This window comes from Kribbella sp. NPDC048928, assembly GCF_043197975.1.
GTDB lineage: Bacteria > Actinomycetota > Actinomycetes > Propionibacteriales > Kribbellaceae > Kribbella.
Genome location: NZ_JBICUC010000001.1, coordinates 428,517 through 486,187 on the forward strand (window position 1 = coordinate 428,517; position 57,671 = coordinate 486,187).

General features: G+C 68.5%; 50 protein-coding genes and 2 tRNA genes (2 of these 52 cut by a window edge). 23 read left to right on the forward strand and 29 right to left on the reverse strand.

Annotated features, from left to right (window positions below; genetic code table 11):
- On the reverse strand, positions 1-117 hold the 5' portion of the coding sequence (locus ACGFI6_RS01980; RefSeq protein ID WP_393114551.1) for a bifunctional folylpolyglutamate synthase/dihydrofolate synthase. Its footprint begins 1,242 nt before the window's first position; only the first 117 of its 1,359 coding nucleotides appear in the window; the start codon lies at positions 115-117; its stop codon lies beyond the left edge, outside the window.
- Positions 118-191: 74 nt separating this feature from the next.
- On the opposite strand from ACGFI6_RS01980, the gene valS reads away from it, so the two are divergent.
- The 3 genes from valS to ACGFI6_RS01995 all read left to right on the forward strand — a co-directional run bounded on the left by valS (position 192) and on the right by ACGFI6_RS01995 (position 5,141).
- Complete coding sequence (gene valS / locus ACGFI6_RS01985) at positions 192-2,735, forward strand: valine--tRNA ligase (RefSeq protein WP_393114553.1); 2,544 nt, start codon at positions 192-194, stop codon at positions 2,733-2,735.
- Between the two features lie 150 nt (positions 2,736-2,885).
- Positions 2,886-3,629, forward strand: coding sequence for a hypothetical protein (locus ACGFI6_RS01990; protein WP_393114554.1), 744 nt, complete (start codon positions 2,886-2,888; stop codon positions 3,627-3,629).
- Positions 3,630-3,719: 90 nt separating this feature from the next.
- On the forward strand, positions 3,720-5,141 hold the full coding sequence (locus ACGFI6_RS01995; protein ID WP_393114556.1) for an ATP-binding protein: 1,422 nt from the start codon (positions 3,720-3,722) through the stop codon (positions 5,139-5,141).
- Positions 5,142-5,156: 15 nt separating this feature from the next.
- Here ACGFI6_RS01995 and ACGFI6_RS02000 read toward each other — a convergent pair whose 3' ends face one another.
- Positions 5,157-6,083, reverse strand: coding sequence for an AEC family transporter (locus ACGFI6_RS02000; protein WP_393114558.1), 927 nt, complete (start codon positions 6,081-6,083; stop codon positions 5,157-5,159).
- A 68-nt stretch (positions 6,084-6,151) separates the two neighbouring features.
- A complete protein-coding gene (locus ACGFI6_RS02005) occupies positions 6,152-6,598 on the reverse strand; it encodes a MarR family winged helix-turn-helix transcriptional regulator (protein WP_393114560.1) in 447 nt (148 codons plus the stop codon).
- Between the two features lie 71 nt (positions 6,599-6,669).
- On the opposite strand from ACGFI6_RS02005, the gene ACGFI6_RS02010 reads away from it, so the two are divergent.
- Positions 6,670-7,080, forward strand: coding sequence for a PPOX class F420-dependent oxidoreductase (locus ACGFI6_RS02010; RefSeq protein WP_393114561.1), 411 nt, complete (start codon positions 6,670-6,672; stop codon positions 7,078-7,080).
- A gap of 35 nt (positions 7,081-7,115) precedes the next feature.
- On the opposite strand, the gene ACGFI6_RS02015 is transcribed toward ACGFI6_RS02010, so the two are convergent.
- Positions 7,116-11,177, reverse strand: a complete 4,062-nt coding sequence (locus ACGFI6_RS02015) for a S8 family serine peptidase (protein ID WP_393114563.1) — start codon at positions 11,175-11,177, stop codon at positions 7,116-7,118.
- A 136-nt stretch (positions 11,178-11,313) separates the two neighbouring features.
- Here ACGFI6_RS02015 and ACGFI6_RS02020 point away from each other — a divergent pair, with 136 nt between their 5' ends.
- A complete protein-coding gene (locus ACGFI6_RS02020; RefSeq protein ID WP_393114565.1) occupies positions 11,314-12,096 on the forward strand; it encodes a TrmB family transcriptional regulator in 783 nt (260 codons plus the stop codon).
- Positions 12,097-12,627: a winged helix-turn-helix domain-containing protein gene (locus ACGFI6_RS02025; protein ID WP_393114567.1), complete on the forward strand. Its 531-nt coding sequence runs from the start codon at positions 12,097-12,099 to the stop codon at positions 12,625-12,627. It begins immediately after the preceding gene.
- Here the strand turns inward: ACGFI6_RS02025 and ACGFI6_RS02030 are convergent.
- Both ACGFI6_RS02030 and ACGFI6_RS02035 read right to left on the reverse strand, forming a co-directional pair.
- Positions 12,621-13,145: a hypothetical protein gene (locus ACGFI6_RS02030; protein ID WP_393114569.1), complete on the reverse strand. Its 525-nt coding sequence runs from the start codon at positions 13,143-13,145 to the stop codon at positions 12,621-12,623. The two genes, ACGFI6_RS02025 and ACGFI6_RS02030, sit on opposite strands and share 7 nt — an antisense overlap.
- 150 nt (positions 13,146-13,295) lie before the next feature.
- Positions 13,296-13,823, reverse strand: a complete 528-nt coding sequence (locus tag ACGFI6_RS02035) for a TetR/AcrR family transcriptional regulator (RefSeq protein WP_393114570.1) — start codon at positions 13,821-13,823, stop codon at positions 13,296-13,298.
- Positions 13,824-13,901: 78 nt separating this feature from the next.
- On the opposite strand from ACGFI6_RS02035, the gene ACGFI6_RS02040 reads away from it, so the two are divergent.
- Positions 13,902-14,957, forward strand: a complete 1,056-nt coding sequence (locus ACGFI6_RS02040) for an SDR family oxidoreductase (protein WP_393114572.1) — start codon at positions 13,902-13,904, stop codon at positions 14,955-14,957.
- A gap of 7 nt (positions 14,958-14,964) precedes the next feature.
- Here ACGFI6_RS02040 and ACGFI6_RS02045 read toward each other — a convergent pair whose 3' ends face one another.
- The 4 genes from ACGFI6_RS02045 to ACGFI6_RS02060 all read right to left on the reverse strand — a co-directional run bounded on the left by ACGFI6_RS02045 (position 14,965) and on the right by ACGFI6_RS02060 (position 18,618).
- Positions 14,965-16,206, reverse strand: a complete 1,242-nt coding sequence (locus ACGFI6_RS02045; RefSeq protein WP_393114575.1) for a hypothetical protein — start codon at positions 16,204-16,206, stop codon at positions 14,965-14,967.
- Between the two features lies 1 nt (position 16,207).
- Positions 16,208-17,761, reverse strand: a complete 1,554-nt coding sequence (locus ACGFI6_RS02050; protein ID WP_393114577.1) for an alkaline phosphatase D family protein — start codon at positions 17,759-17,761, stop codon at positions 16,208-16,210.
- A 126-nt stretch (positions 17,762-17,887) separates the two neighbouring features.
- Entirely contained in the window at positions 17,888-18,259 is a 372-nt protein-coding gene (locus ACGFI6_RS02055; RefSeq protein ID WP_393114578.1) for a DUF1304 family protein, read from the reverse strand.
- Complete coding sequence (locus ACGFI6_RS02060) at positions 18,256-18,618, reverse strand: cupin domain-containing protein (RefSeq protein WP_393114580.1); 363 nt, start codon at positions 18,616-18,618, stop codon at positions 18,256-18,258. The genes ACGFI6_RS02055 and ACGFI6_RS02060 overlap by 4 nt, the downstream gene beginning before the upstream one ends.
- A gap of 121 nt (positions 18,619-18,739) precedes the next feature.
- Here ACGFI6_RS02060 and ACGFI6_RS02065 point away from each other — a divergent pair, with 121 nt between their 5' ends.
- Positions 18,740-19,756, forward strand: a complete 1,017-nt coding sequence (locus ACGFI6_RS02065; RefSeq protein ID WP_393114582.1) for a helix-turn-helix transcriptional regulator — start codon at positions 18,740-18,742, stop codon at positions 19,754-19,756.
- Here ACGFI6_RS02065 and ACGFI6_RS02070 read toward each other — a convergent pair.
- Positions 19,743-20,642, reverse strand: a complete 900-nt coding sequence (locus ACGFI6_RS02070) for an AraC family transcriptional regulator (protein ID WP_393114583.1) — start codon at positions 20,640-20,642, stop codon at positions 19,743-19,745. The two genes, ACGFI6_RS02065 and ACGFI6_RS02070, sit on opposite strands and share 14 nt — an antisense overlap.
- Positions 20,643-20,762: 120 nt before the next feature.
- Between ACGFI6_RS02070 and ACGFI6_RS02075 the strand changes: the two genes are divergently transcribed.
- Complete coding sequence (locus ACGFI6_RS02075) at positions 20,763-21,614, forward strand: SDR family oxidoreductase (RefSeq protein ID WP_393114585.1); 852 nt, start codon at positions 20,763-20,765, stop codon at positions 21,612-21,614.
- A gap of 82 nt (positions 21,615-21,696) precedes the next feature.
- Here ACGFI6_RS02075 and ACGFI6_RS02080 read toward each other — a convergent pair whose 3' ends face one another.
- From ACGFI6_RS02080 to ACGFI6_RS02095, 4 genes are read right to left on the reverse strand one after another with little or no spacing between them, the layout of a single operon-like run.
- Positions 21,697-22,512: a fumarylacetoacetate hydrolase family protein gene (locus ACGFI6_RS02080; RefSeq protein WP_393114587.1), complete on the reverse strand. Its 816-nt coding sequence runs from the start codon at positions 22,510-22,512 to the stop codon at positions 21,697-21,699.
- Positions 22,509-24,026 (reverse strand): hypothetical protein, encoded by a 1,518-nt coding sequence (locus ACGFI6_RS02085; protein ID WP_393114589.1) that lies wholly within the window; start codon positions 24,024-24,026, stop codon positions 22,509-22,511. Before ACGFI6_RS02085 ends, ACGFI6_RS02080 begins: the two co-directional genes overlap by 4 nt.
- Before the next feature lie 34 nt (positions 24,027-24,060).
- Complete coding sequence (locus ACGFI6_RS02090; RefSeq protein ID WP_393114592.1) at positions 24,061-24,873, reverse strand: carbohydrate ABC transporter permease; 813 nt, start codon at positions 24,871-24,873, stop codon at positions 24,061-24,063.
- A complete protein-coding gene (locus ACGFI6_RS02095) occupies positions 24,873-25,754 on the reverse strand; it encodes a carbohydrate ABC transporter permease (protein ID WP_393114594.1) in 882 nt (293 codons plus the stop codon). The genes ACGFI6_RS02090 and ACGFI6_RS02095 overlap by 1 nt, the downstream gene beginning before the upstream one ends.
- 180 nt (positions 25,755-25,934) lie before the next feature.
- On the opposite strand from ACGFI6_RS02095, the gene ACGFI6_RS02100 reads away from it, so the two are divergent.
- From ACGFI6_RS02100 to ACGFI6_RS02130, 7 genes are all read left to right on the forward strand, one after another.
- Positions 25,935-27,233 (forward strand): ABC transporter substrate-binding protein, encoded by a 1,299-nt coding sequence (locus tag ACGFI6_RS02100; RefSeq protein WP_393114596.1) that lies wholly within the window; start codon positions 25,935-25,937, stop codon positions 27,231-27,233.
- A 1-nt stretch (position 27,234) separates the two neighbouring features.
- Positions 27,235-28,278: a Gfo/Idh/MocA family protein gene (locus ACGFI6_RS02105; RefSeq protein WP_393114598.1), complete on the forward strand. Its 1,044-nt coding sequence runs from the start codon at positions 27,235-27,237 to the stop codon at positions 28,276-28,278.
- A 200-nt stretch (positions 28,279-28,478) separates the two neighbouring features.
- The gene (locus ACGFI6_RS02110) at positions 28,479-30,260 is read left to right on the forward strand and encodes a heparinase II/III family protein (RefSeq protein WP_393114600.1); all 1,782 of its coding nucleotides are present in this window, start codon (positions 28,479-28,481) and stop codon (positions 30,258-30,260) included.
- Positions 30,253-31,014 carry an amidohydrolase family protein gene (locus ACGFI6_RS02115; RefSeq protein WP_393114602.1) on the forward strand — a complete coding sequence of 254 codons (762 nt, stop codon included), beginning with the start codon at positions 30,253-30,255 and terminating at the stop codon, positions 31,012-31,014. The genes ACGFI6_RS02110 and ACGFI6_RS02115 overlap by 8 nt, the downstream gene beginning before the upstream one ends.
- Positions 31,011-31,817 carry an amidohydrolase family protein gene (locus ACGFI6_RS02120; protein ID WP_393114603.1) on the forward strand — a complete coding sequence of 269 codons (807 nt, stop codon included), beginning with the start codon at positions 31,011-31,013 and terminating at the stop codon, positions 31,815-31,817. Before ACGFI6_RS02115 ends, ACGFI6_RS02120 begins: the two co-directional genes overlap by 4 nt.
- On the forward strand, positions 31,810-33,165 hold the full coding sequence (locus ACGFI6_RS02125; RefSeq protein ID WP_393114605.1) for a hypothetical protein: 1,356 nt from the start codon (positions 31,810-31,812) through the stop codon (positions 33,163-33,165). Before ACGFI6_RS02120 ends, ACGFI6_RS02125 begins: the two co-directional genes overlap by 8 nt.
- A 17-nt stretch (positions 33,166-33,182) precedes the next feature.
- Entirely contained in the window at positions 33,183-34,466 is a 1,284-nt protein-coding gene (locus ACGFI6_RS02130) for an aspartate aminotransferase family protein (protein ID WP_393114607.1), read from the forward strand.
- On the opposite strand, the gene ACGFI6_RS02135 is transcribed toward ACGFI6_RS02130, so the two are convergent.
- The 6 genes from ACGFI6_RS02135 to ACGFI6_RS02160 all read right to left on the reverse strand — a co-directional run bounded on the left by ACGFI6_RS02135 (position 34,429) and on the right by ACGFI6_RS02160 (position 40,807).
- Entirely contained in the window at positions 34,429-36,036 is a 1,608-nt protein-coding gene (locus tag ACGFI6_RS02135) for an alpha/beta hydrolase (protein WP_393114608.1), read from the reverse strand. The two genes, ACGFI6_RS02130 and ACGFI6_RS02135, sit on opposite strands and share 38 nt — an antisense overlap.
- Positions 36,037-36,146: 110 nt before the next feature.
- On the reverse strand, positions 36,147-37,445 hold the full coding sequence (gene clpX / locus ACGFI6_RS02140) for an ATP-dependent Clp protease ATP-binding subunit ClpX (RefSeq protein ID WP_393114610.1): 1,299 nt from the start codon (positions 37,443-37,445) through the stop codon (positions 36,147-36,149).
- 157 nt (positions 37,446-37,602) lie between these two features.
- On the reverse strand, positions 37,603-38,214 hold the full coding sequence (locus ACGFI6_RS02145; protein WP_393114613.1) for an ATP-dependent Clp protease proteolytic subunit: 612 nt from the start codon (positions 38,212-38,214) through the stop codon (positions 37,603-37,605).
- A gap of 31 nt (positions 38,215-38,245) precedes the next feature.
- Positions 38,246-38,869, reverse strand: a complete 624-nt coding sequence (locus tag ACGFI6_RS02150) for a ClpP family protease (RefSeq protein WP_393114615.1) — start codon at positions 38,867-38,869, stop codon at positions 38,246-38,248.
- Positions 38,870-39,237: 368 nt separating this feature from the next.
- Complete coding sequence (gene tig, locus ACGFI6_RS02155; protein ID WP_393114617.1) at positions 39,238-40,656, reverse strand: trigger factor; 1,419 nt, start codon at positions 40,654-40,656, stop codon at positions 39,238-39,240.
- Positions 40,657-40,734: 78 nt separating this feature from the next.
- A tRNA-Pro gene (locus tag ACGFI6_RS02160) sits at positions 40,735-40,807 on the reverse strand.
- A 107-nt stretch (positions 40,808-40,914) separates the two neighbouring features.
- Between ACGFI6_RS02160 and ACGFI6_RS02165 the strand changes: the two genes are divergently transcribed.
- A tRNA-Gly gene (locus ACGFI6_RS02165) sits at positions 40,915-40,985 on the forward strand.
- Between the two features lie 644 nt (positions 40,986-41,629).
- On the opposite strand, the gene ACGFI6_RS02170 is transcribed toward ACGFI6_RS02165, so the two are convergent.
- The gene (locus tag ACGFI6_RS02170) at positions 41,630-43,507 is read right to left on the reverse strand and encodes a hypothetical protein (RefSeq protein WP_393114619.1); all 1,878 of its coding nucleotides are present in this window, start codon (positions 43,505-43,507) and stop codon (positions 41,630-41,632) included.
- A 145-nt stretch (positions 43,508-43,652) separates the two neighbouring features.
- Between ACGFI6_RS02170 and ACGFI6_RS02175 the strand changes: the two genes are divergently transcribed.
- The 5 genes from ACGFI6_RS02175 to ACGFI6_RS02195 all read left to right on the forward strand — a co-directional run bounded on the left by ACGFI6_RS02175 (position 43,653) and on the right by ACGFI6_RS02195 (position 51,630).
- Positions 43,653-44,714 carry an ATP-binding protein gene (locus tag ACGFI6_RS02175; RefSeq protein ID WP_393114621.1) on the forward strand — a complete coding sequence of 354 codons (1,062 nt, stop codon included), beginning with the start codon at positions 43,653-43,655 and terminating at the stop codon, positions 44,712-44,714.
- The gene (locus ACGFI6_RS02180; protein ID WP_393114623.1) at positions 44,707-46,485 is read left to right on the forward strand and encodes a hypothetical protein; all 1,779 of its coding nucleotides are present in this window, start codon (positions 44,707-44,709) and stop codon (positions 46,483-46,485) included. Before ACGFI6_RS02175 ends, ACGFI6_RS02180 begins: the two co-directional genes overlap by 8 nt.
- A 64-nt stretch (positions 46,486-46,549) precedes the next feature.
- On the forward strand, positions 46,550-47,770 hold the full coding sequence (locus tag ACGFI6_RS02185; RefSeq protein ID WP_393114624.1) for an MFS transporter: 1,221 nt from the start codon (positions 46,550-46,552) through the stop codon (positions 47,768-47,770).
- Between the two features lie 282 nt (positions 47,771-48,052).
- The gene (locus tag ACGFI6_RS02190) at positions 48,053-49,747 is read left to right on the forward strand and encodes an ABC transporter ATP-binding protein (protein WP_393114626.1); all 1,695 of its coding nucleotides are present in this window, start codon (positions 48,053-48,055) and stop codon (positions 49,745-49,747) included.
- Entirely contained in the window at positions 49,744-51,630 is a 1,887-nt protein-coding gene (locus ACGFI6_RS02195) for an ABC transporter ATP-binding protein (protein ID WP_393114628.1), read from the forward strand. The genes ACGFI6_RS02190 and ACGFI6_RS02195 overlap by 4 nt, the downstream gene beginning before the upstream one ends.
- Positions 51,631-51,663: 33 nt before the next feature.
- Here ACGFI6_RS02195 and ACGFI6_RS02200 read toward each other — a convergent pair whose 3' ends face one another.
- Entirely contained in the window at positions 51,664-52,590 is a 927-nt protein-coding gene (locus ACGFI6_RS02200; protein ID WP_393114630.1) for an RNA polymerase sigma-70 factor, read from the reverse strand.
- Positions 52,591-52,651: 61 nt separating this feature from the next.
- Positions 52,652-53,374 (reverse strand): hypothetical protein, encoded by a 723-nt coding sequence (locus ACGFI6_RS02205; RefSeq protein ID WP_393114632.1) that lies wholly within the window; start codon positions 53,372-53,374, stop codon positions 52,652-52,654.
- Between the two features lie 87 nt (positions 53,375-53,461).
- Between ACGFI6_RS02205 and ACGFI6_RS02210 the strand changes: the two genes are divergently transcribed.
- Positions 53,462-54,613, forward strand: a complete 1,152-nt coding sequence (locus ACGFI6_RS02210; protein ID WP_393114634.1) for an AAA family ATPase — start codon at positions 53,462-53,464, stop codon at positions 54,611-54,613.
- Between the two features lie 12 nt (positions 54,614-54,625).
- Here ACGFI6_RS02210 and ACGFI6_RS02215 read toward each other — a convergent pair whose 3' ends face one another.
- From ACGFI6_RS02215 to ACGFI6_RS02235, 5 genes are all read right to left on the reverse strand, one after another.
- Positions 54,626-55,462, reverse strand: a complete 837-nt coding sequence (locus tag ACGFI6_RS02215; RefSeq protein ID WP_393114637.1) for a hypothetical protein — start codon at positions 55,460-55,462, stop codon at positions 54,626-54,628.
- Positions 55,462-56,184, reverse strand: a complete 723-nt coding sequence (locus tag ACGFI6_RS02220; protein ID WP_393114640.1) for a CDP-alcohol phosphatidyltransferase family protein — start codon at positions 56,182-56,184, stop codon at positions 55,462-55,464. Before ACGFI6_RS02220 ends, ACGFI6_RS02215 begins: the two co-directional genes overlap by 1 nt.
- Positions 56,185-56,330: 146 nt before the next feature.
- Complete coding sequence (locus tag ACGFI6_RS02225; protein WP_393114642.1) at positions 56,331-56,774, reverse strand: nitroreductase family deazaflavin-dependent oxidoreductase; 444 nt, start codon at positions 56,772-56,774, stop codon at positions 56,331-56,333.
- 28 nt (positions 56,775-56,802) lie between these two features.
- Positions 56,803-57,264, reverse strand: a complete 462-nt coding sequence (locus ACGFI6_RS02230) for a hypothetical protein (protein WP_393114644.1) — start codon at positions 57,262-57,264, stop codon at positions 56,803-56,805.
- A gap of 11 nt (positions 57,265-57,275) precedes the next feature.
- Positions 57,276-57,671, reverse strand: partial view of a class F sortase gene (locus tag ACGFI6_RS02235; protein ID WP_393114646.1) — the 3' portion only. The gene runs 243 nt beyond the window's last position; the window shows 396 of its 639 coding nt (coding positions 244-639); the start codon falls outside the window, past its right edge — the gene reads right to left on this strand; the stop codon is at positions 57,276-57,278.

Consider the following 57,671-nt stretch of genomic DNA (forward strand, 5'->3'; position numbering starts at 1 on the left):
GGGGTCGCCGAGCAGCTCGACGAGCCGCCGGACGCGCTCCAGGGTGGGCTCGATCTTGTGCTCCGGCCAGCGCTGCTGGAGCCGTGCCGATACCTCGGCGAAAGAGAGGTCACTCATCAGAACGCCAAGTCTAGGCGGGAGCTGTGGATAAGCGTTCGGAGCACCCCTTGACAACCACTAACATTGTGCGCATGAGCCAGACGTCCCGCGTTCCAGACAAGCCCACCCTCGACGGACTCGAGGAGAAGTGGGCTGCTGTATGGAAGGAACAGCAGACCTACGCGTTCGACCGCACCGCCGAGCGTGCCGATGTGTTCTCCATCGACACGCCGCCGCCGACGGTCTCCGGGTCGCTGCACGTCGGGCACATCTTCAGCTACACCCACACCGACCTGGTCGCCCGCTTCCAGCGGATGCGCGGCAAGGAGGTGTTCTACCCGATCGGGTGGGACGACAACGGCCTGCCGACCGAGCGCCGCGTCCAGAACTACTACGGCGTCAAGTGCGACCCCTCGCTGCCGTTCGACCCGGACTTCACGCCGCCGGCCAAGCCGGACCCGAAGAAGCAGCTCCCGATCGGCCGGCAGAACTTCGTCGACCTGTGCGGTGCGCTCACCCATGTCGACGAGCAGGCGTTCGAGTCGATGTGGCGCCAGGTCGGCCTGAGCGTCGACTGGTCGTACCTCTACACCACGATCTCCGAGGACTCCCGGCGGACGTCGCAGCGCGCCTTCCTGCGCAACTTCGCCCGCGGCGAGGCGTACCTGGCCGAGGCGCCGACGGTCTGGGACGTCACGTTCCAGACCGCTGTCGCGCAGGCCGAGATGGAGGCGCGGCCGTACCCGGGCGCCTACCACCGGATCTCCTTCCACGGCGCCGACGGGCCGATCTACATCGAGACCACGCGTCCGGAGCTGATCCCGGCCTGTGTCGCGCTGATCGCGCACCCGGACGACGACCGTTACAAGCACCTGTTCGGTACGACGGTGAAGTCGCCGCTGTTCGGCGTCGAGGTCCCGGTCCTCGCGCACCCGGCCGCCGAGATGGACAAAGGCGCCGGCATCGCGATGTGCTGCACGTTCGGCGACCAGACCGACATCCAGTGGTGGCGCGAGCTGCAGCTCCCGGTCCGTACGGTGATCGGCCGCGACGGCCGGCTGCTCCGCGACACCCCGGCGTGGCTGGCAGGGTCCGAGGAGCTGTACGGCGAGCTGGCCGGCAAGACGGTCTTCAGCGCCCGCGAGCTGACCGTCCAGAAGCTCCGTGAGAGCGGCGACCTGGACGGCGAGCCGAAGAAGACCGAGCGGATGGCGAACTTCTACGAGAACGGCGACAAGCCGCTCGAGATCGTCTCCACCCGGCAGTGGTACATCACCAACGGCGGCCGCGACGCAGGGCTGAAGCAGGAGTTCATCGAGCGCGGCAACGAGCTCGCCTGGGTCCCCGACCACATGCGGCACCGCTACCTGAACTGGGTCGAGGGCCTGAACGGCGACTGGCTGATCTCCCGCCAGCGGTACTTCGGCGTCCCGTTCCCGGTCTGGTATCCGCTGGACGCCGACGGCGAGCCGGACTACGCGCACCCGCTGATGCCGGAGGAGGCCGAGCTGCCGATCGACCCGACCTCGCGGGCTCCGCGCGGGTACGACGAGTCCCAGCGCGGCAAGCCGGGCGGGTTCGAGGCCGACCCGGACGTGATGGACACCTGGGCGACGTCCTCGCTGTCGCCGCAGATCGTCTGCGGCTGGGAGCGCGACGAGGACCTGTTCCGGCGGACGTTCCCGATGGACCTGAACACACACGCGCACGAGATCATCCGCACCTGGCTGTTCTCCCGCGTCGTCCGGGCGCACTTCGAGAACGGCACGCTCCCGTGGGCGCGGTCGATGATCTCCGGGTTCGTCGTCGACCCGGACCGCAAGAAGATGTCGAAGTCAAAGGGCAACGCGGTCGTGCCGACCGAGATCCTGGACAAGTTCGGCGCCGACGCGGTCCGCTGGCGCGCGGCGATGGCGCGGCCCGGGATGGACTCGCCGTTCGACGAGTCGCAGATGAAGGTCGGCCGCCGGCTCGCGATCAAGGTCCTGAACGCGTCGAAGTTCGTCCTCGGGTTCGGAGCGACGACGGTCGACACGTCCGCGGTCACCGAGCCGGTCGACCTGGCGATGCTGCAGCGGCTGCGGTCGGTCGTCGCGGACGCCACCGCGGCGTTCGAGCGGTTCGACTACACCGGTGCGCTGGAGGTCAGCGAGCGGTTCTTCTGGACGTTCTGCGACGACTACGTCGAGCTGGTCAAGGAGCGGGCGTACGGCGGTCAGGGCGACGCGCCCGCCGCCTCCGCGAAGGCCGCGCTGGCGGTGGCGTTGTCGGTCCAGCTGCGGCTGCTGGCGCCGTACCTGCCGTTCGCGACCGAGGAGGTCTGGTCGTGGTGGCAGGAGGGGTCGATCCACCGGTCCTCGTGGCCGACACCGGCGGCTGACCTCACGGTGGCCGAGCAGGCGCCGGAGGTTCTGGACGCGGTGTCCGAGGTGCTCGCGGGGATCCGCGGCGCGAAGTCCGAGGCGCAGGTGTCGATGAAGACCGAGGTCTCGAAGGTCGAGGTCAGCGGCCCGGCCGCGCGGCTGACGCTCGCCGAGCGGGCCGAGCCGGACCTGCGCGCGGCCGGCCGGATCACCGGCGAGATCGTCTGGAACGCGGACGACTCCGACGCGGTGAAGGTCGTCGCGACCCTCTGAGCAGCGGTCGCAGGTGCCCGTCTCCCGGTTCGGGAGGCGGGCATCTTCTACGTTCGACTACCCTGCGAGGTCGGTTTGTCCCGATGTGGAACGATCAAGGCGAGCCGACAAGCTGCACCCCGTGACCCGAATGTCCGAGGAGCCACCCCCATGAGCGACCCCACCGACCCGGCGGATCCCAAGGACCCGGCGGTCAGTACGGCCGACGCCACCGCCGACACCGGCGAGCTCGCCCCCGTCCCGGCCACCGAACCCAAGGCTGGTGAGCGCGCGGCGGGCGGCGTGGCGACGGCTTCGGCGGGGGTCGCCAAGGAGGGAGTCGTCACGGAGGGCGTCGTCAAGGAGGGCGTCGTCGAGGAGGGGAAGAAGCGGCGGCGACTGCCGACGCAGGTGGTCATGCTCCTCGGACTGGTGCTGGTGCTGCTGGTGCTGGCCGTCCTCGGGTACGTCTGGGGTCTCGGACCGCTGAACCGGTTGAACTCCGAGCGCGGCATCACCCCGCCCGCGAAGCTGGGCGGCCTGGAGCGCGTCACCGACCCGGAGATCCGCAGCCGCGCGCAGCTCGACCAGACCCGGGACGCGCTGAGCCGGATCAACAACGGCAAGAAGGTGATGGTCGAGGCGTACGGCAGCATCGACGGCGGCAGCTTCTACGTCCTGATCGCGCTCCGCGGCCGCGTCGACATCGACAAGGTCATCGCGGACTCCGGCGCTTCCCCCGACAAGGTCAAGAAGGTCGGCCGTAGCACCTGCATCGAAACCGCCGGCAACCTGCCCACCCAGTGCTACCGCGGCTCGACCACCCTCACCGTCATCGCCCAATCCGCCAACGAGGGCGTCGGCGTCGACCAAGTAGCCCCCGTAGCCGAAGAAGCCTTCAAAGCCATGAAGTAGACCTATGGTCAGGTTAAGAGGCCGGAGACAACCAAATTTGGTACGCTCAAATTTGGTTATCTCCTAGTTAGGTCTCTCAGGGAGGTGTGTATGGACCACTTCTACGGCCGAACCGGCGAACTGGACACACTCGATCGACTTCTGCAGCGGGTCGACGGGCGCGGCCGAACGGGCCGCCCCGGCAGGGCGGTGTTGATTAGCGGTCGTCGCCGGGTCGGCAAATCGCGACTGGTCGAGGAGTTCATCGAACGGTCCGGTCTGCCCAGCCTCTTTTACACGGCGTCGGCACAGTCGAACACCGCTTCCGACCTACGACTCTTCGTCGAAGCGGGAGCCAGTTCGACGCTACCGCAGGCGAAACTCTTCGCGGGACAGACACCGGTGGACTGGGATGCCGCCCTGCACCTTCTGGCCGCTGCGCTACCGGCCGATCGGCCGAGCATCGTCGTACTCGACGAAATGCCGTATCTGATCTCGAACGATCCGGGCTTCGAGGGAACGTTGCAGAAGCTGTACGACCGCGAGTTCTCGCGGAAGCCGGTCCTGCTGCTGTGCGTAGGGTCCGACCTCGCGATGATGGAACGCCTGAATCAGTACGACCGGCCGTTCCACCAGCGCGGAACCGAACTGGTGATCCCGCCGCTGAGCCCGGCGGACGTCGCCGACATGCTCGGAATCGGGCCCGCCGAGGCCTTCGACGCCTTCCTCGTCACCGGTGGACTGCCGCTGGTACTGGAGGACTGGCCGACCGGCGCCGGCATCTTCGACTACCTGGAGTCGGCGCTGACTGATCCGACCAGCGCCCTGATCGTCAGCGGCGAACGCTCGCTCGCCGCGGAGTTTCCGGCCGACGCACAGGCCCGACTGGTTCTCTCCGCGATCGGGTCGGGTGAGCGCACGCACACCCTCATCGGCCGGGCTGCCGGAGGCCTTCCGGCGACCAGTCTCAACCGGGCACTCAAGTTGTTGACTGCCAAGCGGGTCGTCCGGGCGATGACGCCGTTGTCCACCCGACCGTCGAAGGAGACGCGGTACTACGTCGCGGACTCACATCTGCGCTTCTGGCTGGCCTTCCTCGGACCGTACCTCGCCGAGGTCGAGCGTGGGCGCGGAGACCTGACGCTGGCTCGCATTCGGACGTCGTGGTCGACCTGGCGGGGTCGAGCGGTCGAACCTGTCGTGCGGGATTCGCTGTTTCGCCTGCGTGACGGTGGGTTGCCGGACGACACCGGCGCGATCGGCGGCTACTGGACCAGAACGAACGATCCCGAGATCGATCTGGTCGCGGCAGATCGCGGCCCGGTCGCGAAACACATCACCGCCATCGGATCGGTGAAGTGGCTCGAGCGCAAGTCGTTCGACCGCCATGATCTGGGACGTTTACACCTCCACCGTTCGCAACTGCCTGGGGCGACCGACTCGACTCCGCTGATCGCAGTGTCCCGTGCGGGCGTCGCGGTCGAAGGCGTCCAGTCGGTGGGACCGGAGCGACTGCTCTCGGCGTGGCGGTGAGTCAGGCCGATGGGGTCAGGCCAGGAGGCCGGCTATCAGGATCATGGTGGGGATGGAGAGGAGGGTGCTGAGCAGGACGGCGCTGCGGGCGAGGGTTCGGCTGGCTCGGTATTGGACGGCGTAGACGTAGACGTTCTGGGCGGTGGGGAGGGCGGCGAGCAGGGTGGGGGCCAGGAGGGCCGTGCCGTGCAGGTCGAGGACCCAGCGCGCGACGACGTACGCGGTCAGCGGCTGGGCGAACGTCTTGAGTGCGACCGCGAGGACGACGTCGCGCCGGAGCGTGATCGAGTCCTTCGTACCGGCGCTGAGGCTCAGTCCGTACGCGATCAGGGCGACCGGCACCGCGGCGGCCGCGACCAGGTCGATCGGGCGCATCAGCAGGTCCGGGAGCCGTACGCCGAGCACCGAGACGAGCAGACCGAGCAGCGACGCGACCGTCAGCGGGTTGCGCAGCGGACGCGTCAGTACGGTACGCAGCGGCACGCGCCGGCCGCTCCCCCGGCGGTCACTGTCCAGGACGGCGAACGCGATCGGCGCCATCACCACCACCTGGAGCAGCACGATCGGCGCCACCAGTGCGCCGTTGCCGAGCACATAGGCAGCCACCGGTACGCCGAGGTTGCCGGCGTTCACGTACGACGAGGCGAGCACCCCGATCGTCGCCTGGGATCGAGTTCGCCGCCAGATCACCACCGCGACGAGCAGGAACAGCACCTGCACCACGAACAGACCGGCCAGGTTGGTGACCAGCACCACCGAGAAGATCGAGTGCAGGTCGGCCCGCGCGACGGTCGTGAACATCAGCGCCGGCGTCGCGACGAAGAACGCCAGGCGGGACAGCACCAGTTCGTCCTGCGAGCGCAGTACGCCGGCGAGCCCGACGACGTACCCGAGCACGGCCACGGCGACCAGTGCCGCGAAGGCACCGATGACGGCCGACATCTCAGCAGCTCAAGCGGGTGGACACGCCCACGATCGTAGGGGAAACGCTGTCCGCGCGGTGCCGCTGATCATTCGCTGGACGGTGACGTGCGGCACCTCATGATGATGCCCTGAACCGTTGACCGGAACTGCTCGCGATCGCCGGACGGAATCGGGTCCGTCAGCCGGCCGAGCGCCTCGCCCATCTCGGAGTGGAACGCGATCGCCGCCTGCCGGCCCTCGTCGGTCAGCGTCACCTGCACCGCCCGCCGATCCCCCGGCACGGCGGAGCGTACGGCGAGCCCACGCTTCTCGATGCGGTCCATCAGCCCGGTCAGCGCGGCCTTCTCCACACCGAACATCTGCGCCAGCTCCGCCATCCCACGCGGTCCGCCGATCAGTACGCAGAGCAGCTTGGCCTGCACCGGCGTCAACTCGTGGCGCTCCGAGACGGTCGCGTAGATCCCCTGGACGACAGTCATCAGCTGGATCAGGCCCGTGCCGGTGTCCAGCTGCTCGGCCCACGTCTCGGTCACACGACTACGGTACATGGCGTGTATGGTTTAGCACGCGTACAGTACGTGGCATTAACCATCAAGGAGGATCGATGTCATTCAACGACGACGAACTCGAGTACCTGCGGACCCAGCGGATCGCGCGGATCGCGACCGTCGGTGCCGACGGGCAGCCCGACGCGGCGCCGGTCGGCTTCGAGTACGACGGCACGCACCTCTACATCGGCGGCATCGACCCGGTGAAGACCCGGAAGTTCCGCAACGTCCGGGCCGGCAACGCCAAGGTCGCCGTACTCCTCGACGACCTGCCGTCGACGGATCCGTGGATCCCGCGCTACCTGCGCATCTACGGCACCGCCGAGCTCGTCGAGCGCACCGGCCGCTTCGGCGCCGGCAGCTACCTGCGGATCACGCCGACGATCTCCTGGAGCTTCAACCTCGAGGGCAAGCCGTTCGGGCACGGCGACAACGTCTCGACCCGCCGCGCAGAACACGCCGCCTGACCCAGGGCGGGCGCGCCGCCCGCCCTGGGCTGTCCTCAGCGCACCCGGAGGGTGACGCCGACCGGTTCGGCGAGGTACGGCGTGTTCTCGCCGAGCCAAACGCCCGCGGTGTAGACGCCGCGGCCGAGATCCTTCGCGGTCAGCCGGACGCTGACGGTCAGGCTCTTCCCCGGCGCGAGCATCACCGGCGCGGACATCACAGCCCCCGGTTGCACGGTCGGGCCGGCGAGCGTCAGCCACGGCACGTCGGTCGGCGTGCAGGCACCGTTCGTCGGCAGCGTCTCCACGTTGTCGACCGGGAAGAAGCCGGACTTGATCGAGCCGCCGACCCGCGTCAGGCCACACGCGCTCCCGCCGCGGTAGAGCAGGTCGTGGGAGGGCGCGATCGCCGACCAACGATCGGCCACCGGATCGTACGAGAAGCCCTCGTTGGTGATGGCGCCCTCGGTGATCCCGCCCGAGACCAGCAGCCTGCCGTACGAGGCGGTGTAGGCCATGCCCCACAGCTCGATCGGGAGGTTCGCCTTCTTGGTCCACGTGTTGACAACCGGATCGTAGACAAAGGTGCTCTGCGACGTGACGCCGGCGCGCTTCACACCGCCGGCGCAGTACAGCTTCCCGTCGAGCGCTCCGCAGGCGCGGTGACCGCCCGGCTCCGGGTAGTTCGCCAGCACCGACCACGTATTGCTCACCGGGTCGTAGCGCCGTACGTCGGTCGAGTCGCACGCGTTCGTGCAGCCACCGACCAGGTACAGCTTGCCGTCCAGAACCGCTCGCCCGGAAGCGGCCTGCGCGGTCGGGCCGTCGGCCAGCCGGGTCCAGGTGTTCGTACTCCGGTCGTAGCCGAACGTGCTCGCGGTTGCGTGCACGGTCGGATCCCAGCCGCCGCTCACGTACAAGGTGTCGCCGATAAAGGCAGCGGCCGCGTTCTGCCGGCCCTCGGGCAGGTCCGCGATCGCCGACCAGGCCTTCGCGCCCGGGTCGTACCGGTAGCCCTTGGCGGTGATCACGTCCCCGTCGACACCGCCGACGGAGTACACGAGCCCACCGAGCTCCCCGACCGCGTTGTCCATGATGCGGTTCGGGTACTCCGTAGCTCCGACCCACGGACTCGCAGCCGGCGACGCCGAGCCGTGCCCGAGTCCCCCGGATCCGGACGCTCCGGTGAACCCGAGCGGCGAGTACGTACCCGGGACCCGCACCACTTCGTTGCTCCCGACAACCATCGACGAAGGAGCAGCAGTCGCGGCTGAGGCGGACGTCTCGACCCGGCGTTCACCGACGCTGACCTGTACCGGCGCCGTTCCGGTGTTGCGTACGGTAAAGCGGGCCGTCGTCGTACCGCCCTTCCGGACATCCGCCGACACTGCATCCGGATGCACCGACAATCGCCCGGCCGCCAGCCGGAAGTCGACGTGATGCACCTGCCCGTTCCGGACCTGCAGCCGTGCCGTTGCGTCCTGGTAGTCCACAAAGCCGGCAGCGAAGGACTGCCGCCCGGCCGGCGCGAACTTCCAGTAGAAGCCGTCCGCCACACCCGGGTCCGCCTGCGTAGCCGCGGACCGGACCGTCGTACCCGAACTCTGCACGACCGCGCCGTTGAGCATCGAGCCGGTGTTGCGGTCGCTCACGTTGCCCAGTACCAGCCCGCCCGCGACCGGACCACAGGTCTGGTCGCCGATGAACACGTCGTCCACCTGCCAGTACCAGGAGTTGAACGTCGCATCCTGATAGTTGAAGCGCACCCGGACGTTGTTCCGCCCGGCAGCCTGCGGGATCGGTACGACGGTCTGCTTCCGCCGCACGTCATCGGTCTGGTGCAGAACGGTCTCCCACGTCGTACCGCCGTCCAGGCTGAGGTCGACGTCCGCGATCTCCTTGATCGTGATGAATTCCTGCCGGAAGGTGATCACCGGAGCCGTTCGGGCCCGCAGGTCGAGCGGCGGCGACACCATCGCCGCGTCGAGCTCGACCCCACCGCCCGGGGCCTGGCCGACGGCGAACCCGCCGGTGCCACCGGTCTGGTTCTTCGCCCGGTACGGATCGTCGAACCGCCAGCCGCCGGCGGTCCAGCCGGCCGGCGCCCCGCTGTCGAAGTCGACCCGCACGCCGGCAAAGTCGTAGCCAGGGGCAACACAAGTCGTTGGATCGACCCTCAATGACAGGTCCTGTCGGACGTTCCGTCCGTGCACGGAGACCGTGGCGGTGCCGGCCGTGTAGCCCGGATAAACGGCTTCGATCTTGGTGGAGTACGTCGCGTTCGACGGCAACTGGAAGCTGTACTTGCCGGTCTCCGGATCGGTGTAGAACATCCCGCCCGGTACGTCCTCGACGGTGATCTTCGCGTACAGCGGCCAGCCCTTTCCGGACCCGTCCCGCACCGTCCCCGACACCGTGACGCGGGGCATCGGCTTCAGGCGCAGTACGATCGCGCTCGTCTTTCCGGCTGTCACGGTGGCCTGGGCGGACTGCGCGTAGTAGCCGAACCAGGACGCGTCGACGGTGTACGTACCGACCGGCAGCGGGACTGCGTACTCGCCGTCGTCTCCTGCGGTGCGCTCACGGCTCACCGGGCCGGTGATCTTCAACGCCGCAGTCGGCACCGGCTTGCCCGTACTGGAGTCGACGACGCTGACCGCCAACGTTCCCGTCTCGCCGACCGGCGCGGAATCCACGAGCGCCAAGGCGTTCAAGCGGCCTTCGCCGTACACGTTGTTGTCGGCATCCGTCCCACCGCAGGCGTCGTCCGGTGTGTCGACGCTGCTGCCGTCGAGCAGCTTGCGAGTCGCGGCGACGTCGCCGACCAGGCCGGGGGCAGCGGACCACAGGAGCGCCACCGTTCCCGCCACGTGCGGCGCGGCCATCGACGTACCGCTGGCGTAGCCGTAGCTGTTGCCCGGGACGGACGAACGGACGTCGACACCCGGCGCGGACAGGTTGGGCTTGGTCTCGCCGTCCTGGCCGCTGCCACGACTCGAGAAGTCCGCGATCGTGTTGTTCTCGTCGTACGCACCGGTCGAGTAGTTCGACGACAGGCTGCCGGGAGAGCCGCTCGTGCGGCAGCCCGAGCCGAGGTTGCCATTCGACCAGACGGCGAAGATCCCGGACGCGGCCCAGGCCTGGGTGATGTCTTCCATGAACGGATCGTTCGACGGCGACTCGCTGCCCCAGGAGTTGTTGACGACCTGCGGACGGCGACCGGCGTCCGGGTTCTGCCCGGCCAGGTCGCGGGGCTGCAGCATCCATTGCCCGGACGCGATCAGGGACTCGTCGCTCGGGCAGCAGCCGTTGGCCGCGATCCAGTTCGCGCCCGGCGCGACGCCGATGCCGTCGGCACCGATCATCGTGCCCATCGTGTGCGTCCCGTGCCCGTTCTGATCACACGGCACCGGTCCGCAGGTCCCGGCCGCGTCGAACCAGTTGTAGTTGTGGTCGAACGTCCCGTCGGGCTTGCTGCCGCGGTACTGCCCGACCAGCGCCGGATGGTCGTACTGGACGCCGGTGTCGATGCTCGCGACCGTGATGCCGGCGCCGCGATCGCCGTACTGGCTCCAGACCTCGTCGGCCTTGATGTTCGCGATTCCCCACTCGACCGCGGCCGCAGCGCGCGCCGCGGCTGCCTTGGGCTCGAGTTTGGGCGGGTCGTACGACGTTGTCGCGTACAGCCCCTCGACGGCCGCCGAGGTTGCGAGCTGCTGCGCCAGCGCCAGATCACCCTTCTCGACGCGGATCGCGTTGGTCGCCCAGAACGCCTTGTAGGGAACGCCTGCGGCGTCGAGCTCGGCCCGGGTGTCGCGTTGTGCGGCATCGGCCGCGGCCTGGAGTACGTCGGCGACGGCGGTGCCGCGCGCCGACCAGTCGTCGATCGCGGCCGCCTTGGACAGGTCGGGCCGCGCGCCGAAGCGTACCCAGAAAGCCACCGGCGCCACCGACCGCTGCGTCAGCTGCGCCCGGAGGTCCGGCTTGATCTTCGAGTCCGCAGCCGGTTTCACGGCGGGGACTTCGGTTGGTACGGCGGTCGCGGGGCTGCTGATCAGCGTCGCCGTCAACCCCACGACCAGGGTGACGACTGCCACGACGTACGGGCGGATTCTCATCTGCTGCGCTCCCCACCTGGTTCGGGCATCACAGCCGGTGACTTTATGGCGCACGATCGTCAGAAAACGGGGCAAAGTGTCGGCACTTTGTGGGCAGATGTCGTCCAGCCGCTGGAGGACTTGTTGACTGAGCTCCATGGGGACCGACACCGAGACGATGCTCGAGGACCTGGGCCTGTCGAAGACCGAGGCGAAGGTGTACCTCTGCCTGCTCGACGAGGCGGCACTGCCGGCAGCCACGATCGCCGACCGGACCGGCACGTCGCGCAGCAGCGTCTATCTGATCCTGCGTTCGCTGGTCGACAAAGGCCTGATCGACGCCGGCGCCGGCTACAGCAGCCGCTACCACGCGGCGCCGCCCGGGCGAGCTCTTGGCGCCCTGCTGGAACGCGAGCGGCTCGAGCTCGAGAACCGCAAGCAGCAGGTCGACCTGATGCTGCCCGGCCTGACCGCCCAGTTCGAGCAGAACGCACGGGCGGACGGGGAGCTGGTCGAGATCCTCCGGACGCCGAGCCTGGTCGGCGAGCGGTTCGACCGGCTGCAGTCGGAGGCGCGGACGTCGATCGACATCGTCGTCCGCGGTCCGCTGCAGGTCGGCGGCCCGAACGACGCCGAGGTCGCCGCACTACGCCGCGGAGTCCGCGCCCGGGCGATCTACGACGACGCGATCCTCGCCGATCCCGTCGTCGCCAGGAACCTTGCCGGCTGGACGTCCGAAGGCGAACAGGCCCGCGTGTACCCGGGCGCGCTGCCGATGAAGTTCGCCCTCTTCGACGCGCACACGGTGGTGATGCCGCTGGTCGCGCCGGGCGTCACCGGCGTGGTCGCGATCATCGTCCGCAACCATGAACTCGCGGCAGCCCTCGAGTTCCTCTTCGACACGTTATGGACGGCCTCAACTCCTCTGAAGCAGGTCTAGATGGACTCCCCCGCCACTCCGCCGGTGGTCGTCTGCGTCGCCGGTACTCCGGAAGAACGCAGCCGGCTCGCCGCGCAGTTCGACGGCAACGGCGTACTGGTCATCGCCTCGGATCCCGCTGTCGCCGCCGCGTTCCTGAGCCAGTTGCACGCTCCGCCCGGCCGGCGTCCGCTCGGTGACACCGACGTCATCAGGGTCGGTGATCTGCGCCTCGACCAGCACGAGGCCACCTGGCGTGGACGACTACTTCCGTTGACGCCGTACGAGCTGAAGGTGCTGGCGTGCCTGGCCGAGCGGCCGGGCCGGATCTGGACCTATCAGCAACTGCACGACCGCGCGTGGGACGGCTCGTACTTCACCGGCCCGGCGGCCGTGCAGTCGGTGATCAAACGGCTCCGCGCGAAGCTGCGACAGGCCCGCGTACCGGTGCATGTCGACGCAGCGCGCGGCCTCGGTTTCCGGCTGACCGAAGGCAGCGACCTCCGGCTGATCGGCGGTCAGGTCTCGGCAGGTGTCACGGCAGGTCAGTAGCCGTTGCCGTACCCGCCGCCATTGCTGCTGGTCTGCGGCGATGACGGTGCCGACGGGGCCGACGCCGTCGTGGTGGCGGCGTGCCAGGTGAAATTGGTGCCGGAGAAGGCGTCGGAGAAGTTGTTGCCCTTCGCCTCGCCGGAGCTGGTGTCGAGCTTGAACGTGTAGAGCGGCTTGCCCTGGAAGGTCAATTGCTCGACGCCGGTGTCGGAGCGCTTCATCGTCGCGAGCCCGGTCACCGTCTTCGCATCGTCAGCGGTTCCGGTCGCGGGCATCCAGAAGCTCAGGCAACTGGCCGTGCACTTGAGCATGCCACCGGCCTCCTGATCGGCGAAGTACAGGGTCTTGCCGTCCTTGTCGACCAGCGCCTTGCCGACACCGCTCACGTCCTGCACCGATACCGCACCGGCCGGAGCCGCACCGGCCCCAGGCTGCGAAGTGTTGTTACTCCCACCACACGCGGCAAGCGTCCCCAGCGCGGCGACCGTTGCACCTAGCAACAAGATTGTGGATTTCATCAGATCTCCTCTCGCCCGCAACACGGCCAATCCCCCCAACCGGTTCAACCAATCCCCAACTCGCCCGATGCGGCGGCGTCTTTTCGGAACATTTCTGCCACTGGACGCAACTTTGTTTCCGGAGAACCCAGGCGCCAGCGGGGGTATTGATCAGGGTTGGGGGCGGAGGCCGTCGAGGATGAGGGCGAGCATCCGGGGGGACCGGTCTTCGGCGGCTCGCCAGAGGGCGGCGGTGAGTTGGAGGAAGTCGCCGGGGTCCGCGTCGGCGCGGATGGTGCCGTCCTTTTTCCCGGCGTCGAGCAGTTCGGTGATCGCCGCGACGACCGGGCCGTAGGTCTGCTCGGTGATCGACTGGTGCGCGCCGGGGCTGAGGGCGTCGCCGAGACCGTGCTTGCGGCGCATCGCCTCGACGAGATCGGTGGTCCACTCCCGCAGCGCGTCCAGCGGTGGCCGGTCGGCGAGCAAGCGGGGCACGGATCCGACGATCCGCTGCACCTCGTCCTGGTAGATCGCGAGGACCAGCACCTCCCGGGTCGGGAAGTTGCGGTACAGGGTTCCGGCCCCGACCCCCGCGCGCTGCGCGATCTGGTTCATCGAGGTGGCGCCGTCCTCGACGAAGGCCGCGCGGGCGGCGTCGAGGATGCGTTGCCGGTTCTCCCGGGCGTCCGAACGAACCACAGAAAACCTCACCTTGCTAAGTGGAGAGCTCTCCACTATCGTAGGTGGAGACCTCTCCAGATAGCCTAGAGGAGCATCATGAGGGACATCAAGCCCGGTACGACCGGGGACGGCGCAGGCGGGAGCCGCGTACTGGTCACCGGAGGATCCGGCTTCATCGGAGGCTGGTGCGTGCTGGCACTGCTGCAGGCCGGGTACGACGTCCGTACGACGGTCCGTGCCCTGAGCAAGGAGCCGGCGTTGCGCGCACAGCTGCACGCGGCAGCCGACTTCGACGACGCGCGGCTGACGGTCGTGCGTGCCGATCTGCAGAACGACGACGGCTGGGCCGACGCGGTCGCCGGATGTGAGTACGTGCTGCACGTCGCCTCGCCGACGCTGCGCAACACCCCGGAGAGCGAGGAGTCGATGATCGCTGCCGCCCGCGACGGTGTGCTCCGCGTACTGCGGGCAGCTCGGGACGCACCGGTACGCCGGGTGGTGCTGACCAGTGCGTTCGGTGCGATCGGGTACGGCCACCCGAAGCGGTCGGTCCCGTTCACCGAGGAGGACTGGACGAACGTCGACGCGGACATCGCGCCGTACCAGAGGTCGAAGACGCTGGCCGAACGCGCCGCCTGGCAGTTCGTGCGGGACGAGGGTGACGGGCTGGAGCTCGCCGCCGTTCACCCGGTCGCGGTGCTCGGACCTGTTCTCGGCCCGGATGATCCGCCGTCGCTGCGGACGATCCGCTCCTTGCTCGGCGGGTCGATGCCCGTCTGCCCGCCGTTCGGCAGCAGCTGGGTCGACGTCCGCGACGTCGCCGACCTGCACCTGCTGGCGATGACCGACCCGGCCGCCGCCGGCGAACGCTGGCTTGCGTCGGCCGGACCCAGCCTGCGCGTCGTCGAGCTGTCCCGCATTCTCCGCGAGCGGCTCGGGGAGCGCGCGGCCAAGGCACCGACGCGCGAGCTGCCCTTGCCCGTCGCGCGGATGCTCAGCCGGTTCAACCCGCAGTTGCGCGCGCTGCGCCCGCAGCTCGGCCACGACTTCGACGCGACCGCCGCGAAGGCGGAACGGCTGCTCGGCTGGAAGCCCCGGCCGATCGGCGATTCGATCGCCGATACGGCCGAGAGCCTCCTCACCCACGGATAGTGCGACCTCAGAAACTGTTGTTGGAGATTCCGGTGCCGAGGATCACCTGGTCGTAGGTGTTGCCGTCGTTGTCGTCCGTGTACGCGACAGCGACCTCGGCGTACGGCGACACCGCGACTGTCAGCTGCTCCTGCCGGCCTGTGGTCACCGAGCTCAGCTTCTGCGACGAGAGGCGGCCGGTGTCGGTGCCGTCGATGCCGAAGCCACGGACCCACACGTCCGGGTCGGTGCCTTGAACGGTCCAGCCGACAACTGTCTGCGCCTGGTCGTCGACGCCGATCGACGGCGCAGTGCCGCCGGCGGTGACAGTCGTATCGGCGTAACGTGCCGTACCGGTCGATGTGAACGAGCGCGTCGACACACCCGCATCCGACTGCCAAGCCACGGCGAAGTCGCCGGTGAAGTTGGCTGCCACCGCTGCATGCGTCTGCTGGCCGGCGGTCGTCGCGTTGGCGACCCGGCGGGACAGGCTGGCCGCACCGTTCGTACGAGCGAGGCGGATCAGGCCGACGTTGTAGTCGGCGTTCGCGTCACCGTCCTCGTCCCACACGACTACTGCGTCGCCTGATGCCGACACCGCCACGTCCGGGTTGTGGTGCTGGCCGGTCGTCTGCGAAGCGGTGACCTCCCAAGCGCGCGTACTGGGACCTGTGAAGCCGGCAGCCTTCACCGTGGCCGGCGTACCGGTCTGGATGTCCTCCCAGGCCACAGTGAATGCCACCGCGGCACCAGCAGGCGCACCGTCCGGGTCTACAGCGACACGTGGGTTGATCTGTTGCCCAGTGGCACTGGTGTTGGCGTTACCGGATGCCGTGACGGTGCCGGCCGTGTTCACCACGCGGTACGGGATGTTGTAGTACCCGTTGCCGTCCGGGTCGTCCTGCCAGACGACGACTGCGTTGCCCTTGTCGTCCAGGCCGACGTCCGGGTGCAGGTGGCGCCAGTTGGTCACACCGCTGCTGCCTGCGGCGGACAGCTTCTTCTCGTACGCCGCGGTGCCGTTGTGGAACAGCCGCAGGTAGATCTCGCTGTGTACGTTGTCGGTCGCGTTGTCGGTGTCGCGGTCGTCCTCCCAGACCACAGCGACGTACCCGTTCCGGTTGGTCGCGATCGAGGCGTTGTCCTGGTCGCCGGTCGCGACGCTGTTGGCGGTCGCCCAGGTCGGGGCGGCGATGTGCGCCGAGGCCGTGCCTGCCGTGAACGTTAGTGCAGTCGCGGCAAGAGCTGTGAGAGCAACAAGCTTCTTCATGTCACACCGCCTGCAGGCCGGGGTGGCCATCTTGGACGACGAACGACTTCACCGTCGCAGCCGCGGCGCCGTGCTCGGAAACCTTGGCCACGTTACGGAAATCGGCCCGCAGCTCGGTCGGGCTGACCGTCGCGCGCACGTAGCCGCGGCGGTTGTTGTAGAACTTGAGCCACGGGTTGGTGCCGACATCGGGGACCGTCGTGGACCCGTCACCGTCACCACTGGACGTCACCGAGCTGGTCACCAGCTCGGTACCGATCGTTGCCGAGTTCGCGTTGTTGTAGTCGGCCTTGATCTCGGTCGCCCACGCCCGGTGCACGTCACCGGTCAGTACGACGGGGTTCCGTACGGACCGGTCCACCCAGCCCTGCTGGATGCGTGCCCGCGACGCGCGGTACCCGTCCCACGAGTCCATGCTCGCGCCCGTGGAGTTGAAGCGGCGCGCGAAGAACACCTGCTGGCCGATGATGTCCCAGGTACCGAGGTGCTGGCCCAGACCGTCGAGCAGCCAGCTCTCCTGGGCGTTCCCGGGCAGACTGCGCGACGCCAGGTCCGCGTCCGAGCACTGCTTCCAGCCGTCACCACAAGCCTGGTCGTTGCGGTACTGCCGGGTGTCGAGCATGTGGAACGTTGCCAGGCTCCCCCAGCGCAGCCGCCGGTACAACTGGATGCCGTTGCCGCTGTTCACCTGTGCGGGCCGCAGCGGCATGTTCTCGTAGTACGCCTGGTACGCAGCCGACCGCCGCGCGGTCCACTGCGCCGTGGTCAGCGCGGGCGTGTTGTTCTCCCGCACCGTACCCGCGTAGTTGTTCTCCACCTCGTGGTCGTCCGGTACGACGATCCACGGCGCGGCTGCATGCGCTGCCTGCAGGTCCGGGTCGGTCTTGTACTGGGCGTACCGGCGGCGGTAGTCCGCGATCGACACGATCTCGCTGCCGAGGTGCAGCCGGGTACGGTTGGCCGTGGCGCCGTACTCGTAGATGTAGTCGCCGAGGTGCAGGATGACGCCCGGGTTCTCCTCGGCCATCCGGCGGTAGACGGTGAAGTACCCCTCCTCGTAGTGCGAGCAGGAGGTGAACGCCATCAGCAACTCGCGGCCGGCGGCGCCGATCGCGGGCGTCGTACGGGTCCGGCCGACCGGCGAGATGTGGCCCTGCGCGCGGAACCGGTAGAAGTAGTCGGAGTCCGGGTTGAGGCCACCGGCGATCGCGTGAACGGAGTGCGCGGCGGCGTACTTCGCGGTGACGGTCCCGGAGGCGACCAGGGTGGCGAACGTGTCGGTCGTCGACACCTGCCAGTCGACGGCGACATCGGCGTTCGCCATCCCACCCTGGCCGTCGGCGTTGGTCGGCGACGGGGCCAGGCGGGTCCAGAGCACGACGCTGTTCGCATCCGGTTCTCCGGAGGCGATGCCGAGCTGGAACGGGTACGGGACGGCGGCGGTGGCGGTGATCACCGAGGACTGGGCTGTTGCTGCTTGACCGGCCGGAAGGGCGCCGGCCCCAGCCACGGCGAGTCCGCCGAGAACGAGGGTCCTGCGACTGATTGGGCTCATGGATCTCACCTTCACAATGACTCAGGGCGGTGGGCCCCCGGATCGGTCGAACTGCGGGTGACCATTCGGGAACCTTGAGTGTGTGCGGTGCTTCGTGCCCATGATGGCGCAGAATTGGTAAGTTTCCTACAGAACGAGGATGAGCAAAACCAGGGCGGGAATGCCTTCGAGTAGCGCGTTCAACCAGAGCCGTCGCTCCGAAACGACCAGCACGATCGCCATGAAGGTGTGCTGGGCTGCCGTGAACGTCACCAGTGCATGGCCTGCGGCGACCTGATCGGCGTTCACCAGGACGACGCCGGCGACCAGTGCGGCCGCGGTGGTCAGGTTGTACCAGCCCATGTTCACGGTCCACAGCCGTACGGCGTCGAAGTCGGCCGGCTTGGTCAGGAACATCGGGTACAGCTTGGGATGCCGGTAGAGCAGCGACTCCATCACGAACACCGAGGTGAGCATCACCGCGATGACGATCGCCAGCACCTGCGCCGCCGTACTCATGACAGGTCCGCGAAGAGCGCACTCATCCGGCCGGTCTGGCTGATGGTCAGGAACTTGGCCGCCGGCGTCAGGACCGAGAACGTGTTCATCGTCCCCGCCGGGATGCTGATCGAGGAGCCGGGCCCGAGGTCGTAGCCCCGATCCCCTGCCTGGACAAGGATCCGGCCCTGCAGGACGTAGAACGCCTTGCTCCAGGACTCGGTGTGCGGCGGCGCCGCATCGGCGCGCGGGGCGTCGACCTCGAACACCTCGTACTGCCCGCCGGTGTGCTCGGTGCCGATCTTGACGGTCACGGTCGCATCCGGGACGGCGTACTCGACGCCGCTGCCCGCGGTGCACAGATGCACTGATTCGCTCATGGCAGCGACGTTAGGAACCTGCCGGGTGTCCGGATATCCCGTGCCGATGGGCTTCCGAGGGCACCTTAATCCCCACATTTGCGGGATAGGCGGCGCCGGTACGGCGGCGCATACTGAGCGCATGTGGGAGGGCCGGGCGCGGGCCGCGCGCCGGGACATCGCGGCACTGGCGACGTCAGGGGTGGGCGTCGCGGAACTGCACGCCGCCGCGATCGAGGTGGTCGAGCAGGTCGTCGGCAGTGAGCTGACCTGCTGGGCCGGCATCGACCCGGGCACGCTGGTGATCAGCTCGATGACCAGCGGAGCGGCCCGCATTCCCGTCGAGTACGAGCCGCGGCTGGCCGAGACCGAGTACGCCGGCAGCGTGCCGAACTCGTTCGCCGACCTGGCCCGGACGTCGCACCAGGTCGCGCGGCTGTCGGACCTGCCGTACCGCGAGGTGGTCGGGCACCGGCGGCTCAACGAGGTGTGGCGGCCGCTCGGCATCGAGCACGAGGTGCGGACCACGTTCGTCGTCGACGGGGACTGCTGGGGTGCGGCCGGGTTCGTCCGCAGCGGGCACGACTACACCGATCGGGAGCTGGAGTTTCTCGGGTCGGTGGCGCCGGTGATCGGCGCGGCGACGCGGGTCGCCGTCAGGACGGACGCCCACGGCTACCGCGGACGGGTCGGCCCGTCGATCGTCGTCACCGGCGCCAGTGGTCAGCCGCGGGCGATCACCGCGGCGGCGCAGACCTGGCAGGACGAGCTCGGGCAGCGGTTCGGCGTACTGGTCAAGGCCGTCGTAACCGGGACGCGGGCCGCGAGGTCTGGCACGTTCGAGGCGCGGGTACAGACCGCGGCGAGCGGCTGGATCCTGATGCAGGGCAGCCGTTTGCTGGGCGATACCGAGGAGGTCGTGGTGACGATCGAGCCAGCGTCCGGTCAGCACCTGCTCGGGATGCTGCTCGCGGCGTACGGGCTGACCACGCGGGAACGGGAGATCTGCCTGGAGATCATCGCCGGGCACACCACCGGCGAGATCGCCGACCGGCTTTCGATCTCGCCGCACACGATCCAGGACCATCTGAAGGCCGCGTTCGCCAAGGTCGGCGTCCGCAGCCGCGGTGAGCTGGTCGCGACCCTCAGGCCGGAATGAGCTGTTTGCGGTACGTCCCGGGCGGGACGCCGAAGTCGCGCTTGAACGCCTTCGCGAACGCGAACTCCGAGGTGTAGCCGATCTGTTTCGCGACCGTGGCGAGCGGGCGATCGTGGTCCCGCAGCAGCCGCGCCGCGGTCGTCATCCGCCAGCGGGACAGGTACGTCAACGGGGGCTCCCCGACCGCCTCGGTGAACCGCCGCGCGAACGCGGCCCGCGACAACCCGACGTCCGACGCCAGCTCCGCAACGGTCCACGCTGCACCGGGCCGCTCGTGGATCAGCTCCAGCGACTGCACGACGGCCGGATCGGTCAGCGCCCGCGCCCAGCCGCGCTCGGTCGGGCAGTCGTTGTCCTCGAACCAGGCCCGCAGGATCAGTACCAGCAACGCGTCCACCAGCGCCGGCACGACCGCCGCGGCGCCGGGCCGCTGCGCCTCGAGTTCCTCACCCAGCATGCTGATTGCCGTGTGCAACGAACGGTGCCGGCCGGGGTTCGCCGGTACGACGACCACGTCGGGCAACCCGGTCAGGACCGGATGCGGGCGCTCGCGATCGAGGAGGTACGTCCCACACAACAGCAACGTACGGGCGCCCTGGCCCTGCTGCGGCTCCTCGACGGCCGGGTCGAACTCGACGAGCGGTGAGTCCGGCTGGTCGGCGAGCGCATGCTCGACGCCGCGAGGCAGCAGCACCGCATCGCCCGGCCCGAGCGGGATCGGGTCCCCCGCGGGCGGCAACAACCACGCCGTGCCTTGCAGTACGAGGTGGAACGTGGCGCCGAACGAGTGCCCGAAGTGCAGCCCCCACGGACCGCGGACGACGTTGCGCCCGGAGGCCGCCGGGCCGTTCCGCAGCGCGGCGACGACATCGGCAAGAACATCCATACCGTCATGATACGCGCAGCGGTCAAGACGATCGGATATAGATCTGCGCTTCATGGACATAGATCCGCTCATCCACGCCCTCTAAGGTCGAAGACAGAAGCCAACGATCAAGGAGCAAGGATGAGCATCGTCGTCACCGCCGCAACCGGCCACCTGGGCACTCTCGTCGTCGACGAGCTGCTGCAGCGGGTCCCCGCCGACCAGGTCGTCGCGGTCGCGCGGAACGCCCAGAAGGCCGCCCCGCTTGCGGAGCGCGGCGTCGAGGTACGGATCGCCGACTACAACGACACCGACGCGCTCGCGAAGGCGTTCGGCGCCGACGACACGGTGCTGCTGATCTCGGGTCTGGACGCGAACCGCCTCGACCAGCACAAGGCGGTCATCACGGCCGCTCGCGAGGCCGGCGTCGCGCGGATCGTGTACACGGGTGCGCTCGGCGGGCCGGAGGCCGACTTCGACCTGGCCGCCGACCATCGCGCCACCGAGCAGGCGATCCTCGATTCGGGCCTGACGTACACGTTCCTCCGCAACGGCTGGTACAACGAGGTCTACACCGACCAGATCCCCGTGCAGTTGCAGCACGGGGTCGTCGGGAGCGCGGGCGACGGGCGGATCGGGTCGGCCGCGCGCCGCGACTACGCCGCGGCGGCAGCCGTCGTACTGACCGGTGAAGGGCATGAGAAGAAGGCGTACGAGCTGAACGGCGACACGGCCTGGACGCTGACCGAGTACGCCGCCGAGCTCGCGAAGCAGTCCGGGAAGCCCGTTGCCTACAACAACGTCTCCCCCGCCGACCACGCGCAGGTGCTGATCGGCGCCGGCCTCCCGGAGCCGGTGGCCCAGATGTTCGTCGGCGTCGACGACGCGATCAGCCGCGGCCGCCTCGCGGGCCGCGGTTCCGACCTCGCCCGTCTCATCGGCCGCCCGACGACCGCGATCGCGGACAGCATCGCTGCTGCGCTGCAGGGCTGACCTTGGACGGCCACGCAGGCAGAACCCCCGATTCTGCGCCTTTTCGGGCTGAAAACCGGACTTCTGCCTGCGTGGCGATCCATCAACCCGCCGCGACCACCTTGTTGCGCTGCTCGCCGAGGCCGTCGGCCCAGACGCGCAGGACGTCGCCGGGGCGGAGATACCTGGGCGGCTTCTGGCCCGCGCCGACGCCGGCCGGCGTGCCGGTGCTGATCACGTCGCCCGGGTACAGCGTCATGAACTGCGAGATGTAGTGCACCAGGTGCCCGACGCCGAAGATCATCTCGGCCGTCGAGCTGTCCTGCAGCACGTCGCCGTTCACGTCCAGCCCGAGCTTGATCGCCTGCGGGTCCGGGACCTCGTCCGCGGTCAGCACCCACGGACCGAGCGGGCAGAACGTCGCCGCGTTCTTGCCCTTGTCCCATTGCCCGCCGAGCTCGAGCTGGAAGTGCCGCTCGGACACGTCGTTGACGAGCACGTACCCGGCGACGTGGTCGAGGGCGGCGGCCTCGTCGTCCAGGTACGCCGCCGTACGCCCGATGACGACGCCGAGCTCGACCTCCCAGTCGGTCTTCTCGCCGCCGCGCGGAATCACCACGTCGTCGTACGCGCCGACCACGGTGTCCGGCGCCTTCATGAACAGGATCGGCTCGGCCGGCGCCTGCTGTCCGCCCTCGGCCGCATGGTCGGCGTAGTTGAGGCCGACGCAGACGATCTTGCCGGGGTCGAGCGGCGGCGCGATCCGGACGGCGTCGAGGTCCAGCGCCGCACCGTCCGGCGTTCGCTCGCGGCCCGCCCCGAACGGCTCGGCCGGGCCCGCCAGCGGCTGCACCCTTCCGTCGTCGTTCAGGACGGCGTCCCGCAAGCCGTCGGAGGTATGGATCCGGAGCAGTTTCACTTGTTCCTCCAGCCAGAGTTCTTCGCCCAGTTCAGGTACGCGATGCCCAGCGCATGCGAGCCTTGCACAGGAACGAGCTGCGCGGCGTCGTAGACCCGCAACGACTGCTGGTAGATCAGCACATCCTGCTCGGCGAACTCGCCCCAGCGCGCGCATTGCACCGCGTTGGCCGGTACCGCCACGCCGGTCCCGTCGACGCGGAGCCAGACCTCGGTCGCGGACCTGATCAGCTTGTGCGTGAACGTTCTGGCGAACGCCTGCACGTCGGTGACCGGCCCCCCGTCGATCCCTGCGTCGTACGCGGCGTGCACGAACTCCGTGCTGATCGCCGCGTGGCTCAGGTCCTCGACCTGCTTCGAGGCCGGGTACGACGGCGTGTACTCCGAGATGCCCGCGGTCTTCGGGTACCCGGCGTACAGCTCGCTGTACGGCGGCCAGTACGTCCACACGTAGGCGTCGCCAACGATCCGCAACGCGGGCTGGTACGCCTTCAGCATCTGCACCACGCGGGACCGGTAGTGCGGGTTGCCGGTCGCCCGGAACAGCTCCACCAGCACCTGGCCGATCGCCTGACTCTGGTTGTACGGCTGGATCGTGCCGTCGAACGGGATCGGCGCGCCCTTCGGCCACACGTAGTCGCCGGTCCCGTCCGGTCGCGACACCCACTCCGCGTCGTGGAACGCGACCGCCTCGGTCGCCGCGTCGAGGAGCTGCTGCGCGAACCGCACGCGCGGACCACGGCGCAGCTTCGGCGACTTGAGCACCATCCGCGCGTACCGGGCGAGCGGGAACGCGACCATCCCGGTGTGTACGGCGAACACGTAGAACTGCGGCTGGAAGGTAATCGTGGCCGCTGCCGGTGCAGGCGCCGCGGCCGGAGCCTCGCGGAGATCGACGGCGGTCCAGCGCAGCCCCGCGTTGTACGCATTGTTGACAGCGGTGACGACGTACGTCGGTGAGGCCGGATCGAGCGTCACGCCCGGCAGCGTCACGACCGTGGTCGTTGCCGGGTTGCGGAGGACCAGGTCGAAGAGGCCGTCGGCAACGTTCGAGACCTCGGCGGTCGACTCGCCCGACCGGGATCCGGCCCAGCGCACCTGGACCGCCGCCTTGCCGGTGCCGTCCGGGAGCACGCCGTGACCGGCCGTGTAGTTGCCTGCAGTACGCCAGACCTTGCCGGACCGTCCGGCGTAGTCCTTGACGTGCCGGGCGTGATCGGTGGTCGCCATCACGTGCCGGGCCCGGTCCTCGAACGTCCGCAGGTACCGCTCGTCCTGGTACGCCTCGTACATCCGGAGCAGGCTGAGCAGGAAGTACGACTCACCCCAGGCGTAGAGGCCGACCTCGTTGTTCTGTGGGTCGGAGGCCAGGTAGCCGGCTTGCGCGGCGTCGAAGGCCTGTGGTGAGTCGTAGACAAGTGGATCGGCGGACGCGGTCAGGGCCGGGAGGCCGGCCCAGGCGGCGACGCCGCCGGCGGTTGTTCCGAGCAGGAGTGATCGACGGCTGGGGCGCATTCTTGCCTCACAAGGGGGTGGACGGGCTGGGCGGTCAGCCTTTGACGGCACCGCCCATGCTGTTGAGGATGCGTTTCTGGAGCAGCAGGAAGACGGCGATGACCGGAACGAGCGAGATCACGGTGCCGGCGGCGAGGCCGCGGACGTCGGTACCGGCGACCCCGCTCAGGTAGGCGATCCCGAGGGCGATCGGGAACTTGGACTGGCTGGTGAGCACGACGAGCGGCCAGATGAAGCTGTTCCACACCGAGACGAAACCGAGGATCGCGAGCACGGCGAGCGTGGGTGCGACGATCGGTACGCAGATCCGCCAGAAGATCGCGAACTCGTTCGCGCCGTCGACGCGGGCGGCCTCGATGACCTCGTCCGGGATCTGGGAGAACGCCTGGCGGAGCAGGAAGATGCCGAGCGAGGACAGGATCGCCGGCAGGATCACCGACGCGAACGTGTCGGTCAGCCCGAGCTGGCTCATCACCAGGAACCGCGGGATCAGCATCAGCTCGCCGGGCAGGAACATGATCGACAGGAACAGCATGAAGAACAGGCCGCGGCCGCGGAACGCGATCCGCGCCAGCGGGTACGCCGTCAGCGCGGACACGACCAGATACACCGGGACCGTGATGCCGACGTAGATCACCGAGTTCACCAGGAACCGTGCGTACGGGATCGTGGTCCACGCCTCGCGGAACCAGTCGGCCACCGGCGGCCGCGGGATCAGGTCCGGCGGGAACCCGAACACGTCCTGGGTGGCCGGTTTCGTCGCGGCGCTGAGCAGGATCAGGAACGGGCCGACGAACAGCGCCGCCACCGCGACCAGCAGGACGTACCAGGCAATCCGGCGGCTCATCAGACGTCCTTCCGTCGGGTGACCAGCAGATTGAACCCGGCCAGCACGATCATGATTGCCCATAGCAACAGACCGACGGCGCTCGCATAGCCCATGTCGTAGTCCTGGAAGGCTTTCGACCAGATGTAGTAGCCGAGGGTGAGTGTGGAGTCGAGTGGGCCGCCGCGGGTCAGTACGTAGACGGACTCGAACGCCCGCATCGCCTCGAGCATGCTGAGCACGAGCGTCACCGCGAAGGTCGGCCGCAGCGCCGGTACGACGACGTGCAGCAGCCGCTGCCACGCATTCGCGCCGTCGATCGTCGCCGCCTCGACCTGCTCGGACGGTACGGACTGCAGGCCGGCCAGGTAGATCATCATGAACAGACCGGCGTTCTTCCACGCCTCCAGCAGGACGACGGTCGGCAGCGCCCAGTGCCGGTCGAGCAGGAAGTCCGTCGGGCCGGCGCCGAACAGGCCGAGCACCCAGTTCACGATGCCCTCGCGGTTGAAGACGTACCGCCAGGCGACAGCCACCGCGACCATCGACGTGATGACCGGAAGGTAGTAGAGCATCCGGAACGCCTGGATCGCGCGCAGCTTCAGGTTCACCAGCATCGCCAGGAACAGCGGGGCGACCACTGTCAGCGGCAGGAACATCAGAACGAACAGCAGGGAGTTCCGCAGCGCGATCCAGACCCGCGGGTCGTGCCCGAGCCGGATGAAGTTGTCCAGCCCGGAGAAGCGCACCGGATGCACGATGTCGTAGTCCGAGAACGCCAGCTGGATCGCGATCACGGCCGGCCAGGCGAACATCGCGGCATAGAACAACAGCCCGGGCAGCATGAACACGTACGGCGTGTACCAGTGCTGACCGACGACGCGCCCCTTCAGACCCGGCATGCACGCTCCTTGTGTCTGAAACCTGGCTTTCAGACCGGAACCGTAGCGCACAACTCCGGACCGCAGGAAGCGCCAACTCCAGAAAATTTCTGGCTTCTTCCGTTGACTCACGCCAGATCATGGCGAACACTCTGGTGTCTGTAAGTCCGGTTTAGGACACTTCATTCTGAGGAGCCACCGATGGCCCGACTCCGACTCGCACTCGTCGCCACTCTCGTGCTCGCGCTGGCAGGCTGCGTGTCCGGCAGCCCGGCCGGCGGCAGCGACGACCAGAAACAGTCCGGCGACGCGTACTCCGGTGACGTCGAGTGGTGGACGATCAACCTGCAGAAGAACTACGGGCCGGACATCCAGAAATGGATCGACGCCTACCAGCAGGACCACCCGAAGGTTCACATCAAGTGGGTCGACGTACCGGGGCAGGACATCACCACCAAGCTGCTCGCGGCGCTGGCCAGCGGCAAGGTGCCGGACGTCGTCAACTTCACGTCCTCGACCACCGGGCTGTTCGCCTCGTCGATGGCCGACCTGGACTCGGACTCGCTGTTCAGCAAGGAGGACGTGGCGGCCTACCTGCCGAACCTGACCGACCCGTTGGTGGTCGACGGCAAGCGGATCGCGATCCCCTGGTACAACGGCGGTACGTCGCTGTCGTTCTACAACAAGGACCTGCTGGCGAAGGCCGGCTTCGATCCCGCCAAGCCGCCGAAGACGTACGACGAGGCCCTCGCGCTCGCGTCGAAGTACCACGACGCGACCGGCAAGTCCGCCACGAACTTCATGGCGTACTCGACCGTGGTGCAGGCCGACGGCGTCAAGCTGCTCTCCGAGGACGGCAAGAAGGCCGCCTTCAACACACCCCAGACGCAGGCGCTGCTGGAGAAGTTCAAGCCGCTGTTCACCTCCGGTGTGATCGCGCCGGGCAGCCTCGGCGAGAACCCGCGGGACCTGCCGCAGTCGCTGGAGAACAAGCTGATCGCCTTCAACCCGGCGGCCGTGTCCAGCTCGCTGCTCAACGTGCAGAAGAACGCGCCCGCGGTCTACTCGTCGATCGTGGTCGGCCCGCCGGTGACCGGTGCCGACGGCAAGTTCTACATGCCCGGCCAGCAGGTGATGGGGATCCCGGCGAAGTCGGACAACCAGGCCGCGGCGGCCGCGTGGCTGAAGTACGTCGCGGCGCCGGAGCAGCAGCTCGCGCTCTGCAAACTGGTGCCGATCTACCCGTCCTCGGTGAAGGCGCTCGAGGACCCGTTCTTCACCGACATCAGCGGGACGACGCCGGCCGACCAGGCCCGCAAGATCCTGATCGACACGTTCAAGCAGAGCGTGGACGCGTCGATGGGGTCCGGGAACGACGAGCAGCTGCGACAGCTGTTCGACGCCCAGGTCCGGGCGTACATGTCAGGGACGAAGACCTCGAAGCAGGCACTGGACGACGCCGAGAAGGCGTGGAACGACACACTGGCGAAGGGCAAGTAACGTGACGGACACGCTGCGGATCGGGATCGTCGGCGCGGGGATCATGGGGCGTGGCAACGCATTGTCGTTGTCCGGCCGGGCCGGCGCCGAGATCACCGCGGTCACCAGCCGGTCGGCGGCATCGGCCGAGCAGCTGGCCGGTGAGATCGCCGACCGCGGTGCCCGCCCGGTCGTCTATCCCGATCTCGAGGCGTTGCTGGCCGCGGACACGGTGGATGCGGTCGTCCTGACCACGCCGGACGACGTCCACGGCGAGATGATGGTGCAGGCCGCGGAGGCCGGGAAGCACATCCTGGTGGAGAAGCCGATGACCACGTCGGTCGCGGAGGCCGACGCCGCGGTGAAGGCGATCCGTGAGCACGACGTGGTCGCGATGTGCCTGTTCAACCACCGCTGGGTGCCCGCGTACGCGCAGGCGTACGAGCTGCTCGGCGACCTCGGTGACGGCGCGGTCGCGTACGCCCGCAAGGACGACACGATCTTCGTACCGACCGAGATGCTGTCGTGGGCGGACCGCACCACGTGTGCGTGGTTCCTGTCGAGCCACGACATCGACCTGGTGTCGTGGCTGCTCCGCGACCAGGTACGCCGGGTCTACGCGACGGCGCGCTGGGGCAAGCTGCGCTCGCTCGGGATCGACACCCCGGACGCCATCCAGATCCAGGCGGAGTACTCGCGCGGTGCGGTCGCGACGTTCGAGTCGGCGTGGATCTATCCGAACACGTTCCCGACGGTTGTGGATTCGTACGTCTCCGTGGTCACGGACAACGGCGTCGTGCAGCTGGACCGGCAGAAGGAGAGCGTCGTCGTCGCGAAGCCGGACGGGTACAGCTACCCGCGGAACATGCTCCAGCGGGTGATGCACGGGGTCCCGGCCGGTGCGTACGCGGACGCGATCGCGCACTGGGTCGACTGCTGCCGTACCGGACGCCAGCCGCTGATCACGATCGAGAGCAGCCGCAACGTGACGGCGGTCCTGGAGGCCGCGCACCTGTCGATCGAGACCCGCCAGCCGGTCGATGTCTCCATGCTGGCCGATGCATGACCGCCGGACCGGAGAAGCCCCGGCATATCGACGGGCGGATCAATCAGATCGAGACCGACGATCTGCTGAAGGCATTTGGTTCACCGGCTTCTGACCTGGCTGGTCTGCGCAGGTTTGTCGGTGAGCAGATGCAGCGGCCGGCGTGGCCATTGCCTGAGTCAACTGCCGCAGTGGCTGCAGCTGCACCCCTGTTGGCGGGTGTGGACGTTACTGGCGCAGGGCTGGGCCGGTCGCAGCTGTACGGGTTCCACTACCTCGGCTGGCTGGCTCCAGGGGTACAGGCCTGGTTGCAGACAGGCGATGTGCGCTACCTGGAGGCTTTCGAGCGGCATCTGGACGACTGGGTGACCCGCCGCGACTCCGTGACCGGTGAGTGGCCGGGGCTGGATGTCATCTGGTACTCCCTAGGCACCTGGGCTCGTTGCCGCAGTCTCCTGCCCATACTGGAAGTTCTGACCGCGTCACCGCTCTCCGACCGCGTGTGGGGTCGGCTGGTCGCAACACTGCTCGGCGGCGCCCGCTGGTCGTACGACGAGCATGACGTGTTCCGCCACGGCAACTGGCAACTGGTGTGCGCTACTGAGCTCCTCCACATCAGCGCGGTACTGCCGTGTCTCGTGGAGGCTGACGCGTGGGCCGCACGTGCACGGGAGCGGATCGAGGAGCACCTGGTGCTGGACGTCTATCCGGACGGTGGGCACTACGAGCGTTCCCCCGGGTACCACCGGATGGTCCTGACCGCTCTACAGACCGCGGCGCGCATTGACCCGGCTGTGGCAGCACATCCGCGCTTTGCCGCCATGCACACGTGGATGCGCGAGCTGGTGTCTTCTGGCGGATGGATGCCCCATCTGCAGGACAGTGGCATCGAGTGGCCGGATGAGTCGCTACAGCGCGGCAGCCAACTGCTGGGCGACCAGGTGGTTTCTGAGCTCGCACCGTCGACGGTGCTACCTGAATCGGGCTACACGATCCTGCGGGGAGAGGATGTCCGGGCGGTGATCAACCACGGCCCGCACATCGAGCACGAGTTGGAGTCGCACTCGCATCGCGCCGTGCTCGATCTGGTGCTGGACGGGTGGCAGCACCCGTTGCTGTGGGAGGCGGGTGGTCCCCCGAGCTACGACGATCCGGCGTACCTGACGTGGTTCCAGTCAGGCCGCGGCCACAACACGGTGCTCGTTGACGACCGGGAGCTGTCCACTGATCGGCAGGTGTCGGTCGACCCATTGATCGACACCGGCCGGCTCGCCGCGTTCTCAGGACGCCACCACGGCAACGGCATCCCGCAGTCCCGGACGATCACCATGGTTCGCGAGCAGCCGTCGTACGTCGTCGTGACCGACAATGCCTCCGGTCCGCACACGTTCCGGGCCGGCTGGCACGCGCTGCACCCGTGGCGCCAGGTCGGACCGCAGGCGTACGACGCGTCGGCACCGGACGGGCCGGGCCTCCTGCTCGTCGAAGCGGATGCTGGATCGACCGCTGACACCACGGAGGGTGTGGCGCGGCGGCCGGTGCTGGATCGTCGCTCGGCCGAGTACGGTCCGCTGCATTCACTGACATTGACGCGCTCGACGGGCGACTTCACCACGGTCCTGGTGCCACACGCCGACGGTCAACCGCCTGTAGTGTCGGCCGAGCGGGTCGGTGGTGAGCTGGTGGTCATCTCCGGCGCGACGGTGGACCGGATCGGTCCGGCGACGTGGGTTCGGACCGTCGACGGGAAGTTGTCCTGGGCAACCGGTTGGCGCGTACGGGAGCTCGTTGGGCTGGTGCGAGCCACCGGCGACGTCGACGTACAACTGTCCGGTGACTCGCTCGAGGTGACCTGCTCGGAACGCTGCGGGCTCTGGGTTCGCGCACAGGACGGCGTCCGGCTCGACGGGATCGCGGTCGACGCGCCGATCGAGGACGGGTGGGCGCAGCTCACGCTGCCGTACGCGGGAACCTGGACGGTCGACGGGGTTCGGCATGAGTGACGACGTGACGAGCGGCTGGTTCGACGCGCGGGTGGTGACCGGCCTGCACCCTGCGTCGCTCCTCCCACCCACCGACCGGGACGCGATCGCCGCGCATCTCGACCGGTTCGAGTTGTCTGGCGCCCTGGTCAGCGCGATGGCGTCGGTGTTGCACGACCCGATCGGCGGTAATGCCGAGGCCTCCGCGGTTGCGCACAGCCTCGCCGATCGAGGCGTACTCGCCTGCTGGACCGCCATCCCCGCAACGGCCGGCGAGCTTGACTCATTGACCGCGCTCGTCGATCGCGCCCTCGGCGAGGACGTCGCGGCCTTCCGGATCCACCCCGCCTCGCACGGCTACTCCCCCGCGCTGCTCGACGAGCTGTACGAGGCACTCGAGGCCAACGGGCTCCCGCTCTGCGTCGACGCCGCGGAACTCCCCTGGCCGGCCATGGCCGCGATCGCAACCCGCTGCCCCCGGTTGCCGATCGTCGTGTCAAATGTCGGCTACCGGAAACTCCGCGACCTCTGGGCCGTACTTGATGGGCACACCAACGTGTACGTCGACCTCGTGGACTTCGCCGCACACCAGGGCGTCGAATGGCTCGCCGCCAACGACCTGGCCGAGCGGCTCCTGTTCGCGACCGGTCTCGGCGTCCGCGATCCCGGTGAGAGCGTCGTCCGGCTGGCCTGGTCCGGCCTCGACGACGCCGCGATCCGGCTGGTCGGTGCGGGCAACGCAAACCGCTTGTTCCGTTCGGGAGGCCGTTCATGATCGGGCGCCGGCCACAGCATCGGGTCGTCGACGTGCACGCGCACCTCGGCCCGTACTCGCTGTTCTTCATCCCCGAGCCGGACGCCGCCACGATGGTCGCCGTGATGGACAAGACCGGGACCGACGTCACCGTACTGGCGGCCAACCGCGCGATCCAGCAGGACGCCCACCTCGGCAACTCGCAGTCGCTCGCGGCCGTGGACGCGTATCCGGACCGGATCGCGGCGTATGCCGTCATCAACCCGTGGCAGGACCCGGAACGCGAGCTCGAGCGGCTCGCGGACGACGAGCGCTTCGTCGGCATCAAGGTCCATCCGAGCCTGCACCACTACCCCGTCACCGGTGCGCGCTACGCCGCCATGTGGAAGTTCGCGGAGTCCACCGGTTGCCCCGTACTCAGCCACTCCGAGCACAGGTCCCCGTACGACGCGCCTGCACTGTTCGCCGAGGTCGCGGAACGCTACCCGGGGACGTCGGTGATCCTGGGGCATGCCGGGATCACGCCGCCGGGCGTCGACGAGGCGATCGAGGTCGCCCGGCGCTACGAGTCGCTCGTACTGGAGGTCTGCGGTTCGCACATGACCGGGCCGCTGATCCGCTCGATGGTCGACCAGGTCGGCAGCGACCGGGTGCTGTTCGGGTCGGACTTCCCGTTCATCGACCAGCGGATGTCGCTCGGCCGGGTGGTCTGTGCACCGCTGACGGAGAGCCAACGCCAAGATGTTCTCAGCGGGAACGCCCGCAAGCTGTTCCGGTGGCGGGCGCTGCCAGGAGAACAAGGGATTGGCGGTTCAGATGAGTGACGAGACCCAACCTGCCGAGCAGCTGGGCGAGCGGTTGCCGTCGGTGACGGTCGGTCTGTTCGGGCCGCGTCGGCTGGTGAAGACGATGGCGGAGGTCGGCCAGGAGGTCGCTGAGCGCTCCGCCCACGGCGTCCGGTTCCTCACCGGTGGCTATGACGACCTGTCCGAGGCCGAGGACCGGTACCTGCGGCTGCGGGACCGGATCGATGCGGCAGTCTTCCCGGGCCCGTGGATGTTCGACCTGGCGACCACCGGCCACTGGTTGACCGTCCCGTCCACTCACCTGCCGCTGACCGGTGCGGCACTGTACGCGGCGCTGCTGCGCGCCTCGCTGACGATCCAGGACGTTGACCTCAGCCGGGTCAGCATCGACTCGCTCTCCCTCGCCGACGTTGCGGAGGCGTACAGCGAGATCGGCCTGGACGCCGCCGAGGTGTACGACGTCCCGTACGAAGGCCCTTCGTCGGTGGACGGGTTCGCGGCGTTCCACCGGGAGAAGTACGAACGGCAGCACACCACGGTCGCCCTGACCACGATCCTGTCCGTGGAGCGCGAACTGCTCGCGACCGGCGTACCGGTGCTGCGGATCGCACCGACGCGATCGAGCGTGCGGGATGCGCTGGAAACCGCCGTACTGCTCGGTCAAGGCACGCGGATGGGAGCGCACCAGCTGGCGATGATCGCCGTACAGGTCATCCCGTCACGGGCGGAGTCCGGCGACTACTGGCAGCAGGAGCTGGCGTTGCTGACGCACCAGAAGCTCCTGGCGGAGGCACGTCAGGTCGGAGCGACCGTCACGCGCCGGTCCGACACCCTGTTCCTCGTGACAACCACGTACGGCGCTTTGGTACGGCTGACCGAGCAGTTCGCGTACGCGCCGTTCCTGGGCGCCCTGACCGCGCAGCTCGGCGTACCGGTCGCTGTAGGTGCCGGCACTGGGCAGACTGCTCGTGCAGCGGAGGCAAACGCCCTGCTGGCCGTGGAGGACTCGGTGGGAGCCGGTGGCAAGGTCGCGGTGTACCTGGACGGTGGGAGCGACCGGCTGGACCTTGAGCCGGGTCCTGCGACGACTGCCTCCGCACCGGTGGACAGTACGTCGCCAACCGACCAGCGGGCGTTGGAGATCGTCACGTCGATCGCCTCCGCCATGAGCCCCGCCCCTGGCCGGCAGGTCGTTGTGGACGTCGAGAGCGTCGCCTCGATCATGCAGGTCACCCAACGAACCGGCCGCCGCATGCTGAAGGAGCTGGTGGACGCGGGTCTTGCCTGGCCGTTGCCACCGGCCCGTTCCACCGGTGGTGGCCGCCCACGCCAGCAGTTCCGGCTGTTGACCGAAAAGCTCGACTGACCGCCCTGGAGGGTGCTGTGCAGACACCACAAGCCGACCGCCTCTATGCCCGCGCCAAGCAGGTCATTGCGGGTGGAGTGTCAAGCGACGCACGCCGTGCCGAGCGGCCGCTGTTCGTGGACCACGCCAATGGTGCTGAGCTGTGGGACGTGGACGGCAACCGCTACGTCGACTACGTACTCGGCCAGGGCCCCAACCTGCTGGGGCACGCCGCACCGCTGGTCGCCGACGCGGTGTCGGCCCAGGTACGCCGTGGCGTCGCGTACTCCGCACAGCACGAGCTGGAGGCACAGGTCGCCGAGCGTCTGTGCAGCATGGTCCCGGCCGCGGAGCTGGTCCGCTTCAACACTGTCGGCTCCGAGGCGGTGCACGGAGCGATCAGACTGGCCCGCGGCCACACCGGACGGCCGAAGATCGTGAAGTTCGAAGGCAACTACCACGGCTGGCTCGATCCGGTCCTCTACAGCGTGCACCCGGACCTCGCGCTCGCCGGCGACGCCCGGCACCCGACTGCGGTCGGCGGTACGGCCGGCCAGCCGCGCCACGACGCGGACGACCTGATTGTGCTGCCGTACAACGATCTTGAAGCGGTTGCGGAGGTCATGGCTGACGACATCGCCGCCGTCATCCTCGAGCCGCTGCTCTGCAACACCGGCTGCATCACACCGGCGCCCGGCTACCTCGAGGGACTGCGCGAGCTGACTCAGCAGCACGGTTCGCTGCTGATCTTCGACGAGATCATCAGCGGCTTCCGGGTCGCTCCGGGTGGTGCCGGGGAGCTGCTCGGCGTCGTCCCCGACCTGGCCACGTTCGGGAAGGCGATGGCCGGCGGGATGCAGGTGTCCGCGCTGGCCGGCTCGCGTGCGGTGATGACCTCGATCGCCGACGGCAAGGTCGCGCACGCGGGCACGTTCAACTCGCATCCGGTCGCGATGGCGGCAGCGGACGCCGTACTGACCCACCTCGACGAGCAGCGGGACGCCGTGTACCCGCCGCTCAACAACACCGGGCTGCGGTTGATGGCGGGCCTGCGTAGGGCGGCGGAGCGGCACGGCATACCGCTGCTCGCCGACGGGCCGGGGCCGGTGTTCCAGACGTACATCACGGACCAGGCCGAGGTAACCGACTACCGGTCGTTCGCCGCCTGCGACCGGGCGGCGATGGCTCGGTTCCACGCCGGCCTGTTCGCGGGCGGGATCAACATCGTCCCGCGCGGCCTGTGGTTCCTGTCCACCGAGCACACCGCAGCCCAGATCGACGAAACTATTGCGGTAGCAGATTCAGTGCTTTCTTCCCTGTAGGAATTGGATCGAAGGGCTTGCGGTCCTGCTTACAGGTCGTGCCGTCCGCAGGCGCCTTCAACTGGGTCAGGTAGTCGGTGGTCAGCTTGTCGGCACAGGCGCTCTTGCCGATCGTCGTGTGGCCCCAACCCTCGACGGTCACCATCCGGCCGTCCGGGTACAGGTCGGCGTACGGCCTGGTCGCCTCGTACGGGGTGGCCGGGTCGTGGCGGGTGCCGAAGACCAGTACCGGCGCCTGCACCTTGTTCTGCCACGGGCCGAGGAAGGCGTCCTGGTCGCGGACTCCCATGAACTCACACTGGATGCCGATCCACGCGCGGTACGCCCCGAAGTGCGGCGCGCGCTTGTCCGCCGCGGCCGCGTACGCCGGGTAGGACAGCGGGCGACCGGACTGCTTGGCCTCGACGCACGGCTGGAGCGCGCTGCCGATCGAGGTGGTGTAGTCCTCCTGGCGGCGGTTCCACTCGATCAGCGCCTGCGGCGCCTGCACCGCTGCCTTGGCCCGGCTCGTACTGGACAGCTGTGCGAGTTGCGCCCACAGGTCGGCGAGCGCCGGGTAGCCGATCGGGTCGTACAGGTTCGAGAACGTGACCGCGACCGCGACCGCGTACGTCACCTTGATCGTGGAACCGTCCGGCAGCGGCACGTCGACCGGGTGCGTCTTCAGCCGGTCCATCGTGGACTCCACGACCGTCTTCGGGTCGCCGAGCTCGTTCAGTACGCAGTTCGCGCCGGCCTTCTTGCACTCGGCGAGGAACTGCTCGTACGTGTCGTACGCACCGTCGCCCTGCTTGAGCCGGACACCGACCGGGGCCTTGTCACCGTTCGAGCCGGAGTACCACTCGGGGCTCAGCGTGCCGTCCAGGACGAGCGCGCGGACCTTGTTCGGGAACAGCTTGGCGTACGTCGCGCCGAGGTACGTGCCGTACGAGTAGCCGGCGTACGAGAGCTTGTCGTCACCGACCGCCTGGCGAAGCAGGTCCATGTCGCGCGCGACGTTCGCCGTCGAGTAGTGCGCCAGCCGGTCCGGTGAGGTGGTCCGGCAGCTGATCGCGACCTTCGCGCCGTCCACGATGAACTGGCGCTCCTCCTTGGCGCCGACCGGGAACGGCGGGACGTTCGCCAGTGCATTGGACTCGGCAGCCGCCGTCGGGTAACAGGTCGCCGGGTCGGAGTGCCCGACGCCGCGGGGGTCGAAGCCGAGGATGTCGAACTTCGCGCGGAGCTCCGCGGAGTAGATCAGCTGCCCGGCCTGCTGGACGAAGTCCACACCCGAACCGCCGGGACCACCCGGGTTCGTGAACAGGGTGCCGATCTTGTGCGCCTGGTCCGTGGCCGGCAGCCGGGTCAGCGCGATCGTGGTGGTCGGCCCGTGCGGCTTGTCGTAGTCGGTCGGCACCTCGACACTCGCGCACTGGAACGACTTCAGTTTCGGGTCGGTGCCACAACTGCCCCAAGCGATCTTGGGTACATCGGTCTTCGCCTGGGCGACGGCGGCAGTCATCGGCGTCAGCAGTACCAGCGCCACGCCGGCGACAGACAGTCTTCGAAGGATTCTTCTGGGCGTCATGTCACCGACCGTAGGCGGGCCGCTGCTCCCGGCGCGTCCACCACGAGAAGGAGGCCGGGACCCCACCTGCTGGTGGACTCCCGGCCTCCTCCTTCAGACTTTCGAACCCGCTAGGCGCTCTTCTCGCGGCGGTCGCGCTTGGTGCGCTCGATCTGGTCGCGCGGGATCAGCGTCGGGTTGACGTTCTCCAGGACGACCTCGCCGGTGACGACGACCTTCGCGACGTCCTCGCGGCTCGGCACCTCGTACATCACGTTCAGCAGGACTTCCTCCATGATCGCCCGCAGACCACGGGCGCCGGTGCCGCGCAGCAGCGCCTGGTCGGCGATCGCCTCGACCGCGTCGTCATCGAACTCGAGCTCGACGTTGTCGATCTCGAACAGCCGCCGGTACTGCTTGACCAGCGCGTTCTTCGGCTCCGACAGGATCTTGATCAGCGCGTCCCGGTCCAGCGGGGACACCGTCGTGATCACTGGGAGCCGGCCGATGAACTCCGGGATCAGACCGAACTTGAGCAGGTCCTCCGGCATCACGTCGGCGTACCCGCCGAGCTCCTTCGGCTTCTCCGGCTCGCGCACGGCGTTGAATCCGAGGGACTTCTTACCGACCCGCTGCTCGACCATGTGGTCCAGGCCGGCGAACGCGCCGCCGACGATGAACAGCACGTTGGTCGTGTCGATCTGGATGAACTCCTGGTGCGGGTGCTTGCGGCCGCCCTGCGGGGGCACGCTCGCCGTCGTCCCCTCGAGGATCTTCAGCAGCGCCTGCTGCACGCCCTCGCCCGAGACGTCCCGGGTGATCGACGGGTTCTCGCTCTTGCGGGCGATCTTGTCGACCTCGTCGATGTAGATGATCCCGGTCTCGGCCTTCTTGACGTCGTAGTCCGCAGCCTGGATCAGCTTCAGCAGGATGTTCTCGACGTCCTCACCGACATACCCGGCCTCGGTCAGCGCGGTCGCGTCCGCGATCGCGAACGGGACGTTCAGCATCCGGGCCAGGGTCTGGGCGAGATACGTCTTGCCGCAGCCCGTCGGGCCGATCAGCAGGATGTTCGACTTGGCCAGCTCGACGGCCTCGTCCTTCGCGTGCCGGCCGGCGCTGGAGCCGCCCTGGCCGTCGCGGACCCGCTTGTAGTGGTTGTACACCGCCACCGCGAGTGCCTTCTTGGCCACGTCCTGACCGACGACGTACGCATTGAGGAAGTCGTAGATCTCCCGCGGCTTCGGCAGCTCGGTGAGTCCGACCTCGGAGCCCTCGTTCAGCTCCTCCTCGATGATCTCGTTGCAGAGATCGATGCATTCGTCGCAGATGTAGACGCCGGGACCGGCGATGAGCTTCTTGACCTGCTTCTGACTCTTGCCGCAGAACGAGCACTTGAGCAGGTCACCGCCGTCACCAATGCGTGCCACCGGGACAGATCCCTTCTATGCGCAGTCGGACCGATTTCGACGGTACCCCGTACGGGGCCGAAAAACCGCGCCCGCCACCGGGTTGTGACTACGCCGGTGGCGAACGCTTCAGGCTCTTGACAGCCGGTCAGACCGGCCGCCGTTGAACTGAACCTGTTCAGACGCCGGCCGGGACCGGGGCCTTGAGAGACTCGAACACCTGGTCGATCAGGCCGTACTCGACGGCCTGCTCGGCGGTCAGGAACTTGTCCCGCTCGATGTCGCGGGACACCTCCTCGATCGCCTTGCCGCTCGCGTCGGCGATCATCTTCTCCAGCAGCGCGCGCAACCGGAGGATCTCGTTGGCCTGGATCTCGATGTCGCTCGACTGGCCGTAGGTGCCTTCGGTGGCCGGCTGGTGGATGATGATCCGGCTGTTCGGCAAGGCGAACCGCTTGCCCGGCGTACCGGCGGCGAGCAGCACCGCTGCGGCCGAGGCGGCCTGGCCGAGGCACACCGTCGAGACATCCGGCTTGATGTAGCGGATCGTGTCGTAGATCGCGGTCAGCGCGGTGAACGAGCCGCCCGGGGAGTTGATGTAGATGCTGATGTCGCGGTCGGAGTCCATCGACTGCAGGCACAGCAGCTGCGCCATCACGGCGTTCGCGATCTCGTCGGTGATCGGCGTCCCGAGGAAGATGATCCGGTCCTCGAACAGCTTCGTGTACGGGTCGATCCGGCGCATGCCGTACGACGTGCGCTCCTCCCACTGCGGGATGAAGTAGTTCATGTGATGCTGTCCTTAACTGAGGAGTGGGAGATCAGGAGTTCGGGCTGCCCTGGCTGAGCTGAGCGGCGCTGGTGACCACGTGGTCGATGAAGCCGTACTCCTTGGCCTGCTCGGCGGTGAACCAGCGGTCCCGGTCGGCGTCGTTCTCGACCTGCTCGAGCGGCTGGTTGGTGTGCTCGGAGATCAGCCGGAACAGCAGCGCCTTGAGGTGCAGCGACTGCTCGGCCTGGATCTTGATGTCCGAAGCCGTACCGCCCATGCCGCCGGACGGCTGGTGCATCATGACCCGCGTGTGCGGCAGCGCGTAGCGCTTGTTCTTCGCACCGGCGCAGAGCAGGAACTGGCCCATGGAGGCGGCCAGGCCCATCCCGACGGTCGCGACGTCGTTCGAGATCCACTGCATGGTGTCGTAGATCGCCATGCCGGAGTCCACCGAGCCACCCGGCGAGTTGATGTACAACCAGATGTCCGCGTTCGGGTCCTGCGCGTTCAGCAGGAGCATCTGCGCGATGATCGCGTTCGAGTTGTCGTCGCGAACCTCGGACCCCAGGAAGATGATCCGGTTCTTCCGCAGCTCGCGGTAGATGTCGTCGTCTTGTCCGCCGGATCCGTTGCCGCCCGCGGCGGTGGGGCTGGCTGCAAATGTCTCGTTCACGAACCCGACATTACTGGTCGACGGCGACAGACCTAAGGCTGGGCCGGAGGTGTTCGCTCACGGCGCACCGTTCGCCTCGCTGTCGCGTCGCCGGCGTCTGCTGTCAGCGAATTCGTACGGCTCACCAACCACAGAGCACAACCGAGCCGGACTCCTCACGGGCCGCCCGCTCAGGGACGTCGGCAGGCTCGGTGTCCGGCCGGACCTCAGGCTCCTCCAGCAGCGCCGCCACACCCGCCTCCTCCGCTCGGAAATCGTTTCACCGGCCACGCTAACCCGGCATTCTTACAGTCCGGTCGCGAACGTACGGCGGCATGCGAACGGCCCGGACCCACAGCGGGGCCCGGGCCGTGTCGGCAACTGCGGGGTCAGGCCTTCGCAGGCTCCGGCTCCTCGGCGGACTCCTCGGTCGCCGCGGCCGCCGCGGCACCGTCGGTGGCCTCCGCCGCCTCCGGGTCCGCGTACGTACCGTCCGGCTGCAGGGTCTTCAGCTCGACCGTGTTGCCGGAGGCATCCGTGACCGTGGCGTTCTCCACCAGGTAGGCCAGCGCCTTGCCGCGCACGACCTCCGAGACCAGGCTCGGGACCAGGTTGTTCTCCACGGCGTGCTGGGCGAACTGGTCCGGGCTGACGCCGGAACGCTGCGCGTGCCGGACGATGTGCTCGGTGAGCTCCTGGTCGTTGACGCTCAGCTCCTGCTGCTCGGCCACCAGGTCCAGCACGAACTGGGCCTTGATCGCGTCCTCGGAACGCTTCTTCAGGTCCTCGTCGAACTCGTCCTGGCTCTGCTCCTCGCCCTCGAGGAACTGCTCCATGGTCATCCCCGAGTACCCGAGCTGCTGCTCGAGGTTCTCCCGGCGGGCGGCCAGCTCGTCGGTCAGCAGACCGTCCGGAACCGGCACGTCGACCAGCGTCAGAATCTTCTCCAGGACCGCGTCGCGCGCCTCACCGGCCTGCTCGAGGCGCTTGCCGCGCTCCAGCCGGGTCTGCACATCCGCCTTCAGCTCGTCGGCGGTGTCGAACTCCGACGCGGTCTGCGCGAACTCGTCGTCGAACTCCGGGAGCTCCTGCTCCTTGACGGCGGTCACGGTCACCTCGACGTCGACGTCCTCGCCCTTGAGCGAACCGCCGACCAGCTGCGTGACGAAGGTCTTCTTCTCGCCGGCGCTCAGCCCGACGACCGCCTCGTCCAGGCCGTCCAGCAGCTGACCGCTGCCGACCTGGTACGACAGGCCGGTCGCCTGCGCCTCCTCGACCTGCTCGCCGTCCTTGCTGGCCGACAGGTCGATGGTGATGAAGTCGTTGTCGCCGGTGGCGCGCTCGACCGGGTTCAGCGAGCCGAACCGCTGCCGCAGCGCCTCGATCTGCTCGGTGACCTCGTCGTCGGAGATCGCGATGTCCTCGACCTCGGCCGACAGCCCCTCGAGATCCGGCAGCGTGATCTCCGGCCGCACCTCGACCTCGGCCGAGAACTGCAGGCTCTCGTTGTCGTTGAAGTCCGTGACGTCGACCTCAGGGCGGCCGATCGCCTTCACCTGGTTGTCGCTGACCGCCTGCGAGTAGAGCTTCGGAAGCGCGTCGTTGATCGCCTCCTCGAGCACCGGGCCGCGGCCGACCCGCTGGTCGATCACCTGCGGCGGGATCTTGCCCTTGCGGAAGCCCGGCACCACGATCTGCTGGCCGATGCTCTTGTACGCCGCGTCGAGGCTCTCCTTGAGCTCCTCGAACGGCACCTCGACGATGAGCTTGACCTTGGTCGGGCTCAAGGACTCGACGGTGCTCTTCACGGTGGCGGTTCTCCTTGATTCGGTGACATGGTGCGACGCCGGGCGGCCGACGCCACAGCCGGCTCTGCACGGGGTTTGTCGGGGCGACAGGACTCGAACCTGCGGTCTCCTGCTCCCAAAGCAGGCGCGCTAGCCACTACGCTACGCCCCGCAGTGACCGCACGAGTCTAGCTGCCCCGGACCAGTGCTCGCGCCACCGGGGCCCCGCAACAACCGTTTTGAGTCCGAAGCCCCCGATGTGGAATCATGTCCGGGCACGCGGGTGTAGCTCAATGGTAGAGCCCTAGTCTTCCAAACTAGCTACGCGAGTTCGATTCTCGTCACCCGCTCGGGCGAGCGGCGAGGCATGCCTGCGGAAAGCGCAGGCGGTCTCGCCCTCTTCTTTTGTGCGCCCTCGCTGCGCTCGGCGCAGGCGGGGGCTTCGCCACCCGCACCCCCTGCGCCTTCGCTTCGCTCGGCTCCTGGGTCGGGTTGAGTGGTTCGGCGCGGGGGCAGGGTCGGGTTGGGCATTTCGGCGCGGGAGTTGGCTCGGGTTGGGTCGGTTCGCCTCTGAGCTCTCCTCACGCTTGCGCGTCGCGAAGCGTCCGGCGGGTTCTCCACCCGCCTTGTAGGTTCTCCGGTTGCACACCAGCGGGGAACCCACTGCGGCAGTGGTTAACCCCTGAAATTGCGGACGAGGCTCGAGGGCGGGGCCGCCCAGAAGGGCGTCGTTGTGTCGGGCTCTTGTTGGACCGCCATGCAGGCAGAAGTGCCAATTTTCGACGATCCAGGCCCGTTTGAGGGGGTTCTGCCTGCGTGGCGGTACGGGCGGGCTCTTGGCGAGCACACCGACCGCACCACGGGGCGAGCGGTGAGCTTGGCGTCGGGTCGTGGGAGGTGGTCGGGGACACGCCGTCACCTACGACAGCGATCCACGACTCGGCGAGGTTCTGGCGGTTCTCCGGCGGGTTGGCGGTTCTCCGGCGGGTTGGGGTTATTGGCGGAGCAGGGCTACGGCGTCGATCGCGGCTGGGGATGTCGAGGTGCTGACGATCTTCAGTGGGCCGCTGCGGAAGGGGGTTATGGGGAGGTAGGTGACTGCTCGGGTTGTGGTGGTTGCGGCCAGGTTGACGCTGCCTACCTTGATGTTGGCGTGGTAGATGTCTACTCGGCCTTGGCCCGGGCCGTGGATCGCTACCACGGCGATGCGCAGGCCGGCCTCGGTGGCTTTGTAGAGGTAGGCGCCATTCGCGCGCAGGATTGTTGTGGTGCCTTGGAAGGCCAGAGAGTTGGTGGCGCGGGTGACTGTGCCTGCTGTTGTCAAGGCTCGGTCGTCTTCGGGGGCTGCTGAGCAGATGGGGGCCGACCAGGCTGAGAGGTTGCCCAGATAGTCGCGGGCTCGGACCATGAAGCATTCGTCCCAGCCCAGGCGGGGGGCCCAGGTGATTGACGTGATTCGGGTGTTCTGCCAGACCGCCGGGTAGATCCACTTGCCGAGCGCGACGCCCGTCGCGGCGGTTTTGTAGACGACGTCGTACGAGGCGATGTCAGTGTCGTCCTTGTACGTCCAGCGGACTGTTGCGGAGCCGCTCAGTTGGACTCGGTCGCCTATGCGCCAGGTAATCAGGGCAGGTGCTGTGCCGTCCACCTCGCTGCAGTAGGAGGAGCTCCAGGCGCTGAGGTTGCCGGCGTAGTCGCGGGCTCGCACTTGCCAGCAGGTGTCGGTGCCGATGGGGGCGGTCAGGCTGGCGGCTGTGGTCTTCAGGCCCTGCCAGGCGGGGACCTGGTTCCAGGCTCCGTACGGGGACGTGCGGTTGGGGCGTTGCTGGATCCGGATGTCGTACGTGTTTACGCCGGTTGCTGGTGAGTTCGGGTCCTGGGGGTCGTCGTACGTCCACTCGAACGAAAGGCTCGTGTTGTCGCGGATGCGGTCGCCCGCGGATGCGTGGGTCAGTACGGGCGCAACCGTGTCGGGGTGCTCTTGCGGGTCGGCGGTCAGCCAACTGAGGGCGGCGATGCGCGGTTTGCTTGCGTCGTCGGCGTACACCAGTTTGGCCAGCCCGGAGCCGTCTGGCTGGAAGCTGGGGGTCGCGGTGCGGATCGGGCCGTAGCTGCGCTGGCCCAGGGCCGGGTCGTTGAGGTCTGTGACCAGCAGGCTCGACCCGGACGTCTGTACGGCGAACCCGTTGCCCAGCTGGGAGTCCGCGGACACAGTGAGGTTCCGCGGCGGTTGCGGGCCGCTGACGTCGACGACCTGGCTGCAGCCACTCAGCACTGCCCAGCGTCCGTTGACGTCGCCCGGGCCGACAGAGCACGCACTCGCGACCAGCACGGTCTTCACGTGACCGGTGGTGAGGTTCTTGCCGTCCAGATGCCCTGGCTCGGTCACCTTCCACAGTGTGTCGCCGGACAGCGCGAACGGCGGTGCCACGTCGGCCAGCTTGGCCTTGGACGCGACGTCGTACACCTCTGCGGTCGCGGCGCTCGGCCCGCGGTGCGAGACGAGCTTTCCGCCCTTCCCGAGCACCACCTCGTCCGCTGCCGGGAACGTGAGCCCGCCGACCTTCGCGGTGGTGCCGTCGAACGTCAGCAGCGCAGCGCCCTCCACCTGCAACGCCTTGCCGCTACTCGCACCACCGGAAGCCGTCCACGTCGTCCCGTTGTTGCTGGTCTCGTAGACCGCATGGGACGTCGGATCGGACACGACCACCCGGGCGCCCGACAGACCGACGTCGGCCGACGCGTGCCCCGGCACCAGAGTCCCCTGCTCCGGCGGATCGGCGGCACTCGCCTGCAGCCCGGTCAAGGACGCAGACAGCGGCAGCAGTACGGCGGCGCAGGCAGCAGCCACCTTGGCACGAAAGCTGGTCACGAGAGACCCCCCAGTACTCCTAAGACATCGCGCCGCACCTTAACCAGTAACCGCTGGTAACGGAAGCACAGTGGAAAACAGAGTGACACACGGTGACCTCAAGAGGATGCTGGACTGCTGCGCACACACCAGCCGAAAGGGACGGATGCAGGCGGGAATCACGGTATCGGCGGCAGAACTGCCCGAGGTGCTGCTGCACGTCGCAGTAGTACGCCCGGTCTTCCTCTGGGGAGCACCTGGGATCGGCAAGAGCAGCCTGGTACGGGCGTTCGCAGAATCGCTCGGTCTGGAGTGTGTGACCCTCCTGGGGACCCAGCTCGCGCCGGAGGATCTCATCGGCGTACCGCAGATCGTCGATGGCCGCAGCCGCTTCGCCCCGCCGGTGGCGATCGCCCGCGACGAGCCGTACTGCCTGTTCCTGGACGAGCTGAACGCGTCGTCCGCCGAGGTGCAGAAGGCGTTCTACTCACTGATCCTGGACCGCCGCATCGGCGAGTACGAGCTGCCCGAAGGGTCCGTCGTGATCGGTGCCGGCAACCGCGCCACCGACAACGCACTGGCCCGTCCGATGGCGAGCGCACTGGTCAACCGGCTGGTCCACGTGCACCTGCGGGCGTCCGCGACCGACTGGCTGCAGTGGGCCGGTACGGCAGGCATCCACCCATGGGTACTGGAGTACCTGCGCAACCGCCCCGACCACCTGTGGACCGCCCCGCCGAAGACCGAGGAGCCGTTCTCCACACCGCGGAGCTGGCACATGCTGTCCGATGCGCTGCAGTCGTACGGCGACGACGTGTCCGACGAGACGCTCCGGGTGCTTGCCTTCGGCACCTTGTCCGCGGCGCACGCGTCCACGTTCCGGGCGTACGTGAAGACGGTGCGGCACGCGTTCGGGCTGGACGCCGTCCTCAAGGGCGAGACCGGCTGGCCAGCGGCCCCCGAGGACCGCGACCTGCTGTACTTCCTGGCCGAGACGTTCCGTGCGCGGCTGGTCAAGGAACTGGCGGCCGACAAGGCATCCGCGAGCCCGGCGGCGCGGCAGCTCGCGCACCGCGGCAAGGCGCTGCTGGTCGAGCTGGCGGAGATCTCGCTCGAGGTGGCGCAGCTGGTGATCGCGTCCGACGAGGACGGCCGCCCGGTGCTGCCGACGTGGTTCCTGGTCGAGGTGAGCCGCGACCTGCCCCGCCTGGTGGCGGCCCGTGCCTAAGCGCAGGAAGGCGCAGCGCGACCCTGCCTGGGAGGCGATCCAGGCCGGCTGGGCCACCGTCGCCCGGCATCCGTTGTTCGCCCCAATGATCTCCTGGGGGAACAGCCCGGTCCGCGACGACACCGTCCCCAGCGACGCGTGGGCGATCATCGACGCGAATGGGCGGATCCGCACGCACCGGACCCGCCGCGGGAGCGCCGACGAGTGGGCCTGGGTCTTTGCGCACCTGCTGATCCACCTGGGTCTCGGCCACGTTATCCGCGACGGCCCCGAGCCGGACCAGGCCGCCGGCGCTGCGTACGACGTGGCGGTCAACCGCTACCTGGACTCGCTCAAGCTCGGCACGCCGGTCGTGGAACTGCCTGCCAACTTCCCGGGGATGGACGAGGACGCACTGGCCCGGATGTGGCGGCGTGAGGGAGTACCTCCGGAGTACGAGCGTCTCGGCGTGGCAGGTCACTCCCCCGACTTCGAGGCGATTCCTTGGAACGGCTGGGGCAAGCCGCCGGAGTGGGGCGAGATGTTCGCGGCAGGGCTGTCCGCCGCGGCGGCAGCGGCTGTCGAGCTCGCGGGTGGCGCCCGTTCGTCGCTGAGCACCAGGGGACGCGACGACTGGGACCTCGCGCTCGGCTGGTTCGTCTCGTCGTACCCGCTGCTCGGAGCGATCGCGTCGACCATGCGGATCGTCGCCGACGTGGAGCTCGCCCGCGGCTGGGACATCCACGTCGCTGCGGTGAACGCTGCCGCCGGCGAGATCTACGTGAACCCACTGACCGTCCTGTCGGTGAGCGAGTGGCGGTTCGTGATGGCGCACGAGATGCTGCACGCCGCACTCCGCCACGGCGAGCGGGTCGGCGGCCGCGACCCGTACCTGTGGAACGTCGCGGCGGATCTGGTGATCAACGGCTGGCTGCTGGAGATGGGTGTCGGCACCATGCCGGACGGCGCGCTGCACGATCCGGCGCTCAAGGGCATGTCGGCGGAGGAGGTGTACGACCGAATCACCACCGACCTGCGCCGCTACCGCAAGCTGGCGACGCTGCGCGGCGTCGGGCTCGGGGACGTACTCGGCCACCCCCTGCCGCACGCCGGCGAGGCCGCACGAGCCGCTGGGCTGGACGACATCTACCGCCGTGCGTTGAACACCGGGCTCGCGTACCACGACTCCTCTCGCGGCACGCTCCCTGCGGGCCTGGTCGAGGAGATCCGCGCACTGGACCACCCGCCGCTCGCCTGGGACGCCCAGCTGGCCCGCTGGTTCGAGGAGCACGTACCGGCCGTTGAGAAGACCCGTACCTACGCCCGCGCCTCCCGCCGCCAGTCCGGTACGCCTGACATCCCCCGCCCCGGCTGGATCCGCCCGGTCGAGCTGGAGCGGCTCCCGACGTACGGGGTCGTGCTGGACACGTCCGGGTCGATGGACCGCGAGTTGCTCGGCAAGGCGCTCGGGGCGATCGCCTCGTACTCGCGCGCTCGCGACGTACAGGCCGCACGGGTGGTGTACTGCGACGCGGCGGCGTACGACGCCGGTTACGTACCGGTGGACGACATCGCTGGACGGATGAAGGTGCACGGTCGTGGCGGGACGATCCTGCAGCCGGGCGTCGATCTGCTGGAGCGGGCGGACGACTTCCCTGCGCACGGTCCGATCCTGCTCATCACCGACGGGCAGTGCGACGTGGTCCGCGTACGCCGGGAGCACGCTTGGCTGATCCCCCGCGGGGCCTCCCTGCCCTTCACCGCCCGAGGGCCCGTGTTTCGCGTGCAGTGAACCCGCTCTGCTCCGAGCGAACAGGCGTAGCCGAACGGCTCTGCACAGTGACAGGTTCGCTGCCATGGCATGGGTCGTGAGGGGTGAGTTCCGGAAGCTCTGGATAGGGCAGCTGGTGTCGGCGTCGGGCAGCGCCGTCACCACTGTCGCGCTGCCGCTGGTTGCTGTGGTGACTCTGCAGGCCTCAGCCGTCCAGATGGGCGCACTGTCGGCGCTGTCGATCGCCCCGCACCTCGTGTTCGGACTACTGGCCGGCGTCTGGGTCGACAGGTGGTCGCTACGACGCGTACTGATCTGGACGGACCTCGGACGGCTCGTACTCCTCGGCTCCGTGCCTGTAGCGGCCGCACTGGGATGGCTGCGGATCGAGCAGCTCTATGCCGTCGCCGTACTGACCGGAGTTCTCACTCTGCTCTCGGACACCGCCTCCCAGACGATGCTCCCAGGACTGGTGCCGTGTGAAGACCTGCTGCGAGCCAACAGCGCCGCCCTGCTGAACTACAACCTCGCGTCGACACTCGGACCCTCGGCGGCCGGTCTCCTGGTACAGGTGCTCACGGCACCGTTCGCGCTCGTTGTCGACGCTGCGTCGTACGTCGTGTCCACCGTGACGGCGTACCTCATCCGTGAACCCGCTCGCCCACCAGCGCGGTCACGGGCCGAGGTACGGCTGTCTGCGGGGCTCCGGGTGCTGTTCGGCCACGAGATGCTCCGGCCGCTCGTTGTCTCGGCGGGGGTCGCAGCCATGGCCGGTGCGATGGGGGGACCCCTGACCGTTCTCTACCTGGTGCGGGAGCTGCACAAATCACCGGGATTCGTCGGACTGACTCTCACCACCTTCGGCGCCGCGGCGGTCGCCGGAACCTTCGTCGCCACCGCCTGGTGCGACCGGGTCGGTCTCGGGCGTTCCTATCTGTCCGGTGTATTCCTAGCGTCACTGAGTGGTGTCGCTCTGTTTACCGGGATAACACCGGTGATCCTTCTGGGGCAGGTGTTCGCCGGCCTCGGCATGTCGCTGTTCGGCGTCCCGCAACGCACCCTGCGGCAGTCCCTCGCACCGCCGCATCTCCTCGGCCAGGTGATCGCCTCCTGGCGCACCCTGGTCATCGGTGGCCAGACCGTCGGCGCAGGTCTGTCCGGCGTCGTCGCGACCGGGATAGGCATCCGTCCGACGCTGCTGATCCCCACCGCCGGGATGCTCGCCGGTCTGCTCGTCGCGGCGCTCTCTCCGCTCCGCGGACTGCGCGAAGTGCCCGAAAGGGCGCGATCGGTAACACGGGACTGATAGCGATCCGTGATGAATAACGGGACCCCTTCCGCGTGGAGCCGCGGCGGCCTATTGCGATTCATCAGTGGGGAATGGAATGGGCAGGACAAGCGCTTACCTGTTGAGCGATACTGGAAAGTGCGCCGTTTTCAGGTCGCCAAACCCTTTTCTGAACCGAAGTAGATGGGAAGTGCGCCCGTCCAGATGCCCTCAGAGCACCGTGCCCACGCGCCGTCGATCGCTGCCCCTTCCACCCGTGCCCCAGAACGTAGCCGTAACCTCTGGCGGCTCCGTCCCTATTTGAAGCCGCACCGCTGGCGGCTCTCGGTGATGTTCGTCACCGCGATGCTCGGCGTCGGCGTCAGCCTCACCGTCCCGCTGGTCACCCGAGCCATCATCGACGGCCCGGTCACCCGGCGAGAGTTGAGCATGCTGGTCCCGCTGGCGCTGCTCGCGCTCGGACTGAGCATCTCCGAAGTCCTGCTGGTCTGGATGCGCCGCTGGGCGCAGTCCCGCACCGTCAGCGACCTCGAGGCCACGCTCCGGCAGGACCTGTACGTCCGGCTGCAGTCGCTGCCGATGGAGTTCCACACCCGCTGGCAGAGCGGTCAGCTGCTCTCCCGCGTGACCACCGACCTGTCCACGATCCGCCGGTTCATGGGCTTCGGCCTGCTGTTCCTGGTGATGAACATCCTGCAGCTGGCAGTGGTGACGATCCTGCTGCTCCAGCTGTACTGGCCGCTCGGTCTGGTCGTCCTGGTGGCCGCCGTACCGATCGTGATGGTGTCGCTGAAGTTCGAGAAGAAGTACCTGCGGATCTCCCGCAAGGTGCAGGACCAGCAGGGCGACCTGGCCACGAGCATCGAGGAGTCCGCGCTCGGTTTCCGGGTCATCAAGGCCTTCGGGCGCCGGCCGTACGTCCAGCGGCAGTTCGACGAGGAAGCGACGACGCTGTACGACACCGAGGTCGCCAAGGTCCGGCTGGCCTCCCGGTTCTGGAGCTTCCTCGGCGTCATCCCGAACCTGACCCTGGTGATCGTGCTGCTGCTCGGCGCGCTCGCCGTCGGCCGGGAGGCGATCACGCTCGGCACCCTGGTCGCGTTCATCACGCTGATGCTGTCCCTGGTCTGGCCGGTCACCTCGCTCGGCGCGATCCTCGCGATGGCGCAGGAGTCGATGACCGCGGCGGACCGGATCAGCGAGATCCTGGACACCCACTCGGTGATCCAGTCCGGTCCGGAGGAGCTCACCAACTCGCGCGGGCACCTGCGCTTCGAGCACGTCGGGTTCCGTTTCTCCGACGACTCGACCGAGGTCCTGCACGACATCAACCTGGACCTGACTCCGGGGACGACGCTCGCACTCGTCGGCGCCACCGGGTCCGGCAAGACCACCCTCACCGCACTCGTACCCCGGCTGTACGACGTGACAGCGGGGCGGATCACCATCGACGGGCATGACATCCGGGACCTGTCCCTGGTGTCGCTGCGGACGGCGGTGGCATCCGCGTTCGACGACCCGACGCTGTTCTCCATGAGTGTTCGGGAGAATCTGACACTCGGCAGGCCCGACGCCTCTGAAGCAGAGGTACAGCAGGCGCTGGATGTCGCCCAGGCGCAGTTCGCCAACGACCTCCCGTGGGGGCTGGAGACCCGCGTCGGTGAGCAGGGCATGTCGCTGTCGGGTGGTCAGCGGCAGCGGTTGGCGCTGGCGCGCGCAGTGCTCGCCAAGCCGGCCGTCCTGGTGCTGGACGACACCCTGTCCGCGCTCGACGTACACACCGAGGCTCTGGTCGAGGAGGCACTGCGGAACGTGCTCTCGGAGACCACCGGCATCGTGGTCGCGCACCGCGCGTCGACCGTGATGCTGGCCGACCAGGTCGCTCTGCTGCAGAACGGCACGGTCACCCACGTAGGAACCCACCATGAACTGCTGACGACGGTCCCGGCCTACCGGCACCTGCTCGCAGCCGAGGAAGAGGAGGTGCCGGCATGACGACGACCCAGCAGACACCTCCGGAGGCCTCGGAACCGGAGAAGTCCCAGGACGAGCAGCAGCCCGAGGAGCAGAGCTGGCGGGGTCTGTTCGAGGAGGACCCCGACCGGGAGATCTCCCGCGCGACCAGCATCCGGCTGAAGGAGGACTCCCGGAAGCTGCTCGGTGAGCTGCTCCGGCCGTACCAGAAGCTGATCTGGCTGCTGGTGGTGATCGTGATCGTCGAGAACGGCGCCCGGCTCGCCGTGCCGTACCTGGTGCACCTGGGGATCGACGACGGCATCCCGCCGATCCTGGCGGGCGAGGGCTCCAAGCAGCTGATCGGCATCGTGATCGCGGTGCTCTTCTCGGCGCTCCTGCAGGCGTGGGCGCGGCAGCTGTTCCTGATGCGGTCCGGCCGGCTCGGCCAGACCATCCTGCTCGGGCTGCGGAAGCGGGTGTTCGATCACTTCCAGCGGTTGAGCCCTGCGTTCCACGACAAGTTCACGTCCGGCCGGGTGATCTCCCGGATGACGTCGGACGTACAGGTCATCGACGAGATGCTGGCGAACGGCTTCGACGGGCTGGTCACCGCAGTACTGACCCTGGTCGGTACGTCGATCATCCTGCTCACGCTGGACCTCAAGCTCGGTCTGCTCGCGCTGCTGTCGTTCCCGGCCCTGGTCGCCCTCACGGCCTGGTTCCGGAAGCGCTCCGGGGCCGTGTACCGGCAGACGCGGGAAGCCGTCGTGCTGGTCATCGTGCACTTCGTCGAGTCGATGACCGGGATCCGCGCGGTGCAGGCGTTCCGCCGCGAGCCGCGCAACGAGGAGATCTTCCACGGGGTCAACGACCGCTACCGGCAGGCGAACCTCGAGGCGTTCCGGCTGAACGCGATCTTCATGCCGTCGATCAAGGGCGTCGGCAACATCACCATCGTCGCGATCCTGGCGTACGGCGGTTACCAGGCGTACCACGGGCACGTGACGGTCGGTGTGCTGACCGCGTTCCTGCTGTACCTGCGGCAGTTCTTCGAGCCGCTGCAGGACATCTCGCAGTTCTACAACACCTTCCTGTCCGCGTCCGCGGCGCTGGAGAAGCTGTCCGGCGTCCTGAACGAGACCCCGGACGTGCCGGAGCCGATCCAGCCGGCCAAGCCCGGCAAGGCGCGCGGCCAGCTGGAGCTGCGGAACGTCCGCTTCGAGTACGTCGAGGGCGTACCGGTGCTCCCGGGCCTGCAGCTCGAGGTACCGGCGGGCCAGACGCTTGCGCTGGTCGGCACGACTGGTGCGGGCAAGACGACCATCGCGAAGCTGGTGTCGCGCTTCTACGACCCGACCAGCGGCCACGTGCTGCTCGACGGCGTGGACCTGCGGGACCTGGCCGAGGACGATCTGCGGCAGCGGGTCGTGATGGTGACGCAGGAGAACTTCCTGTTCACCGGATCGGTCGCCGACAACATCCGGTTCGGCAAGCCGGACGCGACGATGGAGGAGGTCGTCGAGGCCGCCAAGGTGATCGGCGCGCACGACTTCATCAGCGCACTGCCGAACGGGTACGACACCGCGGTCGAGAAGCGTGGATCGCGGTTGTCGGCGGGGCAGCGGCAGCTGGTCGCGTTCGCCCGGGCGTTCCTGGCGGACCCGGCCGTCCTGATCCTGGACGAGGCGACGTCAAGCCTGGACATCCCGAGCGAACGGCTGATCCAGCGGGCGCTCAAGACGATCCTGGCCGACCGGACCGCGATCGTGATCGCGCACCGGCTGTCCACGGTCGAGACCGCCGACCGCGTGCTCGTTCTGGAGTACGGCCAGATCATCGAGGACGGCTCGCCCGACCACCTGATCACCATCGACGGCCACTACGCCGGGCTGCACCAAGCCTGGGAAGAGTCACTGGCCTGACGCACTGGGGCGCAGGGGTTCTCCCCTGCGCCCCTACGGGTCCCGGCGGGCGGCGGTGGTCTCCTGCACGACGGCCCAGGCGTCTGCGACCGGGCCGAGGTGCCGGAGCTTGTCCGGGTTAACCACCGCGCGAATCGCCTGCACCTGTCCGTCGGCGATGTCCAGCGTCCAGGTGTTCACCACCTGGCCCTCGCTGTTGCGGAAGATCGCCCCTGGCTGCCCGTTCACCACCTGCGGCTCCACGACCCCGCCTATCTGCGCGAACGGCGCTGCCAGCGCCACCAGCATCCGCGCCACGTTCCCGGCGCCGGCGACCACGCCCCGGCCCCACTGCGGCGCCTTGCCGCCGGCGTCTCCGACCAACTGCACGTCCGCCGCCAGGAACTCCAGCAGGCTGCCGACGTCGCCTTCCTTGAACGCGTCGAAGAAGCGCACCGCCAACGCCTCCTGGGCGCGCTGGTCCGCCGCGAACCTCGCGCGCCCGGCCTCCATGTGCCGGCGTCCCCGTACGACCAGCTGGCGGCACGCGGCCTCGGAGCGTCCCACGGCGGACGCCACCTCCGCGAAGCTGAACCCGAACACCTCCCGCAGGACGAACGCCGCGCGCTCCAGTGGCGACAGCCGCTCAAGCAGGAGCAGCGCTGCCATCGACACCGAGTCGGCCAGCTCGGCCGCCCGCTCCGGGTCCTCGTACGGGTCCGAGAGCAAGGGCTCCGGGAACCACGGCCCGACGTACTGCTCCCGCCTGTGACGCGCGGAGCGCAGTACGTCGACAGAGATGCGGGTGACGACAGCAGACAGGTACGCCTTCGTGGAGACCGGCTCCATCGGCGAAGCCGAGTACCGGAGCCAGGTGTCCTGTACGGCGTCCTCCGCCTCGCTGACACTGCTGAGGATCCGGTAGGCGATCGAGAACAGCAGCGGCCGCAGCTCCTCGAACTGCTCGTCCTTCGAAGGCATCAGCTCGTCATCACTCCTCGTCTTTGGACCATACGACGAGGCAGGGCGCTCCGTTGTGACATCACCGCCAGCTGATGGCACCCAGGTCGTAGAACTTGTTGTAGTCCGGCTCCCCGCCGACGAACTCGTCGTCGTTGCCGTACGGCGGATCGAGGTACTGGATCCGCCCCAATGGATCCTTGGGTGAGACCGCACCGATCACGCACGTGGTGTCCGACGACCCGAGCGTACCCAGCTGTAGCGCCGCGCCGTGCGGATCGCAGCCGGCGACGCCGCCGAGGCCGATCTGGTACGCGGTCGCGCCGCCGCTGCGGAGCATCGCCGTCAGTCGCGGACCACGAAAGCCGGTCAGGTCGATGTCGGAGACGTTCGTGATGACGATCGGCGCGTAGTAGACGACCTGTCCCTTTGCCGGTCGCATCTCGGCCCCCAGCTGCGCGGCCAGTTTCGCCGGCGCCTTCTGCGGCCGCTGCGCGACGATCGAGACCACGCCACGGGTACCGGTCCCGGCGTCGTCGAAGAACTCGACCGGTACGATCGCCGGCCGCCCGAACCGCAGCGTCTGCTTCGGCTTCGTCATCCCGCCTCCGACCCGCAACGGCCCCTTGGCGGAGATCGTGAAGGCCTTGATCGTCGGCGTCGGCGAGGGTGTGGGGGTTGGCGTCGACGACGCTGCCGCCGACGGGCTGGGCTGCCCGCCGGCCGGGGCAGCCGCCTGTTTCGGCGACGTACCGCAGGCCGCGAGGGCGAAGGACATCACGCAGACGAGGATCGGTTTCAGCACCTGAAAACCGTAGGCAGTCGAGGCGCTCGTACCGGCCCGATGGCACGAAGCGGTCATGCTGTCGGTGGCTGGCGATAGGTTCGACGTGTGCTTACCACGTTGGCTGTCGAGAACTACCGGTCGCTCCGGCGGATCGTCGTGCCGTTGGGTGGGCTGAACGTGGTGACCGGCGCGAACGGGACGGGGAAGTCGAGCCTGTACCGGGCGCTCCGGTTACTGGCCGATGCCTCGCGCAACGGTGCGGTGGCGGCGCTGGCGCGGGAGGGCGGGCTCCAGTCGACGCTGTGGGCGGGCCCCGAGCACGTCCGCAAGGACCGGCCGACGCAGGGCACCCGGCGGACGGGGCCGGTGACGTTGCGGATGGGGTTCGCCGGCGACGACTACGGCTACCTGATGGACCTCGGGCTGCCGATCGCGCACGGGTCGCAGTTCGACCTGGACCCGGAGATCAAGCGCGAAGCTTTGTGGGCCGGGCCGTTTCTCCGGCCGGCCGCACTGCTGGTGGAGCGCAGCAACCATGACGTACGGATCCGCGCGGCCGGTGGTGAGTGGCAGCGCGCGGGTCATCAGCTGCAGACGTTCGACAGCATGCTGAGCGAGTTCGCGGACCCCGAGCGCGCGCCGGAGCTCCTGGTGGTGCGGGAGCGTCTGCGCGGCTGGCGGTTCTACGACCACTTCCGTACCGATGCGACCGCACCGGCCCGGCGGGTGCAGGTCGGCACCCGGACCGCTGTCCTCGCCCCGGACGGCGCGGACCTGGCTGCGGCGCTGCAGACGGTCCGCGAGCTGGGCCCACGCGGCGCGCTGGACGAGGCGATCGAGCTGGCGTTCCCGGGCAGCCGCATCGAGGTCACGAACACCGCCGGCCGCTTCGAGATCGCGTTCCATCAGCACGGGTTGCTGCGACCGCTGTCCGGCGCAGAGCTGTCCGACGGCACCCTGCGGTACCTGCTGTGGGTCGCCGCGCTGCTCACCGCGCGTCCGCCCGAGCTCCTGGTCCTCAACGAGCCTGAGACCAGCCTGCACCCCGACCTGCTGCCCGCCCTCGCGAACCTGGTCGTCACCGCTGCCAAGGAGACCCAGGTGATCGTCGTCTCGCACTCGCGCCCGTTCATCAGTGCGCTCGCGGCCCTCTCCCCCGAGCTGCAAACGATCGAGCTGCTCAAGGAGCAAGGCGCCACCACCATCACCGGCCAAGGCCCCCTCGACGAGCCGCCGTGGAAGTGGCCGACCCGTTAGTGCTTGACCGACTCAGTGCTTGACCGACTCGAAGCGGACCAGGATGACGGAGCCGGTCGCGGACAGGGCGAAGCCGAGGACGGCCGCGGGCCACCAGCCGTCACGGACGGCGTCGTTGAGGACGAAGACGCCGACGGCCGCCGGTGTGATGGTTTGCAGGGCGATCATCGGTGTGGTCGCCAGCGTTACCGAGCCGCGCTGCAACGCCAACGAGTACAGGATGAAGGCGAGTGCCCCACTGAGCGGCAACGTGTACAGCGTGGGGCTGTGGAGCAGCTCGCTGATCGACCCGTCCTTAAGCAAGCGCGCCGAGATCGCCACACCGGCGTACCCGAGACCCGCCAGCAGGCCGAGCAGTGCGGTCGAGGCGCCGTGCTGCGAGCGACTGGCGACACCGCCCAGTACTGCGATGGTCACGAGCCCGACGACGATGCCGATCGTGAGGCCGTGATGTTGCGCGCTGGCGCCCGCGCCACCGGCCGCGACCGCAAGCAGGCCGAGCCCGACCACGACGCCGAACACCGCGGACCACTCGAGGGTGCTCAACCGGTCCGACATCAACCGGGTCGCCAGCAGCGCCGTGACCACGAGGCTGACCGCGATCCCCGCCTGCGCGAGGTACAACGGCAACAGCCGCAACGCGACGAAGTGCAGCCCGAAGCCGGCCAGGTTCAGCGCCAGGGCCCCGAGGAACGCGGGCTGCTTGAGCAGCTTGACCACGAACCCACCGAGCCGCCGCGGATCCAGCTCCGACTCGGTCGGAACCTTCCGCGAACCGACCGCCTGCAGAATCGCCCCGATACCGAACAGCACCGCGGCACCGAGTGCCGCGCCGAGACCGAGAACCACTACGAAACGACCCTACGTCGCCAGGTCAGGTACAGGCTGAGGGCGCCGTAGTACACCAGGTAGGCCAGGGAGATCGCGACCACGATCGCGTTCGGGTCGGGCATCTGCGCCAGCAGCACCGCGTACGAGGCGAGCCAGATCGCGGTCGTCAACAGGTTCAGCGAGCGGAACGCCTTGGTGCGCGACGGGTACACGTACTTCACCGGGATGAAGACCAGCACCGAGAACACGACCAGCAGCACGCCGGTGGCGACCGGGCTGAGGCCGAGCACGATGATGTAGAACGCGACCACGTTCCAGTAGCTCGGGAAGCCCAGGAAGAAGTGGTCCTCGGTCTTCGCGTCGACCCGGCAGAACTGGTAGCTGGAGGCAAGCAACGGCAGCGCGCCGAGCACGCCGCCCCAGGTGCCGGCCGGGAGGTACCCGCCGGTCCAGAGCAGCACGATCGGCGCGAACGCGTACGTCAGGTAGTCGACGATGTTGTCGAGCATCGCCCCGTCGAACCACGGGATGGTCTCCTTCACCCGCAGCCGGCGCGCGAGCATCCCGTCGGTCCCGTCGATCACCAGGGCGGCGAGCCCGAGCCAGAGTGCCCGGACGGCATCGCCGTCGATGGCGGCGATCACGATCAGCAGCGCGAGCACCGTTCCGCTCGCGGTATAGGCATGCAGTGCAAGTCCGGCCAGACGCAGCCGCGTCGACCCGACGAACGGTTCCCGCACCGCGTCGTGTGTGGTCAGGACATCTCCCAGAACTCAGGCGACGCAGAGCGCCGGGCCGGGTCAAGGTCAACCCGGCCGTCGCCAGCGTCTCACAAGCCTGGTCCCGCCCCCGTCACCGACCGTCATCCGGAGCGAGATCTTTGCAGCTACTTGACCGGGTCGAGCAGGAACAGCGGGATCTTCCGGGTGGTCTTGGTCTGGTACTCCGCGTACGGCGGGTAGGCGGCGACGGCCCGCGGCCACCACTCCTCGTACTCGGCGCCGTCGATCTCGCGGGCGACGTAGTCACCGTGCAGCTCGCCGTCCTGCAGGGCCACCTTCGGGTCGGCCTTCAGGTTGTTGTACCAAACGGGGTTCTTCGGGGCGCCGCCGAGCGACGCGACCGCCGCGTACACGCCGTCCTGCTCGACGCGCATCACCGGCACCTTGCGGATCTTGCCGGACTTGGCGCCGCGCATCGTCATCAGCACCACCTTCATGCCCTGGATGCTGACCGCGTCGGTGGTGCCGGCCTCGGTCACCTTGTCGACCTGGTCCCGGACCCAGCCGGCGGTGCTCGGTGCGTACTCGTCGTCGTGTTTAGATGTCATGTCACCAACTCTAGCCGCAGCGCGACGCTCAGACCGCGCAGGACTGCAGCTGAGTGGCGGTCGCGATCGTCGCTTCGATCCACCGGCGGCGCAGGAAGTGCGCCTTGAGCAGCCGGTGCACGCCGTCCAGCACGACCAGCCGGCCGCGGTACGCGACCAGGTTGATCGGGAAGTCGAGGTCCGCGTCCATCACCCGCTGGTAGTGCGCGCGGAAGTTCATCGGGGTCTCCGCGACCTGGTGCGGGGTGACCCTGAACCGCTCCCCCTCGAGCTGCCACAGCGGCAGGTCGAACATCCAGACCAGGTCGGCGATCTCGACCGGTTCCACCTTCAGGTCGAGCTCCCACAGCTTCGCCAACTGCCAGCGGTACGGCGGGAACACCTCCCGCAACGCCTCCGGCATCATCGCGACCAGTTCCTCGAACGAGACGTCCGGCGCGGCTCGATCCGCCGCCTGCCCGAACGCGTCACCCAGCCCATCGATCGTCACGACGCAGCACGCTACGCCATCGGTACGGCGACCACGACCACGTTGCTGAGATAGATCTGACCGTTCCAGTCCTCACACGTGACGAGCACCAGTCGTCCCGGAACACCTTGGTCGAACACCTGGGCCGCACGCTTCGCCAGCGTGGCCTTCCGGTACGTCGTCACCGTCACGACCTTGTACCGCAGGGGGCCTCGCACAGTCGCGACCTGGACGACGGACCCGGGTACCAACTGGTCGAGGTCGTCGAAAGCACCGCCGCCGTTGTGCACCGTGTGACCGGTGATGACGGCTGAACCGCGGGCGGCACCGGGCTGCGCACCGCCCGACCACCAGCCGACCGTCGACGCGTCGGACGGCGGCGTCAGTGCGGCGTGCACCGCCTTGATCGAGACGACCGGGGCGGTCAC

Bases quoted from the DNA above. Each gene is read 5' to 3' on its own strand.
- valS (WP_393114553.1), top strand. From the start codon at position 192: ATGAGCCAGACGTCCCGCGTTCCAGACAAGCCCACCCTCGACGGACTC.
- ACGFI6_RS01990 (WP_393114554.1), top strand. From the start codon at position 2,886: ATGAGCGACCCCACCGACCCGGCGGATCCCAAGGACCCGGCGGTCAGT.
- ACGFI6_RS01995 (WP_393114556.1), top strand. From the start codon at position 3,720: ATGGACCACTTCTACGGCCGAACCGGCGAACTGGACACACTCGATCGA.
- ACGFI6_RS02000 (WP_393114558.1), bottom strand. From the start codon at position 6,083: ATGTCGGCCGTCATCGGTGCCTTCGCGGCACTGGTCGCCGTGGCCGTG.
- ACGFI6_RS02010 (WP_393114561.1), top strand. From the start codon at position 6,670: ATGTCATTCAACGACGACGAACTCGAGTACCTGCGGACCCAGCGGATC.
- ACGFI6_RS02015 (WP_393114563.1), bottom strand. From the start codon at position 11,177: ATGAGAATCCGCCCGTACGTCGTGGCAGTCGTCACCCTGGTCGTGGGG.
- ACGFI6_RS02020 (WP_393114565.1), top strand. From the start codon at position 11,314: ATGGGGACCGACACCGAGACGATGCTCGAGGACCTGGGCCTGTCGAAG.
- ACGFI6_RS02025 (WP_393114567.1), top strand. From the start codon at position 12,097: ATGGACTCCCCCGCCACTCCGCCGGTGGTCGTCTGCGTCGCCGGTACT.
- ACGFI6_RS02030 (WP_393114569.1), bottom strand. From the start codon at position 13,145: ATGAAATCCACAATCTTGTTGCTAGGTGCAACGGTCGCCGCGCTGGGG.
- ACGFI6_RS02040 (WP_393114572.1), top strand. From the start codon at position 13,902: ATGAGGGACATCAAGCCCGGTACGACCGGGGACGGCGCAGGCGGGAGC.
- ACGFI6_RS02045 (WP_393114575.1), bottom strand. From the start codon at position 16,206: ATGAAGAAGCTTGTTGCTCTCACAGCTCTTGCCGCGACTGCACTAACG.
- ACGFI6_RS02050 (WP_393114577.1), bottom strand. From the start codon at position 17,761: ATGAGCCCAATCAGTCGCAGGACCCTCGTTCTCGGCGGACTCGCCGTG.
- ACGFI6_RS02055 (WP_393114578.1), bottom strand. From the start codon at position 18,259: ATGAGTACGGCGGCGCAGGTGCTGGCGATCGTCATCGCGGTGATGCTC.
- ACGFI6_RS02060 (WP_393114580.1), bottom strand. From the start codon at position 18,618: ATGAGCGAATCAGTGCATCTGTGCACCGCGGGCAGCGGCGTCGAGTAC.
- ACGFI6_RS02065 (WP_393114582.1), top strand. From the start codon at position 18,740: ATGTGGGAGGGCCGGGCGCGGGCCGCGCGCCGGGACATCGCGGCACTG.
- ACGFI6_RS02070 (WP_393114583.1), bottom strand. From the start codon at position 20,642: ATGGATGTTCTTGCCGATGTCGTCGCCGCGCTGCGGAACGGCCCGGCG.
- ACGFI6_RS02075 (WP_393114585.1), top strand. From the start codon at position 20,763: ATGAGCATCGTCGTCACCGCCGCAACCGGCCACCTGGGCACTCTCGTC.
- ACGFI6_RS02085 (WP_393114589.1), bottom strand. From the start codon at position 24,026: ATGCGCCCCAGCCGTCGATCACTCCTGCTCGGAACAACCGCCGGCGGC.
- ACGFI6_RS02090 (WP_393114592.1), bottom strand. From the start codon at position 24,873: ATGAGCCGCCGGATTGCCTGGTACGTCCTGCTGGTCGCGGTGGCGGCG.
- ACGFI6_RS02095 (WP_393114594.1), bottom strand. From the start codon at position 25,754: ATGCCGGGTCTGAAGGGGCGCGTCGTCGGTCAGCACTGGTACACGCCG.
- ACGFI6_RS02100 (WP_393114596.1), top strand. From the start codon at position 25,935: ATGGCCCGACTCCGACTCGCACTCGTCGCCACTCTCGTGCTCGCGCTG.
- ACGFI6_RS02115 (WP_393114602.1), top strand. From the start codon at position 30,253: ATGAGTGACGACGTGACGAGCGGCTGGTTCGACGCGCGGGTGGTGACC.
- ACGFI6_RS02120 (WP_393114603.1), top strand. From the start codon at position 31,011: ATGATCGGGCGCCGGCCACAGCATCGGGTCGTCGACGTGCACGCGCAC.
- ACGFI6_RS02125 (WP_393114605.1), top strand. From the start codon at position 31,810: ATGAGTGACGAGACCCAACCTGCCGAGCAGCTGGGCGAGCGGTTGCCG.
- ACGFI6_RS02135 (WP_393114608.1), bottom strand. From the start codon at position 36,036: ATGACGCCCAGAAGAATCCTTCGAAGACTGTCTGTCGCCGGCGTGGCG.
- ACGFI6_RS02145 (WP_393114613.1), bottom strand. From the start codon at position 38,214: ATGAACTACTTCATCCCGCAGTGGGAGGAGCGCACGTCGTACGGCATG.
- ACGFI6_RS02175 (WP_393114621.1), top strand. From the start codon at position 43,653: ATGCAGGCGGGAATCACGGTATCGGCGGCAGAACTGCCCGAGGTGCTG.
- ACGFI6_RS02185 (WP_393114624.1), top strand. From the start codon at position 46,550: ATGGCATGGGTCGTGAGGGGTGAGTTCCGGAAGCTCTGGATAGGGCAG.
- ACGFI6_RS02195 (WP_393114628.1), top strand. From the start codon at position 49,744: ATGACGACGACCCAGCAGACACCTCCGGAGGCCTCGGAACCGGAGAAG.
- ACGFI6_RS02200 (WP_393114630.1), bottom strand. From the start codon at position 52,590: ATGCCTTCGAAGGACGAGCAGTTCGAGGAGCTGCGGCCGCTGCTGTTC.
- ACGFI6_RS02225 (WP_393114642.1), bottom strand. From the start codon at position 56,774: ATGACATCTAAACACGACGACGAGTACGCACCGAGCACCGCCGGCTGG.